This is a genomic window from Pedobacter antarcticus, from assembly GCF_900112985.1.
Lineage (GTDB): Bacteria > Bacteroidota > Bacteroidia > Sphingobacteriales > Sphingobacteriaceae > Pedobacter > Pedobacter antarcticus.
On the sequence record NZ_FONS01000015.1, the window covers coordinates 1 to 42,782 of the forward strand.

The 42,782-nt window shown below is 41.3% G+C and carries 34 protein-coding genes and 2 tRNA genes; 14 read left to right on the forward strand and 22 right to left on the reverse strand.

Annotated features, from left to right (window positions below; all coding sequences use genetic code 11):
• Positions 1 to 310: transposase (locus tag BM192_RS19295; RefSeq protein ID WP_139218469.1), on the forward strand; the 310-nt coding region annotated here is incomplete at its 5' end.
• Positions 311 to 437: 127 nt separating this feature from the next.
• Here the strand turns inward: BM192_RS19295 and BM192_RS19300 are convergent.
• Both BM192_RS19300 and BM192_RS19305 read right to left on the reverse strand, forming a co-directional pair.
• Positions 438 to 514 (reverse strand) — tRNA-Asn (locus tag BM192_RS19300).
• A gap of 128 nt (positions 515 to 642) precedes the next feature.
• Positions 643 to 716 (reverse strand) — tRNA-Asn (locus BM192_RS19305).
• Between the two features lie 145 nt (positions 717 to 861).
• Between BM192_RS19305 and BM192_RS19310 the strand changes: the two genes are divergently transcribed.
• Positions 862 to 1,779 (forward strand): PfkB family carbohydrate kinase, encoded by a 918-nt coding sequence (locus BM192_RS19310; protein ID WP_037438915.1) that lies wholly within the window; start codon positions 862 to 864, stop codon positions 1,777 to 1,779.
• Positions 1,780 to 1,824: 45 nt separating this feature from the next.
• Here the strand turns inward: BM192_RS19310 and BM192_RS19315 are convergent, their stop codons facing one another.
• The 4 genes from BM192_RS19315 to murB form a co-directional block, all read right to left on the reverse strand.
• Entirely contained in the window at positions 1,825 to 2,061 is a 237-nt protein-coding gene (locus tag BM192_RS19315) for a cytochrome b5 domain-containing protein (RefSeq protein ID WP_037438913.1), read from the reverse strand.
• A gap of 4 nt (positions 2,062 to 2,065) precedes the next feature.
• Positions 2,066 to 2,743, reverse strand: a complete 678-nt coding sequence (locus BM192_RS19320) for a lycopene cyclase domain-containing protein (RefSeq protein ID WP_037438923.1) — start codon at positions 2,741 to 2,743, stop codon at positions 2,066 to 2,068.
• A 136-nt stretch (positions 2,744 to 2,879) separates the two neighbouring features.
• A complete protein-coding gene (locus BM192_RS19325; protein ID WP_037438911.1) occupies positions 2,880 to 3,410 on the reverse strand; it encodes an RNA polymerase sigma factor in 531 nt (176 codons plus the stop codon).
• A gap of 167 nt (positions 3,411 to 3,577) precedes the next feature.
• The gene (murB, locus tag BM192_RS19330) at positions 3,578 to 4,594 is read right to left on the reverse strand and encodes a UDP-N-acetylmuramate dehydrogenase (RefSeq protein WP_051759666.1); all 1,017 of its coding nucleotides are present in this window, start codon (positions 4,592 to 4,594) and stop codon (positions 3,578 to 3,580) included.
• Positions 4,595 to 4,744: 150 nt separating this feature from the next.
• On the opposite strand from murB, the gene BM192_RS19335 reads away from it, so the two are divergent.
• The 6 genes from BM192_RS19335 (at position 4,745) to BM192_RS19360 (ending at position 12,664) form a co-directional block, all read left to right on the forward strand.
• Entirely contained in the window at positions 4,745 to 5,359 is a 615-nt protein-coding gene (locus tag BM192_RS19335; RefSeq protein WP_037438907.1) for a TetR/AcrR family transcriptional regulator, read from the forward strand.
• Positions 5,360 to 5,473: 114 nt separating this feature from the next.
• A complete protein-coding gene (locus tag BM192_RS19340; RefSeq protein ID WP_037438905.1) occupies positions 5,474 to 6,082 on the forward strand; it encodes a TetR/AcrR family transcriptional regulator in 609 nt (202 codons plus the stop codon).
• 30 nt (positions 6,083 to 6,112) lie between these two features.
• Positions 6,113 to 7,435 (forward strand): TolC family protein, encoded by a 1,323-nt coding sequence (locus BM192_RS19345; protein ID WP_037438903.1) that lies wholly within the window; start codon positions 6,113 to 6,115, stop codon positions 7,433 to 7,435.
• On the forward strand, positions 7,432 to 8,496 hold the full coding sequence (locus BM192_RS19350; RefSeq protein ID WP_037438901.1) for an efflux RND transporter periplasmic adaptor subunit: 1,065 nt from the start codon (positions 7,432 to 7,434) through the stop codon (positions 8,494 to 8,496). Before BM192_RS19345 ends, BM192_RS19350 begins: the two co-directional genes overlap by 4 nt.
• Before the next feature lie 35 nt (positions 8,497 to 8,531).
• Positions 8,532 to 11,723, forward strand: coding sequence for an efflux RND transporter permease subunit (locus tag BM192_RS19355; RefSeq protein ID WP_037438899.1), 3,192 nt, complete (start codon positions 8,532 to 8,534; stop codon positions 11,721 to 11,723).
• A 98-nt stretch (positions 11,724 to 11,821) separates the two neighbouring features.
• A complete protein-coding gene (locus BM192_RS19360; protein ID WP_234797589.1) occupies positions 11,822 to 12,664 on the forward strand; it encodes a hypothetical protein in 843 nt (280 codons plus the stop codon).
• Between the two features lie 38 nt (positions 12,665 to 12,702).
• Here BM192_RS19360 and lpdA read toward each other — a convergent pair whose 3' ends face one another.
• From lpdA to BM192_RS19375, 3 genes are all read right to left on the reverse strand, one after another.
• Positions 12,703 to 14,109: a dihydrolipoyl dehydrogenase gene (lpdA, locus tag BM192_RS19365; protein ID WP_037438897.1), complete on the reverse strand. Its 1,407-nt coding sequence runs from the start codon at positions 14,107 to 14,109 to the stop codon at positions 12,703 to 12,705.
• 63 nt (positions 14,110 to 14,172) lie between these two features.
• The gene (locus BM192_RS19370) at positions 14,173 to 15,855 is read right to left on the reverse strand and encodes an ArnT family glycosyltransferase (protein ID WP_037438895.1); all 1,683 of its coding nucleotides are present in this window, start codon (positions 15,853 to 15,855) and stop codon (positions 14,173 to 14,175) included.
• A 3-nt stretch (positions 15,856 to 15,858) separates the two neighbouring features.
• On the reverse strand, positions 15,859 to 16,302 hold the full coding sequence (locus BM192_RS19375; protein WP_234797590.1) for a GtrA family protein: 444 nt from the start codon (positions 16,300 to 16,302) through the stop codon (positions 15,859 to 15,861).
• Between the two features lie 135 nt (positions 16,303 to 16,437).
• Here BM192_RS19375 and BM192_RS19380 point away from each other — a divergent pair, with 135 nt between their 5' ends.
• The 3 genes from BM192_RS19380 (at position 16,438) to BM192_RS19390 (ending at position 20,971) form a co-directional block, all read left to right on the forward strand.
• On the forward strand, positions 16,438 to 18,324 hold the full coding sequence (locus tag BM192_RS19380) for a CocE/NonD family hydrolase (RefSeq protein ID WP_081857473.1): 1,887 nt from the start codon (positions 16,438 to 16,440) through the stop codon (positions 18,322 to 18,324).
• Between the two features lie 187 nt (positions 18,325 to 18,511).
• Positions 18,512 to 20,167: a M1 family metallopeptidase gene (locus BM192_RS19385; RefSeq protein ID WP_037438894.1), complete on the forward strand. Its 1,656-nt coding sequence runs from the start codon at positions 18,512 to 18,514 to the stop codon at positions 20,165 to 20,167.
• A 72-nt stretch (positions 20,168 to 20,239) separates the two neighbouring features.
• On the forward strand, positions 20,240 to 20,971 hold the full coding sequence (locus BM192_RS19390) for a head GIN domain-containing protein (protein ID WP_037438892.1): 732 nt from the start codon (positions 20,240 to 20,242) through the stop codon (positions 20,969 to 20,971).
• Between the two features lie 87 nt (positions 20,972 to 21,058).
• On the opposite strand, the gene BM192_RS19395 is transcribed toward BM192_RS19390, so the two are convergent.
• The 5 genes from BM192_RS19395 to BM192_RS19415 all read right to left on the reverse strand — a co-directional run bounded on the left by BM192_RS19395 (position 21,059) and on the right by BM192_RS19415 (position 28,465).
• Positions 21,059 to 21,949: a major capsid protein gene (locus tag BM192_RS19395; protein WP_037442831.1), complete on the reverse strand. Its 891-nt coding sequence runs from the start codon at positions 21,947 to 21,949 to the stop codon at positions 21,059 to 21,061.
• A 211-nt stretch (positions 21,950 to 22,160) separates the two neighbouring features.
• Positions 22,161 to 23,387 (reverse strand): 2-oxoglutarate dehydrogenase complex dihydrolipoyllysine-residue succinyltransferase, encoded by a 1,227-nt coding sequence (odhB, locus tag BM192_RS19400; RefSeq protein ID WP_037442833.1) that lies wholly within the window; start codon positions 23,385 to 23,387, stop codon positions 22,161 to 22,163.
• Between the two features lie 19 nt (positions 23,388 to 23,406).
• The gene (locus tag BM192_RS19405) at positions 23,407 to 26,202 is read right to left on the reverse strand and encodes a 2-oxoglutarate dehydrogenase E1 component (protein ID WP_037442835.1); all 2,796 of its coding nucleotides are present in this window, start codon (positions 26,200 to 26,202) and stop codon (positions 23,407 to 23,409) included.
• Positions 26,203 to 26,256: 54 nt separating this feature from the next.
• A complete protein-coding gene (locus BM192_RS19410; protein WP_037442837.1) occupies positions 26,257 to 27,135 on the reverse strand; it encodes a MerR family transcriptional regulator in 879 nt (292 codons plus the stop codon).
• An 82-nt stretch (positions 27,136 to 27,217) separates the two neighbouring features.
• Positions 27,218 to 28,465, reverse strand: a complete 1,248-nt coding sequence (locus tag BM192_RS19415; RefSeq protein WP_037442839.1) for a deoxyribodipyrimidine photo-lyase — start codon at positions 28,463 to 28,465, stop codon at positions 27,218 to 27,220.
• A gap of 163 nt (positions 28,466 to 28,628) precedes the next feature.
• On the opposite strand from BM192_RS19415, the gene BM192_RS19420 reads away from it, so the two are divergent.
• Positions 28,629 to 29,543 (forward strand): TIGR01777 family oxidoreductase, encoded by a 915-nt coding sequence (locus BM192_RS19420; RefSeq protein WP_037442841.1) that lies wholly within the window; start codon positions 28,629 to 28,631, stop codon positions 29,541 to 29,543.
• Between the two features lie 55 nt (positions 29,544 to 29,598).
• Positions 29,599 to 30,906: a cryptochrome/photolyase family protein gene (locus tag BM192_RS19425; protein WP_074964103.1), complete on the forward strand. Its 1,308-nt coding sequence runs from the start codon at positions 29,599 to 29,601 to the stop codon at positions 30,904 to 30,906.
• A 9-nt stretch (positions 30,907 to 30,915) separates the two neighbouring features.
• Here BM192_RS19425 and BM192_RS20675 read toward each other — a convergent pair whose 3' ends face one another.
• From BM192_RS20675 to BM192_RS19470, 8 genes are all read right to left on the reverse strand, one after another.
• Positions 30,916 to 31,818, reverse strand: a complete 903-nt coding sequence (locus BM192_RS20675; protein WP_169741378.1) for an FKBP-type peptidyl-prolyl cis-trans isomerase — start codon at positions 31,816 to 31,818, stop codon at positions 30,916 to 30,918.
• A 7-nt stretch (positions 31,819 to 31,825) separates the two neighbouring features.
• Entirely contained in the window at positions 31,826 to 32,356 is a 531-nt protein-coding gene (locus tag BM192_RS19440; RefSeq protein WP_051760084.1) for an FKBP-type peptidyl-prolyl cis-trans isomerase, read from the reverse strand.
• Between the two features lie 138 nt (positions 32,357 to 32,494).
• Positions 32,495 to 34,285, reverse strand: a complete 1,791-nt coding sequence (locus BM192_RS19445; RefSeq protein WP_037442843.1) for an acyl-CoA dehydrogenase family protein — start codon at positions 34,283 to 34,285, stop codon at positions 32,495 to 32,497.
• 4 nt (positions 34,286 to 34,289) lie between these two features.
• A complete protein-coding gene (locus tag BM192_RS19450) occupies positions 34,290 to 35,468 on the reverse strand; it encodes an acetyl-CoA C-acyltransferase (protein WP_037442844.1) in 1,179 nt (392 codons plus the stop codon).
• A gap of 77 nt (positions 35,469 to 35,545) precedes the next feature.
• A complete protein-coding gene (locus BM192_RS19455; protein WP_212611587.1) occupies positions 35,546 to 37,951 on the reverse strand; it encodes a 3-hydroxyacyl-CoA dehydrogenase/enoyl-CoA hydratase family protein in 2,406 nt (801 codons plus the stop codon).
• Complete coding sequence (locus tag BM192_RS19460; protein WP_037442845.1) at positions 37,932 to 38,390, reverse strand: MarR family winged helix-turn-helix transcriptional regulator; 459 nt, start codon at positions 38,388 to 38,390, stop codon at positions 37,932 to 37,934. The genes BM192_RS19455 and BM192_RS19460 overlap by 20 nt, the downstream gene beginning before the upstream one ends.
• Positions 38,391 to 38,549: 159 nt before the next feature.
• Positions 38,550 to 39,866, reverse strand: coding sequence for a DUF6089 family protein (locus tag BM192_RS19465; protein ID WP_037442850.1), 1,317 nt, complete (start codon positions 39,864 to 39,866; stop codon positions 38,550 to 38,552).
• A gap of 121 nt (positions 39,867 to 39,987) precedes the next feature.
• A complete protein-coding gene (locus tag BM192_RS19470; protein WP_037442846.1) occupies positions 39,988 to 41,775 on the reverse strand; it encodes an AMP-dependent synthetase/ligase in 1,788 nt (595 codons plus the stop codon).
• A 271-nt stretch (positions 41,776 to 42,046) separates the two neighbouring features.
• Here BM192_RS19470 and BM192_RS19475 point away from each other — a divergent pair, with 271 nt between their 5' ends.
• Positions 42,047 to 42,526 carry a hypothetical protein gene (locus tag BM192_RS19475; RefSeq protein ID WP_037442847.1) on the forward strand — a complete coding sequence of 160 codons (480 nt, stop codon included), beginning with the start codon at positions 42,047 to 42,049 and terminating at the stop codon, positions 42,524 to 42,526.
• Positions 42,527 to 42,782 lie beyond the last annotated feature (256 nt).

Sequence of the window (42,782 nt, forward strand, 5' to 3'; positions counted from 1 at the left end):
ACTTAAGCAAGCTTACAACTTAAGCCTAAACCTGAGTAACATCTTCGAGAAAACCACCGACAAACTTTATGGTCTGGCAAGACTTGCCAAATGGCATGAGGCGGTAAGGCAATCAGGCTTTAAGTCGTTCAATACGATTTCAAGATCCATTCAGCACCATTATGAAACCATCCTAAACTACTTTGATAGTCGTTCCACGAATGCTTCAGCTGAGTCTTTCAATGCAAAGATAAAGGCATTTAGAAGCCAGTTTAGAGGAGTAAGAAGCACTGAGTTTTTCTTGTATCGCCTCACCCAACTTTATGCTTAAAAACACCCTTAGTCCACAAGTTTTTGACTTGATCCATTTTTACTCCAGCTGATCCATTTAAATGGCGAAAGCAAATTAGGGCTTGAAACAAAAAAAGGCAAGCGACCGTTTTACCGTGCTTGCCTTTTGGCTCCCTCTGCTGGGCTCGAACCAGCGACCCTCTGATTAACAGTCAGATGCTCTAACCAGCTGAGCTAAGAAGGAGTGCTGGTCATTTTAAAATTTATGCAATCTTAAAATGATAAATTGCAATTTTAATACTTCAATAAAAGGCATAGCCCTCTACTTTAACAGAAAAAGTCTCTCAGCGTTGCTGAAAGACTTTTATTCTGCTCCCGAAGCTGGGCTCGAACCAGCGACCCTCTGATTAACAGTCAGATGCTCTAACCAGCTGAGCTATTCGGGAGTATTCCTGGTTAACCAAAACGTCCTTTTCATGTTAGTGAAGCACCATATGGTTCGTTCGTTTTGGGAATGCAATATTAGGGCTTTTAAATTATTTATGCAATATTTGTAGTGAAAAAAAATGAAATAATTTTAAATAAAAACATATGAGCCTGATTATCATAGGAAGTGTAGCATTTGATGCGATAGAGACACCCTTCGGAAAAACTGATAAAATCGTAGGTGGAGCAGCAACCTATGCCAGTTTAGCCGCTTCTTACTTCTGCAAAAACGTCAAAATTGTTGGCGTTGTCGGTGAAGATTTTCATCAGAATGACATTGACACCCTTAACCAGCATGGAATTGACACCACTGGATTGCAGATTAAAGCAGGTGAAAAATCATTCTTCTGGTCTGGAAAATATCACAATGATATGAACAGCCGTGATACACTGGTTACAGAATTAAATGTGCTGGCCGACTTTGACCCTATCCTTCCTGAGAGCTACCAGGACTGCGAATATCTGATGCTAGGTAATCTTGCCCCACAAACACAGCAAACGGTGATTAAAAGGCTTAAAAACCGCCCTAAACTGATTGTTCTGGATACAATGAACTTCTGGATGGATGTAGCGCTGAATGATTTGCTGGAAACTTTAAAACTGGTTGATGTATTAACAATCAATGACGAAGAAGCCCGTCAGTTATCAGGAGAATACTCCCTGGTTAAAGCCGCTAAGAAAATCCTGACTCTGGGTCCAAAATACCTGATTATTAAAAAAGGTGAACATGGCGCTTTATTATTCCATGAAGACCAGGTCTTCTCGACCCCTGCACTTCCGCTCGCTGAAGTATTTGACCCGACCGGAGCAGGAGACACGTTCGCTGGAGGTTTTATCGGTTACCTGGCTAAAGTAGGCACGATAAACTTTAACAATATGAAAAATGCAATAGTATTCGGTTCTGCACTGGCTTCCTTCTGCGTCGAGAAATTCGGTACGGAAAGAATTATCAATCTGACAGAAGAAGAAATTGCTGCCCGCGTAAAAGAGTTTGTGAAATTGAGTTCTTTTAATATTGCCTAAACAGGCAAATACAAAAAAAAGCTGACGGTATCTCGTCAGCTTTTTTTAAGTTTTCAACTTGCCCACAACTTTAAATTTCTCAAATACCTTTTCGGTGTGTGGCGCATCCTTCAGCTCCGGAGTTAGATCTTGCCCTGCCCAGTGCTCATAATGTTTTCCATTGCGCCAAAGACGACTAGCTGAAACATCGTAAATAAGCCCTTTAAACGCTACCCAGATCTGCGGTTTATCTTGTCCGTTGCGTAAAGCCAATTGTTGCTTTGTATATTCCTGTACATCCATCCGCTCAGGATTTGGCTTTACTTTTAAACAATTCGTAAAAATACACACTGAACAACATCATCGACATAAAGTAGAACGGTGTTTCAAAGGGCAAACCCAACAGGTTAAAATCCAGTGTAGCCTCCTGATGGAACTGAACGACTGGTAAATTAGCTGCTATACCGTAAAAAATATAAAAAGGGATTAGTGACACAAGAAACGCCCGGTAAAACCGATACATAAACCTCAGGTTATTCACATATTCGATATATAAAAGAAGAAGAAGCAATATGGCGAAAGTAAAAAGAGTATAATACTTTTGATATCCGAAATACAACATTGCAATACATACGCCAAGCATCAGGTTACTTAGTGCAAGACTGTATGGCTGATATTTTTGATCCGGGTAACGGGAATTCAGATAAAGATAGATAGCCAGGCCCATTAAAGGCAACGCAAGTAAAGCGAGCAATTCTTCTACCGGAAGTTGCCAGAGAATTGTACCGGTCAGGTACGGAGGATTAAAAACAATCACTTTTAGCTGCGTCAAAAACTCCGTAGGAATAGAAAAAGCAAAAACATTGATCATTACCGCAAGCCCGATATATTTGCGGTTAGCGGCAAACCCATTCTTACTCATAAAGATCAGGAGTATAGCCAGGGCCACCAGGCCGAGATCCAATAGAAGGTATGTCATGTTCATTCTGGTCGGGTTAATCGCCAAAAATATACTTTTGAAAGCAAATCCTGCTTTAAAATTCCTTTTCGATTCAAAACCACATAAAAAAACCGTCTGCAGCTTCACTACGGACGGTCATAAAAAACAAGTTTTTTAGCTGCTAAACCACTTCTGTTCCCAGAATTTCTTTAGAATATGTTTTCAAATATTTTTTCAGAATCTGACGGGCAACATGAATTCGGGTCTTAACTGTACCGATAGGTATGTTCAGCATATCAGCAATTTCATGATACTTATAACCTTCAAAGTACTTCACGAAAGGCACGTAATATTCAGGTGCGAGTGTATCCAGCGCCTTATTGATATCTCCAATGATAAACTTACTATCAATAGTATTTTTAGTTGCACTATAGTGCAGATTAGCAGATGATATGTCTTCAGACTGAGTAATTAATGCATTCGTTTTAACCAGCCTTCTGTAATTGTTGATAAAGGTGTTTTTCATGATGGTGAATAACCATCCTTTAAGATTTGTTCCTTCCTTAAATTTACTATAGTAAGTCACAGCTTTTAGCATGGTGTCCTGAACCAGATCATTTGCATCCTCAATATCCTTTGTAAAATTTAAAGCAAATGACTGCAAAGAGACGGAGTGGCGATGGAGCTGTAGATTAAATTCATTCTTTGTCATAATGTCTAAGTTTTTAAGTTAACGAACAAAATAACAAGCTGTTACAAAGAAGCACTACCCAATCTGTTTAAGCTTGCATACTAACACTTATACAATAGATGTACCAAAATGGCCACAGATTTTTTTCTAAACAAGCAAAGCCGCTCCCCGGCAGGCTAACCGCTATATCACAAAATATTTACTTCCCTTTCTAGTTTTAGACCAAACTTGGCATATACCGCCTCAATAATTTTTTCTGAAAAACTATACACTTCTTCACCAGTAGCGCCACCGTGATTCACTAAAACAAGCGCCTGATTCTTCCATGTTCCCGTTTGACCGTCTCTTATTCCTTTAAATCCACACTGTTCAATGAGCCAGCCAGCCGCCAGTTTTCTGCAGCCAGAGCCAGCAGGAAAACTAACCAGGTTTGGGAAGTTTGCAATCAACCCGTCAAACTGACTTTCAGGAATCACTGGATTTTTAAAGAAACTACCGGCATTTCCAATGGTTGAAGGATCCGGGAGTTTGCTAACGCGTATCTCAGCAACAACCCCCGAAATATCGGCAATACCCGGATTTACTATATTCCGTTCATTAAGCACCGCCTGTATAGCACCATAGCCCGTATTTACAGCCGCAGGCTGAGGTAAACGAAACGTAACCCCGGTAATAATAAAACGCCCTTTAAGTTCATGTTTAAAGACACTGTCTCGGTAAGCGAAACCACATTCCTCAAAGCTAAAAGTTTTGAATTCGCCGGTCGCCAGTTCAAAAGCTTCACATGAATAGAAAATATCCATCAGCTCAACACCATATGCACCAATGTTCTGAATCGGAGAAGCACCAGCGGTACCAGGAATAAGGCTTAGGTTTTCCATTCCTGCATATCCGTTATTCACACAGTACATAACCAGATCATGCCATACCACACCGGCACCAGCAGTTACATAAACGGTTTGACTGTCAATTGAAGCCTGAATACCAGGAATGCTCATTTTAATAATCAGTCCCTGAAAATCTGAACGGAAAAGCAAATTACTTCCCCCGCCAATTACCAATATACGCTCCGTCCTGAAAACATCCGAAAGGCGTAATTCCAGTAAATCCTTAGCTTCTGTGATTTCTACGAAGTAGCGGGCATTGACATCGATACCGAATGTGTTATAAGGTTTTAAGGAGATATTTTCCTGAATTAAAAACATAGCAGTACTATAAATAATTTGAAGCAAATGTAATTGTTAAAGCCATATTTATCCCTCAAATACATTATTTAATAATTTTTCCTAATTTACATCCGGTTAAATTCTGCAGTCCGTCAGGACATAAAAAAGCAAAAGTACGCCTCACAAACAATGGAAAATCAAGATAGAAAAAGACTTTTAATCATAGATGCCGCACTGAAGAGATTCGCTCATTACGGGCTTGCGAAAACTACGATGACGGAGATTGCAAAGGACATTGCATTCTCAAAAGCCTTGCTTTATTATTATTTCCCAGATAAACTGAGTCTTTATGTCAGTGTGATCGAACATCTGATGCACCAGATTAGCCGGGATCTTGTCAAGTCCGTCGAAAAAACAAGCAGTGCTGCCGAAGGAATATTGATGCTGGTTCAAAAAAGACAGGCATTTATCCAGAAATACTATAAGCTCATTGAATACACCAAAATGATGGGCCCGGAATTACCGGATGAACTTCAGGATAAATTTACAAGAGCGAGAGCTTTTGAGCTGAAAATCATAACGGGGCTACTAAATAAAGGGAATGCATCTGGTGAGTTCTCAGTGGCCGACCTGAACTTTACAACTGAAATTTTTGTCGAGGCTATTTCTGGCATACACTTCAATATTTTAAACCGCTCTAAAATCATTTACCCAGATAAAGAGCAGTTTAAACTCATATTCCTCAAAGAGAAACGCTTCACAGAAATCTTTTTAGCAGGTCTTAAACAGACTAATAGGTCATGAGTTTGTCATATTAACAATCTAGAACACTTCTTTTCAAGTAAAGTTTCCTAAATAACTATTCTAGCTATATTTTTGACTTTTAAAAATATAAAGTCAGATAGTAAAAAGGTAGAAATGGCAGAAACTGATAAAAAGAGAGAATTAATTTTAGAGGGTGCAATCAAACGGTTTACACATTTTGGTATTAATAAAACAACGATGAATGAGATAGCGGAAGATCTGTCCGTTTCCAAACCATCTCTGTATTATTACTTTCCGGACAAATCCAGTCTTATACTCGGTGTAGTTGAACGAATTTTCGAAGACTATTTCAATATGATGAATAAGGATCAGAAATCGGGAGACAACATCGCAACAACTTTACTTCACAGTATAGAAGTTAAGCATAAGTTTTTCCAAAAATATTATATGCTTCATCTTTCAAACGGCAATACTGACTCTTCACTTAACTCGGTGGAGCTGAAAAATTACCTGTCAGAGAAATTTATACAGAACAGAGTTCTTCATGAGAAGATCTTCGAGCAGGCAATTGCCAACGGTGAAATTTTGCCACAGGAAGACATTGCTAAAATAGCAGAGCTCTATCTGGCCAGCCAAGCCGGACTAACCTCCCTTTGCGTAATGCATGGCAATAAAGAGCTTATCCCCGACAAAAAAGAGTTGAGAACCATGAAAGAAAAACAGATCATGTTATCCAGGATTTTCATTAAAGGCTTACAATAGCAACCACCTATATTCCAACAATCCTAATTTATGAAGTTCATTTTAAAAACTATTCCTCTGCTGTTCTGGATACTCTTTCAGGGTCTCTACTTACAGGCACAGGAGTCGCTCAGTCTAAAAGAAGCGTTAAATTACGCCGTTGAGCACAATGTCACTGCCCGGAAATCCAGACTGGATATCGATGGTGGAAGATATAAAACACAAGAAGTCAGATCACAGGCGCTTCCACAGATTACGGGTAATGCCTCATTGACTTATAATGCAATTATCGGTCAGCTAGTTGTTGGAGACCAATCTTTTCAGCTGGGAAGGAAATGGAATTCAAATGCAGGCGTTCAGTTAAGTCAGGAGCTGTTTAACCAAACAGTTTTCACCGGCTTAAAAGCGGCCAAAACCAGCGAGAGTTATTACCAGCTCAACTCACAGTTAACTGAAGAGCAAGTAATTGAGCAGGTTGCCAACAATTACTACCAGGTATTAGTGAGCAGACAACAACTCAATGTAATTGATACCAACATCAAGAATGTTAAGGTGATTGAAAAAATCATTTCAAATCAATACCAGAACGGATTAGCAAAAAAAATCGACGTAGACCGGATCAAAGTAAACCTTACTAACCTGCAGACTCAGCGGGAACAGATAGTGAATGCTGTTGTTCAGTTAGAAAACCAATTAAAGTTTTCGATTGGTATGCCGGTAACCGAGAAGGTCAATCTGCCACAGGAACAACTAACGGACGTAACGGTCCTGCCAGTTCTAGCGGACAGTATCAGCCTTTCCGGGCGTACCGAGATTAGGTTATTAAATGTACAGCGTGAATTATATGCCCTGCAAAAAAAGGCATATATCGCCGAATATTACCCTACACTGTCTCTTACAGGAAACATTTCCAAAACCGGACAGAGCGATAAGTTCGATTTATTTAAAAAAGGCGGATCTGCCTTCTACTATGATGCTTCCGCTATAGGAGTAACATTAAGGATGCCGATTTTTAATGGTTTCGCGACAAGATCAAGAGTTCGCCAGGCAGAAGTAGATATTAGAAAGGCAGACGAAGACCTCTTCCAAACGAAAAATACACTCAACCTAGCCTATGAGAATGCAAAGATTCAGTTGAAAGATAATCTGAATACTATCCGCACTCAAAAAGAAAATGTTGTGCTGGCGCAGGAAATATACGAAAGCACGCAAAACAACTATAATAATGGCCTGGCAGCCCTGACCGATCTGCTGGACACCGAAAATGCGCTAACATCCGCACAAAACAGTTATACCCAGGCATTACTTAACTATAAAATTGCCGAAATCCAACTAATCAAATCAAACGGAAATATAAAATCACTATTAAAATGAAAAGAGGAATTATAACTGTCATACTCATCATTGTTGTGCTGGGTGGAATTGCCTGGGTGTTAAACAGCAACAAGAAGAAGAATGATGCACAAACCGCACTGGTGTCGGAAGGTAGTGGTGCAGTGAGTGTTCGTGTGGCTGAAGTGAAAAAAGAACCCGTTGATTTAGATTTCAGTTCGAATGGAACATTTGCGCCGAAACAAGAGCTTGATTTCCTTTCTGAAAATGCAGGGCGCGTCACACAAATATTCGTTAAAGAAGGTGATAAAGTATCTAGAGGGCAGGTTTTAGCGCGTATCGATGCAGAAATCATTAATACAGATAAAGAAACCGCTCAGGCAGCTTTAGATAATGCAATTCGTGATGAAGCAAGATATACAAGCTCTTTTGCAACAGGTGGTGTTACACAACAACAGCTTGACCAGGCGAAACTGGCAACAAGAAATGCGCGCCTGAGATTACAAGGTGCCGCGCGTCGTGTGAGTGATGCTAATATTAAATCGCCGATCAATGGCATCGTTAACAAAAAATATATTGAAGTCGGTGCTTTCGTGACCGCAATGGGTACGCAGTTGTTTGAACTGGTAGATGTGTCCAGACTTAAACTTAAGGTCAACGTAAATGAAAGCCAGGTTGCCAGCTTAAAAACAGGAGGTTCTGTAAAAATCAAATCAAATGTATTTCCAGCAGACGATTTCACTGGTAAAATAACTTTCATTGCACCAAAAGCAGATGCTACACTTAATTTTCCGGTTGAAATAGAAGTGGAGAACAACCATGCTAATACGCTCAAAGCTGGTATGTATGGAACTGCAGTCTTCCAGTTTCCTGCTCAGGCTCCGGCAATTGTTATTCCAAGGGGATCATTCGTTGGCAGTGTAAGCAGCAATGAGATCTTCGTAATGGAGAATGGCAAGACTGCCAGAATCCGCAAGGTCGTTGCCGGTCGTATCCTTGGAGACAGGGTTGAGATCATTGACGGTCTGAAAGAAGGTGAAACTGCGATCATCAGCGGACAGATCAACCTGGTTGATGGAAGTCCGGTTACTGCAATTAAATAATTAAGCTAAGCAACCTGCTAAAAAATATATAGCTAATGAAAATAACAGAAATATCAATTAAAAGACCGTCACTGGTTATTGTGGTATTTACCGTGCTAACATTGATGGGGCTTTTAAGCTACTTCTCTTTAAGTTACGAATTGCTGCCTAAGTTCTCGAATAATGTGGTTTCCATTTCCACTATTTATCCGGGTGCATCTCCTGCTGAGGTAGAGAATACGGTGACCAAGAAAATTGAGGACGCTGTCTCCTCCATGGAAAACATCAAAAAACTGAATGCTGTATCTTACGAAAGTCTGTCGGTAGTGACGATTACGCTAAATGATAAAGCTAATGTCGATCTCTCCCTGAACGAAGCACAGCGCAAAGTAAATTCAATTCTCGCAGATTTACCTACCGATGTAAAGACGCCCTCACTGAATAAATTCTCCCTGGACGATTTACCTGTAATTACCATGTCGGCATCTGCGAAGATGGATGATGCCTCTTTTTACGATCTGATCGATAAAAGGATTGCACCCATTATATCCCGGGTAACAGGTGTAGCCCAGGTAAACTTGGTTGGTGGTCAGGAAAGAGAAATTGAAGTTGCATTAGATGCTGATAAATTACAGGGTTACGGCCTGTCAGTACTTCAAGTACAACAGTCTATTTTAACCTCAAACCTGGACTTCCCTACCGGTAGTGTAAAAACACATAACCAGGATGTATTGATCCGTTTGTCAGGTAAATACAAGAATGTAGATGAATTAAGGAATCTTGTTCTTACTACTGGTAAAGACGGTGCGCAAATCAGACTTTCCGATGTAGCAGACGTGCGTGATACACAAAAAGAAGTAGAGAAAATAGCACGTATCGACCGTAAAGGGGCAATTGCAATTCAGATTATCAAACAATCCGATGCGAATGCCGTGGAAGTAAGTAAGGGTGTTCATAAAGTCATTGAGACCTTACAGCAAGACTATAAAGCTAACGAACTGCATATTGTCATTGCGAATGACAGTTCCATTTTCACTTTAGAATCGGCCGATGCGGTTATCCATGATTTAATCCTGGCAATTATCCTTGTTGCCTTTGTAATGCTTTTCTTCCTGCACAGTTTGCGGAATGCCTTAATCGTCATGGTTTCGATCCCAGCTTCACTGATTGCTACATTTATAGGAATTGAAGTTTTGGGATATACCTTAAACCTGATGTCCCTTTTGGGCCTTTCACTGGTTGTAGGTATTCTGGTCGATGATGCGATTGTAGTACTGGAGAACATCTACCGCCACATGGAGATGGGTAAAAACAAAGTACGTGCAGCTTATGACGCAACAAGTGAAATCGGCTTTACCGTAGTTTCCATTACCCTGGTAATTGTGGTTGTATTCTTCCCAATTGCCATCAGTACCGGCCTGGTATCCAATATCCTGAGACAATTCTGTGTCGTTGTTATTATTGCTACGCTCCTTTCTTTGATTACTTCCTTTACGATCGTACCACTGCTATCTTCCCGTTACGGTAAGTTAGAGAAGATCGAAGGCAAAAATATCTTTGGAAAATTCATCCTGTGGTTCGAAGCACAACTGCGTAAATTCACAATATGGATTACGAGTATCCTGAACTGGTCATTAGCCAATAAGGGTAAAACCATTATGATTGTATTGGTCCTTTTCTTCGGATCCTGCGGATTAATTCCGGCCGGATATGTAGGTACAGAATTCTTCCCGAAAAGTGATAAAGGGGAATTCCTTGTTCAAATTGAGTTGCCGAAAGATGCTTCTATTGAACAGACTAACCTGATCACTCAGAAAGCAGAAGCGTTTTTGGTTAAGAAACCAGAAATCATACAATTGATTACTACTGTTGGTCAGTCCAGCGGTGACTTTGGTGGTACGCAGGCGACCGCATACAAATCAGAGATTAACGTCAAACTTGTTGAGAGAAGCGAAAGGGCAGATAACTCCAGTATTTACGCAACTAAGGTCAGCCGTGAACTCGCCAAACATCTGGTCGGGGCAAAAGTAAAAACCGTACCAATCAGTATTTTAGGTATAGCGGAAAATGCACCTATTGATATGGTAGTAATGGGTTCCGATCTGGACAGCGCAATGAAATATGCCGAAGGTGCAATGGCAGTGCTGGCACAGATTAAAGGTTCTGCGGAGCTTAAACTTTCCGTAGAAGGTGGAAGTCCTGAGATCAACGTACAGGTAGACCGTGATAAAATGGCTGCTTTAGGTTTAACCCTTCAAACTGTAGGGGCAACCATGCAGACCGCATTCAGTGGAAACACCGATGGTAAGTTCCGTAAAGGAGAATACGAGTATGATATTAATATTCGTTACCAGACCTTCAACCGTAAAGATATTGATGACGTTAGCAACCTGATCTTTATTAATACCGCAGGCAAAGAAGTTAAACTTTCACAGTTTGCAGATATCAAGGAAGGTTCCGGACCAAGTCAGCTGGAAAGACGTGATAAGAGTACATCTGTTTCCGTACGTGCACAATCCATTGGTAGACCAACAGGTACCATTGTTGCCGAGTTCCAGGAAAAATTGCTGGAACTGGAGAAATCCGGCAAACTCAAAAAACCAGTAGGTGTAAGTTATCTCTGGGCAGGTGATGCAGAGAATCAAGGAGAAGGTTTTGGAACTCTTGGTATTGCCCTGATGGCCTCTATTATCTTAGTTTACCTAATTATGGTTGCCTTGTATGACAGCTTTGTGTATCCATTTGTCGTGATGTTCTCCATCCCATTGTCGGTGATCGGAGCGTTACTGGCGCTGGCATTAACAAATAATGCACTAAATATCTTCACTATTCTAGGATTAATTATGTTAATCGGTCTGGTCGCGAAAAATGCGATTATCCTGGTCGATTTTACCAATCAGATGAAAGCAGAAGGCAAATCTACACATGAGGCACTCGTGCTGGCTAATCACGCCCGTTTAAGACCTATTCTAATGACCACTATTGCGATGGTTATCGGTATGGTTCCTATTGCGATGGCGGGTGGTGCAGGTGCAGAATGGAAAAATGGACTTGCCTGGGTAATTATTGGAGGTCTGTTGAGCTCACTCTTCCTGACATTGATCGTTGTACCGGTAATGTACCAGATCTTTGACGGAATTCTGGACCGCTTCGGATTTAATAAAAAAGGGGTAACCATAGAAGAGCTGATGGTAGAACCATACGATCATAAAGACGTTAAAGAATACGATTTAGACCACCAACATTAAAAAATCAATAAGAATAAACAAAAAAGGAATCCATCGTGGTTCCTTTTTTGTTAGCTGAACAGAAAATGTAAAACTGAAAGCTAACTGTTGAAAGCATTATGAATATACTCCGTACAATCCTAATTCTGAGCCTGTTCTTCCCTACACTGCGGCTCAGTGCACAACAACATCCGCCGGTATTTGACGGCATGATATCAGACACTACCTATCTTAATATAGGAGACCTGGAAGTAAGTCTGGTACGTTACAGTTATAATGAACCGAATGTGAATTTTCTCGCGATCCATGATGATGAGGATACCGGAGTTAAAGCTGCCTTCCAATACATTAAAACCAATGGCGGAAGCATTATTGACACACAGTACGGATCAGTGCGAAATTTTAAATTTCTGTTGAAAGAGGAAGAGTTTCAGACCGATCCGAATGGTATATACACCAAAGAAGGCCGGCTGGCAGGCCTGGAAAAATATGGCGCTATAACCGACGATGCATTGGAGGAACTCGAACACGCTTCCAAAACTATACTTAAAACCTATCTGCCAAAACATAAAGATTACATTATCACACTCCATAATAATGCAGACGGCGGGTTCGGCATTCGCAGTTATCTGCCAGGATATGCACTCGAGAGTGCAGCAGATTCCGTGCACATCAATTTCCAGACCGATGAAGACGACATGATTCTGGTGACGGATCTTAAAGTATTCAATCTGCTAAAAAAAGAGAATGTAAATGTTATTCTGCAGGCAAAGACAGCGCCGGACGATGGATCACTGTCGGTTTATGCGATGCAGCATAAAATTCCTTACATCAATATAGAAGTCCAGCACGGTCATCTGGAAGAAAACCTTCGCTTAATTGAACTTGGGGTAAAAGCACTCAAAGAAGCCTACCCTCAATTACCTATAAAAAAACCCCAGGCTGAAGCCTGGGGTTTTTAAAAAGATTTACCGGAGTACAAATGCACTCCGGTAATTTTTTACATATGAATTGCGCGATTAGCTGTTGCAGCCATAGCCGCCTCTTTAATAGCTTCTGTATAAGTTGGATGTGCATGACAGATTCTCGCAATATCTTCGGCAGACGCACGATATTCCATCGCAACAACAGCTTCAGCAATCATGTCTGCAGCACGCGGACCGATCATGTGAACACCTAAAATCTCATCCGTTGCTTCATCAGCCAGTACTTTTACAAAACCATCAGTGTCCATACTTGCTTTCGCTCTTCCACTCGCTTTAAAAGGGAAAGAACCAGATTTATATTTTACTCCGTTTGTTTTCAACTGCTCTTCAGTATATCCCACTGAAGCAACCTCTGGCCAGGTATAAACAACTCCAGGAATCAGATTATAGTTAATATGTGGTTTTTGACCAGCAATAGTTTCCGCTACAAAAGTACCTTCATCCTCTGCCTTATGTGCCAGCATGGCGCCGGTAATTACATCACCAATAGCGTATACACCAGGTACAGCTGTTTCCAGATGAGCATTTACAGGAATTTTATTTCCACGTTCTTCCGTTTTAATACCGATGTTTTCCAGACCCAGACCTTCTGTATAAGCGGTACGTCCAACTGCAACAATACAGTAATCCGCTTCAACTGTTACGTCTTCGCCTTTAGAATTCTGTGCAGTAACCGTTACAGTTTTACCTTTTACAGATGCACCAGTAACCTTATGACCCATCAGGAACTCCATTCCTAAAGATTTCTTAAGTACACGCTGCAGCTCTTTGCCAAGGCCAGCATCCATAGTAGCAATAATTGAAGGCAGGAACTCAATTACAGAAACCTTAGTTCCCAGACGGGCATAAACAGAACCTAATTCCAGTCCGATTACGCCACCACCAATAACAATCATTGATTTAGGTACTTCTTTAATATTTAAAGCTTCAGTAGAAGTAATAATTCTTTTTTTATCTACTGGCAGAAATGGTAAAGCAGTAGGTTTTGAACCGGAAGCAATAACGACATTCTTTCCGGTAATATTTTCAGATGAACCATCAGCCTTGGCGATCTTGATCGTATTTTTATCTACGAAAGAACCCACACCTTCAAAGCTGTCGATTTTATTTTTCTTGAACAGATACGTTATACCTGCAGTATTTTGAGCTACAACGTCATCTTTACGAGCGATCATTTGTGGCATATCCACTTTAAGATCTTTTAATTTAATTCCGTGTGTTTCGAAAGTATGCGCAGCATTATGAAAATGCTCAGAAGAATCCAGTAAGGCTTTTGAAGGAATACAGCCTACGTTCAGACAAGTACCACCAAAAGTTTTATACTTCTCGATTATAGCTGTTTTTAAGCCTAACTGCGCACATCTGATTGCGCTTACATACCCACCGGGACCAGAACCAATAATAATGACGTCGTATTGCATAATGTTTGTTTTTTGTTGAGCAAAGTTAATAAACACTCCTGGAAAACCGTCATCTAAAGGTACTTAATTCTTAATGTTTCCGTAGATTAAAACCACTTCAGTAGTATCCAAGGTCTGTTTTCTTGTCTTTTCATTTAAAAACTTAGCTTTCAGTCTGCTGATCCTGTAGCTTTCAAAAGTTTTCAGTCTTTGCATCGGAACGCCAGCTTCAAAAAGATCATCCACGGTACTTTTATCTCCATAAAATAAATACGGAAGTTTAGGAAGTGCTTCAGGTTCATCCGGCCGGAAAAAATAAACGGGTGCCCGGGTATAAAACTCCAATGCGAAGCCAAACCCAATACGACTCTGCACAACAGGAATTCCATCCGGGTTATGCTTGTTCATCCAGAAAGCCGCTTCACTATCTGCCTGATAGGTTAATAATTTTGGATAGTAAACCAGATTAAAATATAGATTTACGGCAATTGCAACACTGCATAACTGCAAGACCATTTTGTTCCTGAAGTCCAGACCGGTCACACTTACAATAACCAGCAGTACAAGCGCACCCAGTATAAAAAGACCATTCCATACACCAAGAGTATCTGGTCTAAAGAAGAATTGCAGCAAAGCAACTGTCACCAGCATCAACAAGCCGACAACCAATTGAACAATACGCCAGTATTTGAATTTATGCTCAGAATTTAAACTATTTATATAGTCTGCCACCTGTATAGCAAAAAAGGGAAATACGATAGTAATATAAAAAGGAAGCTGAAATTTCGAGACCGAGAAAATCAGCAGTGTTAATAGTGAACCCGAAATACACAGCCACTCCGCACTGGAAGGTTTAGAGAAATTCTGCTTAAAAAAGCGAAATACTGCGGCATACCATAAAAAACTCCAGGGCAAAAATGCCCATAAGATTGTGTGCAGGAAGAAACTTGGATCGCCACTGTTTTTTTTAATCGGCCCATTGTTAAAGAAACGGCCAAACTGACTATCCCAGAAGAAGAACTTCAGCCCTGAAACATCCTGTTTTCCAAAGACCGTTTTTTCCGGATGTAGGTCAAACTGAGCATACAGGCTTAATAATTCTGGAAGAATCACCAGCAGAATCAAAACCACTGCAAGTAACCACCTGAAATTGAGTACCATTTTCCAGTTCTTTGTAATAATCAGGTGGCCTCCTATTGCCCCGGCAACCGGGATCAGCGCAAAAATACCTTTTGTCATGACCGCATAACCTGCAAAAAGAGAGGCTAGCAAGAGGTGGAGTATCCATTGCCGCCCCAGACAGCGATAGAAATGGTAAACAGATGCGATGATTAGACCGGTGAGAAAAGGCTCTGCACGGATATCCATTGTGCATATCAGGATATGCTGTGCCGTTAATAAGATCAGCACTGCCCACAACGCTGTAGATTCATTATATAGGACTTTAGCCAGCTTGTAAGTATAAAGCGCGGCTACCAGTATAAATAAGATCCCTGGCAGCTTATAACTCCAGGTATGAATTCCAAATACCTTAAAACTCAATGCGGTCATCCAGAAAGGAAAATGCGGTTTATCCAGCCAGTCCTTGCCCTGAACCATTAAGTCGCTAAAATTATCGTTCAGCACCATGTTCTTTGCGATAGAAGCATACAATGCACCGTCAGGCCCCATTACAGGCACAAACATTCCACTAAAATTCAAAAGGACCGCCAGTCCGATAAACAAATATAACCAGGACTTCTGCTGCCTCGAATCGATTAGCTCCATAATTTAGCTTTTGCTGCTTTTAACAGTTTTGAACACAAAGAAATAATTAGCACTGAAGTTCCAGAAAAAAACAAGGAAAATTGCAATGGCCTTACTTAAATAAAAATTAACGTGCAACACGTTATCCAGCAGATAGATAATTCCAGAATTAAGGAGTAATCCAATTACAGAAACCATTAAAAACGCAGTGAATTGCGGCGCAGCCTTTGCTTTTGTCCCCTTAAATGTCCAGTTCCGGTTGATCAGAAAATTACTAATTACCGCTGCACTGAAGCCGATTCCATTTGCAGCAAACTTATTGATTCCCAGCTCATCTTTAAAAAACCAGGTTAGTGCAAAATCTATAAACAGACCACTCACCCCCGTTATTCCAAAGCGGATCAAGGCCATCAATCGCGGTGGAATAAGGTTAAATAAAGACTTAAGGCTGAATTTCTCTGAAGACATGCATTCTGGATTATAACCGCCAAAGGTACGACCATTTGGCTACCTGAATAAACGATTGCGTAAAAATTATGTGAAAAACACTAAACTTAACCGAACGGTCTGCCGATCCACTATATTCGCTTAAGCTTATTTTTAATGATCATGATAAACGCCCCACTCAAAAAATTATGGTTTGCCTGCATCCTTTTGCTGGCCGGAACCACGGCATTTGCGGAGACTGACTCCGCCTATGTACGGGATAATTACACTAAAATAGAAAGACTAATCCCTATGCGTGATGGGGTTAAACTTTTCACAGCAATTTATATTCCTAAAAACACCAGCCAGAAATATCCGCTAATGATTAGCAGAACACCTTATACAGTCTCCCCTTATGGTGAAGACAAATACAAAACAAGCCTTGGTCCGTCCCCGCAATTCATTCGCGAAGGATTTATCTTCGTTTACCAGGATGTACGTGGTAAATGGATGAGTGAAGGCGAATTTGTAGATGTGAGACCGCATTTGGATAAAAGATCTTCTAAAAAAGATATTGATGAAAGTACCGACACCTATGATACTATAGACTGGCTGCTTAAAAACATCAAGGGTAATAATGGCAAAGCCGGTATCTATGGTATATCCTACCCTGGCTTCTATTCTACTGCTGCACTTCCGGGTGCACATCCTGCGCTGAAAGCAGCTTCACCACAGGCGCCGGTTACCGATTGGTTTATGGGAGATGACTTTCACCATAACGGCGCTTTTATGCTGGCAGATGCCTTCAACTTTTATTCTTCCTTTGGCGTACCCAGACCAAAACCGATAACACCAGACAAAGGCCCTAAACCCTTTAAGCATCCTATCAAAGACAATTACCGTTTCTTTCTGGACCTGGGTGCATTACCCAATGTTAAAACCAAATATTTTGGAGACACCATCAAATTCTGGAATGACCTGATGGCACACGGAAACTATGATAAGTTCTGGCAGGACCGTAATATCAGACCGCATCTGAAAAACATCAAACCTGCTGTCATGGTGGTAGGTGGGTTCTTTGATGCAGAAGACACATATGGAGCTTTACATACCTATAAGGCGATAGAAAAACAAAACCCCGGTGCAACAAATACACTTGTCATGGGCCCTTGGTTCCATGGAGGCTGGGTAAGAGGTAAAGGCGACAGCTTTGGAGATATCCGGTTTAAACAGGAAACCAGTACCTGGTATCAGCAAAATGTAGAACTTCCTTTCTTTAAGCAATACCTGAAAGACGATGGTAATGCAGGTTTGGCAGAAGCAACCATTTTTGTTACCGGAAGTAATGAATGGAAAAAATTCAACAGCTGGCCACCACAAGGCACAGCTGAAAAGAATCTGTACTTCCATTCCGGTGGAAAACTAAGTTTTGACAAGCCTTCTGGATCCGTTAGTTACGATGAATATATAAGTGATCCTGCCGCCCCAGTTCCGTATCAGGCCGGTGTTCAGGAGAGAAGAACAAGAGAATACATGGTTGACGATCAGCGTTTTGCGGCAAGAAGACCAGACGTAAAAGTATACCAGACCGATATCTTAACTGAAGATATTACTTTAACAGGCCCTTTGCTGGCTAAATTATCGGTTTCAACTACTGGCACTGACGCAGATTATGTCATTAAATTAATTGACGTGTATCCTGAAGATACAGAGGAAAAAGCACCGGAAGGAAAAACAGCCCTGATGAATGGCTATCAGATGATGGTCCGTGGAGAAATCATGCGCGGTAAATTCAGGAATAGTTTTGAAAAACCTGAGGCTTTTGTCCCGGGTCAGGTAACTGCTGTTAATTATACCCTTCCCGACGTCGCCCATACTTTCAAAAAAGGTCACCGCATTATGATCCAGGTTCAAAACTCCTGGTTTCCACTTGTTGACAGGAATCCACAAAAATTTATGGATATCTATCAGGCAACTGATCAGGACTTTCAGAAAGCCACGCACCGGATTTATCACGATCAGCAAAATACATCTTCGCTGGTGCTAAATATACTGCAGCCATAACAGGAAATCCCTCCGCATTCTGCCTTGCAGAAAAAAGAGACAGCATCAAAAAGCCCGGTTTTGAAGTGCCACCAAAAAAGTTAGATACTTATTGGGCACTTCGAAACCGGGCTTTTTGCGTTTACAAACTTGATTAGCCATTAAACCTTCATTACCTTTAAAAATTAAAAGTATTAATACCACACACATGAAGTATATCTATTGCAGCCTGTACCTGCTTTTTTTGCTCTGCACACAGGTTAAAGCACAGCCCCTCAGCGGGAATACACCAATCACCAAAGCGGATACCCTTCGCGGCATGCTAACCCCACTCAGAACCTGTTACGACATCAATTACTACCACCTGGATGTGAAAATAGATCCTGAAAAGAGAGAAATTAGCGGCAGTAATACTTTCGTATTTACCGCCACACAAGATTTCAACAAGCTTCAATTTGACCTTTTCAGTAATTTGAAAATAGATAGAATCCTGTACAAGGGAATCGCACTAAAATATACCCGGGAGTTCAATGCTGTTTTCGTATCCTTTCCTGAACCTATCAGGAAAGGTGCAAAGGAAGAATTTCAGGTTTTTTATTCCGGTCAACCCATTGTGGCAAAAAAAGCTCCTTGGGACGGCGGTTTTGTTTTCAGTAAAGATCAGTCCGGGGATCCATGGATCAGCGTCGCCTGTCAAGGTTTAGGAGCAAGTTCATGGTGGCCAAACAAAGATCACCAAAGCGACGAAGTAGACAGTATGCTGGTTAGTATCGCAGTGCCAAAAGACCTGAACGTTGTTTCAAACGGAAGACTCCGGAATATTGGTGCCGAAAGCTCCGGTTATCACACCTACAACTGGATCATTAAAAACCCGATCAATAATTACAACGTTACTTTTTATATCGGGAAATATGCACACTGGTCGGACAGCTACAATGGCGAAAAAGGCAAACTTGATATCGATTACTGGGCGTTAAAAGCAGACAGCGCAAAGGCAAGGGAGCATTGGAATAAGGATGTAAAGCCAATGCTTAAAAGTTTCGAGCACTGGTTCGGGCCTTATCCTTTTTATGAAGATGGTTACAAGCTCGTTCAGGCTCCTCATTTGGGTATGGAGCACCAAAGCGCAGTAGCTTACGGCAATCACTTCAAACAGGGTTATATGGGCAGCGATCTTTCAGGAACCGGATGGGGTTTGAAATTCGATTTTATCGTTGTTCATGAAAGTGGGCACGAATGGTTTGGAAATAACATCACTTCAAAAGACGTCGCAGATATGTGGATACATGAAAGCTTCACCAATTATTCAGAAGCATTATATCTGGAAAGCAGCTACGGCAAAGAAGCTTCAACAGCCTATGTCGCCGGTATAAGAAGTAAAATCGAAAATGATATCCCTATAATCGGCATCTACAATGTAAATAAAGAAGGCTCCGGGGATATGTATTATAAAGGGGCAAATATGATACATAGCATCAGACAGCTAATCGGTAATGATGCAAAATTCAGACAACTACTCAGAGGGATGAATAAAACTTTCTACCATCAGACTGTTACTACCAAGCAGGTTGAAGATTATATTTCGAACTATACCGGTTTGAAGCTTGATAAAATATTCGATCAGTACCTGCGCACAGTAAAAATTCCGGTTTTGGAATATAAAATCCTTAAAAATAAATTATCATATCGTTGGACCAATGTCGTTGATGGATTTGAAATGCCGGTTAAAGTAAGCCTTAACGCCGGAGTTTACAGCTATATCTATCCATCTGCTAACTGGAAAACTGTAGCAATTCGACAGGATGACAATACGGATTTAACCGCAGACCCTAATTTTTATATTCAGCTTAAGAAATCAGAATAAAAAAAATCAGAAAAACATGGGCTGCATCTGCAACATTCCAATAAAAATCTTGTCCTATCAAAAAACCTAAAAATGAAAAAACTAAATATTTTATTGGTGGCGGTATGCCTGACCTGCAGCGCTAACTTATTTGCCGGATCACCTGCGATAACTAAACATGGTGCAGCTTACGTACAGGAAAACAGGAATGTTGGAAGTTTTAGCGGCATTGCAGCTGGTGGATCGTTGAATTATAATGTAACTATGGGTTCGACCGAATCGCTCCGGTTTGAAGGAGATGCAGATGCCATCGCAGAACTGGTTGCAGAAGTAAATGGAGGTGTGCTGGAAATCAGACCAAAAACTAAATGGAATGACTGGAGCAGAAAATATAACCGTGCAAGAATCACTGTTCATATTACAGCCCGTAAATTAAGCTCCTTAACTTTAAGCGGTTCTGGAAATATGCTCGTCAGTGGCACCATTAACGGTAAAGACCTGGTTACGACTTTAAGTGGCTCCGGAAGTATTAAGGCAGGAGTTAACGTCAGTAATTATAAATCCGTAATCAGCGGATCCGGCCGGGTAGTGCAGACTGGTAAAGCGAACAATGCAGTTGTTACGCTAAGCGGCTCCGGTTCATTCGGTGGTAAAGATTTTGCTGCAGAAAATGTTAAACTACAAATTAGTGGTTCGGCAAGCGCGTCCGTTACAGCTAATAAGACAATTGATATTGTCATCAGTGGCTCCGGACATGTTACCTATTATGGAAATGCACAAGTTAACAAAACTATGATAGGATCCGGAAGTGTTAGAAAAGGTTAATCCAGCTCCATATCCAGTATAAAAAAAAGCTTTTACCGAAGATAGAACGATCGGTAAAAGCTTTTTTTGTTAAACATATAATCAGTTTTAAAACTGATATCCAACGGCAAAGAAGTTCTCTACGTAATTTATTTTCTGATTAGCCTTATCGATACTGTTACGGCCTGTAGTATGAATATTCGTCAGATTTGTAGTTCCAAGTTTGGTTGTATTCTGGAAATAAAGCCCTCTGGTCACGTAAAACTTTAACCCAGCTTTTACAGACACGCCGTATCCCGCGACATTGAAATAATTATTTTGCCCTGTACCAAATAACCTAACGTCGGTCCTGGGAACAATCAAACCGGCCCCCAGACCTGTTTCCAGTGTCAGTGATGTTTTACGGGAAGGTGCAACCCAGATATCATCATAGCGCTCAATCTCTACATTTGCATAATTGAAACCATCTGTATGTTCAAAGGTTAACATATCAGCTTTGACATCCAGCATTTCACCATTATAAGTACCTGCATATTCACCTGTAGGAATCCCGGGATTAGAGATCTCCTTATCTATATAACCTGTTATGGCAACTCTCTGAGGAATGTCCATTACATATTTCATATGATCCCAGCCGATTGAAATACTGTAGTTATCCTTAATAAAGTACCCCACCCTAAAATTATACTGAGGTATTGAGATCTGGCCGATATCCAAATATTTCCAGCTCAATTTCGATTGCCTGTCATTTGCCTGAACATCATGTAATGTAAAGTCATACCCAGGACCATTAAAATGAATATCACTTTTACCATACCAGGAGTGATTATATCCCCAGTGTATATAGAAATCACCTTTTCGGGAAAAATCTCTCTTGGTCTCATTGCCAAAAAGACTTTTACCGATTATAACCTTATTATCTGAGATACCAGAACTTTGTTGTGCTTTGGTTTTTAGCGAAAAAACCAGTAAAAAAACAATTAAGTAGAATTTATTCACGGGTACAAAATTAAACAAAATGCAGCCTGCCGTATTGTTTGTTGAACATATGACCCACAGATGTTAAAATAGACTCTCAGATTAAAAACACATTAAAATGTGGCGCAAATCATACATTTCAATCTGAAAATTTTGAATATTCCCCGAAAAAGAGCACAATAAAAAAGGTCTGCTCATGAATATGAACAGACCTTTTTATGAGTGATTAATATTAAACCCCTAAAAGCAAACGAGCAGGATCTTCCAATAATTGTTTTACACGAACTAAGAATCCTACAGATTCTCTGCCGTCAATAATCCGGTGATCATACGATAAAGCCAGGTACATCATTGGACGTACAACTACTTCACCTTTCTCTGCAATTGGTCTTTCAATAATATTGTGCATCCCTAAGATCGCAGATTGCGGAGCATTAATAATTGGCGTTGACATCATTGAGCCAAATACACCACCATTGGTGATTGTAAAAGTACCACCAGTCATTTCCTCGATAGATAATTTGCTATCGCGGGCTTTAGTAGCCAGCTCAATCACAGATTTTTCAATCTCAGCCAGGCTAAGGCTTTCTGCATTTCTGATAATCGGAACAACCAGACCTTTCGGTGCGGAAACTGCAATTGAAATATCTACAAAATCATTGTAAATGATACCATCTCCGTCAATACGCGCATTAACCGCAGGGAAATCTTTCATTGCTTCACACACTGCTTTCGTAAAGAAACTCATGAAGCCTAAACCTACACCATGTTTCTCTTTGAATTTATCTTTATATTTTCCGCGCAGGTCCATGATCGGCTTCATGTTAACTTCGTTAAAAGTCGTTAACATCGCTGTTTCATTTTTCACTGCAACAAGGCGTTTTGCCACTGTTTTACGTAATGGAGACATTTTCTCTCTACGCTCATTTCTTGAGCCAGGCGCAGCAGCAGCAACTGGTGCAGCAGCAGCAGGAGCTTTAGCGGCAGCAGCTGGTTTTTCTGCTTTTAATGCATCTTCTTTAGTAATACGGCCGTCAACACCAGTACCTTTCACAGCACCCGCATCAACACCCTTTTCAGCCAGGATTTTCCCTGCTGCAGGTGAAGGCGTTCCCGTAGCATAATTCTCTCCGGAACGTTCTGCCACAGCAGCAGGCTGCTGTGCATCATTTGATACTGCTTTCTCTTCAGCTGGTGCAGCTTCTTTAGCTTTAGGGGCAGCTCCACCATCTTCAATACTACAAACTACTGCTCCTATAGCCAATGTATCGCCTTCGCTAGCCACTGTTTTTAAAGTTCCGGCTTGTTCAGCAGTAAGTTCAAAAGTTGCTTTATCTGACTCCAGTTCAGCAATAACCTCATCCATTTCTACAGCATCACCATCATTTTTCACCCAACGGGATAAAACAACTTCGGTAATTGATTCGCCTACTGGCGGAACTTTTATTTCTAGACTCATAATTGTTGTATTATATTTTCTAATCTACGTTATAAACTTTACTCACTGATTTTTTAGCGATTTTTTTGTCTTCTGAACTTACAGGCAGCTCAAAAGCTTTAGCTAAAATATAAGCCTGCTGATCTGCGTGTTGTTTAGCATAACCAGTAGCTGTACTGCTGCTTTCTTTTCTTGAAATCACCTCAATATCATTGAAAGCTGTTTTCCTGGTTTTACGCAACAGGTATGGCCACGCTCCCATATTTTCAGGTTCTTCCTGTACCCATACAGCATCATTTGCATTTTTATAACCCTTGAAGATTTCTTCCATCTGCCCCAGAGGCGTAGGGTATAATTGTTCTACACGTACGATTGCGACATCTTTGATCCCTTCTTTTTGCTGTTTTTCAAGCAATTCATAGTAGATCTTGCCACTGCAGTACAATACTCTTTTAACGTCATCTGCTTTCACATTTGCATCGTTAATAACCTCTTTGAATTTTCCATTGGTAAAATCTTCCAGCGGGGAAACACATAAAGGATGACGCAGCAGGCTTTTCGGTGTAAACACAATTAAAGGCTTTCTGAAATCACGGCTAAACTGGCGACGGATTGCATGGAAGAAATTGGCAGGAGTAGTACAGTTAGTTACCTGCATATTGTAATCAGCACAAAGTTCCATAAAACGCTCTATCCTTGCAGAAGAGTGCTCAGGACCTTGTCCTTCATAACCGTGTGGCAATAACATCACTAAGCCATTCTCACGCTGCCACTTAGTCTCAGCACTTGCAATATACTGGTCAACTACAATTTGTGCTCCGTTAAAGAAATCTCCGAATTGAGCTTCCCAGATAGTCAGTGCATTTGGGTTGGCCATTGCATAACCATATTCAAAACCAAGTACGCCGTACTCAGATAAATGTGAGTTATAAATATCAAAGCTTGCCTGTTTCTCGTCCAGGTTTGCCAGTGGAATATACTCCTCTTCAGAATCTTCGAGTGTTAACACCGCATGACGGTGAGAGAATGTTCCACGCTCTACATCCTGTCCGCTTAAACGAACACGTTTACCTTCTTCCAGTAAAGTAGCGTAAGCCATTTGTTCACCCATCGCCCAGTCGAAAATGTGCGTAGAGGTAGCCATTTTATTTCTTTCACCGAAGAGCTTTTCAATTTTCTTAAAGAACTTTTTACCAGCAGGAAGTGTACTTATTTTTTTAGCGATATCAAGCAGGACACTTTTGTCAACAGCGGTATCCGGAGAAACCAGGAAGTCGTCCGCGCTTGCGATTCTCATATCAGACCAGGCGCCGGCAAATTTAACTGCCTTATAGGTTGATACAATTTCTTTAGCTTCATTTAACCGTTGCTGCAAAATTCCACGGAATTCAACTTCCATTTCTTTCGCCATTCCTGCCTCGAGTTTACCCTCGCTAATCAGCTGCTGAACATAGATATCTCTTGGGTTAGCATGCTTTTCAATAGTTTTGTATAATAACGGCTGCGTGAACTTAGGCTCATCAGACTCATTATGTCCAAATCTGCGGTAACACAGGATATCGATGAATACATCATTTTTATATTTCTGACGATATTCCATTGCCAGATTAATCGCATAAACCAAAGCTTCCGGATCATCACCATTCACATGGAAAACCGGAGAAAGGGTTACTTTAGCGATATCAGTACAATAAGTACTAGTCCGTGCATCCTTATAGTTCGTGGTAAATCCGATCTGATTGTTAATCACCAGGTGAATCGTACCACCGGTTTTGTAACCATCAAGTCCGGCCATCTGAATCACTTCATATACAATCCCCTGACCGGCAACAGAAGCATCACCATGAATCAGAATAGGTGCAATTCTAGCGTTGTCACCATCATATTTAAAATCAATTTTAGAACGGGTCATTCCTTCAACCACACCATTTACTGTTTCCAGATGCGATGGGTTCGGGCACAGACTCAGGTGGACACTCTTACCGTCATTTGTGGTTACGTCAGTTGAGTAACCCAGGTGATATTTAACATCGCCGCCAAATGGAGATTCAGCACTGTATCCTTTACCTTCAAACTCAGCAAAAATATCCTGATAAGTTTTTTGCATGATATTGGCAAGCACATTCAGTCTTCCGCGGTGGGCCATACCAATTACAAATTCCTCGATACCCAGCTCAGCACCTTTTTCAATTACAGAATCCAAAGCAGGAATCAGTGATTCAGCACCTTCCAGAGAGAATCTTTTCTGACCCAGGAATTTGGTACCTAGAAAATTCTCAAAACTTACCGCTTCATTCAGCTTTTTAAGAATTCTTCTTTTTTCTTCAATGGAGAAATTAGGCGTATTTTGTACACGCTCCATTTTCTGTTCAATCCAGTTCAGTACTTCAGGAGTACGAACAAACTTATATTCAGCACCTACAGAACCACAGTATGTTTTTTCAAGAAAAGCTACAATAGCGCTCAGCTTTGCTGCACCAATACCCAGTTCAACACCCGAATTAAAAACGGTATCCAGATCAGTCTTACTCAGACCGAAATTTTCGATATCCAGCGTAGGCAGGTGGTGACGTCTTTCCCTTACAGGATTAGTTTTAGTAAACAAATGTCCACGTTGTCTGTATCCGTTGATCAGATTCAGGACATTAACTTCCTTTAAAAAATGTTCCGGAGCTGCTTCGCTGGTCACGCCAGCCTCTGAGCTTCTTCCAAAATCAAAACCCTCAAAAAATTTCTGCCAGCCGAATTCGACAGCAGCAGGATTTTCCTTGTAAGCCTGATAAATAGAATCGATGTATTCGGCGTTTGCGCCGTTGAGATAAGATAAATTATCCATTGTTTGTGAGTTGGTATAAGTATGGCAAAATTAGGATTTTACCTTGTAAAACAGCTATAATTCTTCCAAAAATTCAACAATGTCACAAACGTTTTTCAAGGGCCTGATCTGATCATGAACAAGAATATCGAATTCAGAAATTAAACTGCCTGCAACTAAAAGAGGAATATTTAAACTGTCTAGAACCTTCTTGATTATTTTGTTGACATCTTTACCCAGATTTAAGGAGGTAAGAACGATAAATCCATAATCCGGCTTATAACCGGATATGACTTTTTTTAAATCAGCGTAAGGGATTTCCTGTCCGAGATAGAGCGTGTCCATACCGCATTTTTTTAACAGATAACGCGCAAAAAGAAGCCCGGTTTCATGCATTTCCGCTTCCGGCAGAAAGAGCAGAAATCGTTTAGGATTAGCTTTATGCGGCTTCGTCAGCTGGTCTATTTCTACGATGATCCGGTCTCGGATCAGATTGGAAGCAAAATGTTCATGAGAAGGATCGATCGCTCCGGTCTGCCACAACATTCCAACCTTTTTCATAAATGGAAAGAGCACTACGTCCATTGTATCTACCAAACCCATTTCGGCAATACATCCAGAAAGAATCTCGGCGAAAGCCTCTTCGTCATAATGCAGTGTGGCTTCCGACAAATGCAGCACCTGCGCGCTATCATTTCTATAATCAGCCTGCAGTTGCTCAACAAGGTCTCCAATCTGCTTCTTGCTCATCTTTGCAATTCTGCTGATTTTATAGCCTTTTTCGTTCAATGTCACGATATTAAGCAATTGCTTCAGATCATTTTCATCATAATAACGAATATTTGTCGGCGTTCGTTTGGGAGGGACAAGGTTATACCTGGACTCCCATGCTCTGATGGTATGAGCCTTAATCCCGATAAGTCCTTCGATGTCGCTGATAGAGTATCTCTTCACTCCTTGGACAACAAAGCATAAACAGAAAATGTTTTAAAATGAATTTTGTTGAAACAGATAATCTACTGATACGCTGTGGGGATTAGACCTGAGCCTCCAGATTCAGCATTTTCAATTGCTTATCCAGGTCATAAAGATTTTTAGCCTTGGGCTCTACTGCCCCTGAAGCAATATTTGCCCAGTTACCCCAGTTACTGGCAGGAGAATAATCCAGCAGTTTCTGTTCAAAATAAAGCACGCCTTCAATCCAGCTGATCTTCAACACATGGACCAGATAGGTAGCCACCAGGATGCGACCTGCGTTACTAATCTGACCGCTTTTGTTCAGGTTACGCATAAAACCATCAACAATTACATGCCCGGTCTTTCCCGTTTTCCAGTTTTCGAGCAGCTGTACGTACACCTGTGGATCTGACTCTGCCTGAAGATGTTCCAATTTTTCAGTATAGAAATTCACCCCATGTTTTTTCAGCATGAAACGGAAGAAATCACGGAGCAGCAGACCTTGCAATATCGCACTAAGCACCGGAGTGGCTGCTTTACCCTCTAGTGTGTTTTTTATAGCCCAGTAAACTTTCCTTGGCGAAAGGCAGCCGGTTGCCAGATAAGGTGACAGATGCGTGGAAAAGTCAGATTTCCCTGCCTGACTCCTGTTGATTTTTGCATGTACCGGAGAATCTGCGCGAAGCATCTCTTCCAGTTTCATGATCCCTGCCGCCTCTCCACCATGAATTATTTCTTCCGGGCATTCAGGAATAGCTGGCATTTCACCCCAGCTTTCAACTTCCACAAAAGAGATTTTCTCAGGGACTGCAAGACATTCTTTGACCATAGCATCACGCTCAGTTTTCTTTTTAAACTGGCCGAAAACATCTGGAATATCTTTAATTGGAAATGGCAGATCTTCCTTATTGTATAATGTATGACCAATAAAGTGTCTGAGATTAACCTTTAGCTTCCACAGATGGTCCTCTACCGATGAGGAATCGGCTGTCTCCTTATTAGATACCTCGCGGTGATGGTAGACCTCGGCAATATCGTATTGCTCCACTAATTCTGGAATACAAATTTCCGGTTGTCCGGAAACGATTAGCAAATCACCTTGGAAACGCTGAAATGATTCTCTCAATGCCTGAACACTTTCAAGTAGAAAACGCTGCCTGCACGGACCCGCATGATTACCATCGGACACCTCAGTTCCAGAAAAATCAGGATCGAAAATGTAAACAGGCAGGATACGATCTGATTTGGCAATAGCTTCCACGAGCATTTCGTTATCATGCAAGCGCAGGTCATTCCTGAACCAGACCAGTATTTTCCTCGTGTCCATTTTGTCTCGTTTAATTTAGATTAAATTCAGATTAATTCACAAAAATATAGCATTTTTATCCGAAGGACTAATATAAAAGCGAATATTTACATAAGCAAAACAATCTTAAGCCATTATTAAGCGCATTAAACAAACTTAAATTCAAGGTTTTGGTTATTCTATTATGAAGCAGCACATATTAATCACAGGCGCCACAGGGATGTTAGGCAAAAAGCTCGTTTCAGCCTTACTGGAACAAGGCCATTCCGTCTCCATTCTCAGCAGAAAACAAAAAGTTATTCCTGGGGTCAAGGTCTATCTATGGGACGTGGACAAACAAACCATTGACGAAGAATGCATTGATGCTGCGGATTGCATTATTCATCTGGCCGGAGAAAATATTGCCGGTGGAAAATGGACACCAGAGAGAAAGCATAAGTTAATTAGCAGCCGGGTAGATTCCACTCATCTCCTGTATCGCACTATTGCAACCCGGACCAACCGCATCAGCCACTTTATTTCCGCTTCTGCTGTCGGTATTTATGGAGACAGGGGTGATGAAATTCTAACTGAAGAAAGCATACCCGGAACAGGCTTTATGGCAGAATGCTGCAAAAGATGGGAGGCCTCAGTGGACAAAGGACTGGCATTAGGGATGCGTGTATCCAAAGTAAGAACCGGGGTCGTGCTGGGCAAAGAAGGAGGCGCACTGGAACCAATGGCTAAAGCGGTCCGATTTTTCGCCGGAGCGCCCTTGGGCACAGGAAAACAATGGGTTCCATGGATCCATGAAGAGGATATCGTCAATATCTATTTGCACCTGCTCGAACATCCCGGATACAGCGGCACATTAAATGCGTGCGCCCCCTACCCGGTAACAAACGCCTATCTGACCAAAGCGATTGCAAATGAATTGCACAGACCTGTCTGGCCGATTAACGTACCCGAGCGGATTTTAGAATTGCTATTAGGGGAGATGACAGCTGTAATTCTTAACAGCAACAATACCAGTGTGCAGCATCTGCTTGACACCGGCTTTAAATTTAAATATACACATCTGGAAGATGCCCTCGCTGCGATTTACAGTCAGAAACTCTAAATATTCGAAGCAGAAAGCTAACAATCCGTAATTTCGGGGCAGAATACATTAAGATATGAAGCACAAAGATAAAGTCAGCATTTGCTGGCTGCGCAGAGACCTCAGACTGGATGATCAGGCCGCATTATATAAAGCTTGCAAAGCGAAGTACCCTGTTGTCTTATACTTCATCTTCGACACCAATATTCTCGATGAACTCAGCGACCGTGCAGATCCAAGAGTCACGTTTATCTACCAGCAAGTGCAGCAGCTGAACACACAACTGCTTCCCTTCGACTCATCTGTCCGGGTTGCCTTTGGAACACCCGAGACGTGCTGGCCGGAACTACTGCAGGAGTTTGATGTTCAGGCTGTGTACACCAATCATGATTATGAACCCTATGCTGCAGAAAGAGATAGTGCACTGGCAGAATATCTAAGTTCAGAGAGTATCCCTTTTTATACATTTAAAGATCAGGTCATTTTCGAAAAAAAGGAGATTACGAAGGCTGATGGACTTCCCTACACAGTATTCACCCCCTATTTCCGGCAATGGAAGAATAAGCTTAACGACTTCTTTCTGAAAGCTTATCCCTCGATAAAATACCTGAACAATACCTATAAAAAACAGTGGCCAATTATCCAATTGGAGGAGATAGGATTTCAAACCAGCACAATGGAATTCCCCGGTACCGACTTCAGCGGCAAGCTGGCAGCATACGAAGAAAAAAGAGACTACCCTGCTGCCGATGCAACCTCACATTTAGGTCTGCATCTAAGGTTTGGAACAGTTAGTATCAGGACCGCAGCCAAAGAGGCTATTGATCAGAAAGCCGAAAAATGGCTGTCAGAATTGGCATGGCGGGATTTCTACATGATGATCATGTGGCATTTCCCTCAGACTGTAACCCAATCCTTTAAACCTGCCTACGACCGCATTAAATGGATTAATGATCCGAACGATTTTCAGGCCTGGAAAGAAGGCCGTACAGGGTATCCCATCGTAGATGCCGGTATGCGACAATTAGCACAAACCGGTTATATGCACAACCGCGTCCGGATGATTACGGCAAGCTTCCTCACCAAACACTTGTTAATCGACTGGCGCTGGGGCGAGGCCTGGTTTGCCGAAAAACTATTAGATTATGAGCTTGCAAGTAACGTGGGCGGCTGGCAATGGGCCTGCGGCTGCGGCAACGATGCAGCCCCCTATTTCCGCGTCTTCAGCCCTGAACTCCAAACCAAAAAGTTCGATCCGGACCATGCCTATATTAATCATTGGGTGCCTGAATACCAACAAAAAAAGCATGTCCAACCTATAGTCGAACATGCTTTTGCAAGAGAAAGAATTCTCCGTGTATTTAAAGCGGCGCTTAATCAGTAGCGCCGTGTATTATTTAACGTCTACGATTTCAATATCAAAATCAAGTACAGCATTAGGAGGAATTGTACCATCTGAACTACCCGGAACACCATATGCACGGTCAGAAGGAATAAGCACACGAATCTTACCACCTTTAGTGAGTTTACCAGGAATAACATCTCCCCAACCTTTAACAAATTGATCTTCTAAGCTCGATGTATAACTACCGTCTATATTTGTTTGAAATACAGTTCCATTTAAGAATCTACCCGTATAATTCATAACCAGTTCAGTGCTTTTTTTAATTGGCACCGTACCAGTTCCAGGTTGAGTGATGATATATTGTACTCTTGATGGATCTTTAACTACAGTCAGCTTATTATCAGCTACAAATAAGTTAATCTCCAGGTCATCAATATCGTGCTGATGCTTTTCCTTATACATTTTCAGATCAACAATGATAATTTCATTTGATCCGATATTCAAAGTCGTATTACCATTTTTACCGAAAGCCATGCTTGAAGGAAGAATGACCCTTGCATTTCCACCCCTGCGCAGTTTCGACATTGTTTCACGGACAGCGGTTAAACCTATCTCTCTGCCCCCTAAAGTAAAGCGGTCAGTGTAACCCAGTAAACTTAAACCAATCATATAATCGGAGTTCTTCGCAAAACTACGCCCATCAACCGTCTGGAAGTTAAAAGAGTAATAAACCGAATCTGAATTAACAACTGCTTCTCCATCACCTTCGTTCAGGATCTGGTAATAGTATCCCGAAGGATCTTTTTCTGCTTTGATATTATTTTTAGCAATATAGGCCTCAATATTACGCTCGTCTAGCGTTGCTACAGTTTCATAATCTTTCTTACAGGCAGTAAAAAAAACAGTCAGACCAATCAGGGCCAGGGTAAATCCAGATAACTTTTTAAACATTATATATTTATTTATTTTCTTCTTCTTTCTCCACTTTCGGTATAACATCAATTAACTTGATATCAAAATCAAGAATTGAGTTTATGGGCAACTTACTAACCACCCGGTTCTGATAAGCCATTTTAGAAGGAACGATCAACCTGATCTTTCCACCTTTGCGGATCATAGGTATTCCTTTCTGCCAGCCTTCGATCCCTGTATTCAACACAAATGTTGTAGCCAGAGCCGGATCAGTTGATGCAGTAGAATCAAAAAACAAAGGCTGGATGCCATCTTTAAGAAAATTTGCTTTATACTGTATTCTCAACGTGTCTACCAGCCGGAAAGCATCACCTGCACCAGCTTCTTCAATTACGTAAAAAAGTCCTTCATCAGTTCTTTTTGCCTCAATCTTGTTTTTTTCTACATATGCCTCAATCAGCTTGATATCCGTTTCCAGCTGTGCACCTTCAATATCTTCATATAGAGGATCGGTTTTACAGGCTGCGACTAAACACAGTACAACCACAAACAAACCTATAATCCTGCTTTTCAACATATCGCACAAAAATAGTCTTTTATTAGGTATAGCGCAATATTTAACCATTTTTAACAAATATGGCCGGCAGACAATGCTTACCGGCCATATCAGCCTTATAAAAATAGCTAACAAGCAAATTAAAAACTACCTGTAAGATTAATAAAAGTATTTGTTTGCTGCGATTAATTGCTGTGCAACCTGTTGACGGGCGGCTTTCACATTAAAAGGTTCCATTTTAGTAAAACGTCTCAGGCCTACCAGCATCATTCGTTGTTCATCACCTTCCGCAAAAGCCCATAAGGCTTCTTTACCAGCTTTTTGCACTGCATCTACTGCTTCTACAAAATAAATACGCATGAGGTTCAACTGACCTTCACAAGCCTCTTCGCCTTTCAAGCTTACTAGCTTTTCCGTTCTCAGTAAAGCAGATTCTGCGATATAAACATAACCTGCCATATCTGCAATATTCATTAAGATCTCCTGTTCTTTGGATAAGCTTATCATCAGCTTTTGCACAGCAGAACCAGCTACCATCAACGTCGCTTTTTTCAGGTTTTTAATAATTTTTTTCTCCGCTGCAAAAAGAGATTCATCCGGCTCAGCAAAATCTGGAATCGACATCAGTTCTGCAGCTACGGCTGTCGCAGGTGTCATCAGATCTAACTCACCTTTCATTGCTCTTTTCAGCATCATATCCACAGTCAGCAAACGATTAATCTCATTAGTACCTTCAAAAATACGATTGATCCTGGCGTCACGATAAGCCCGGTCCATTGGCGCATCTGCAGAGAATCCCATCCCGCCATAGATTTGCACACCCTCATCTACTACGTAATCCAAGGCTTCAGAACCCCATACTTTTAAGATGGCGCATTCCACGGCGAATTGCTCGGTAGATTTCAATTTTGCTTTACTCTCCTCCATACCACCGGCAACCAGTTCAGCAAAAGCGTCGTCGATATTTTGCCCGGCACGATAGTTCGCCGATTCAACCGCATAAACTTTGGAAGCCATTTCTGCCAGCTTATAGCGGATTGCGCCATATTTAGAGATCTGACGCTCAAACTGCACTCTTTCGTTAGCATAATTTATCGCTGTACTAATTACACTTTTAGAGGCTCCTATAGCCGCAGCAGCCAATTTAATACGGCCAATATTTAAGATGTTAACCGCTATTTTAAATCCATTCTGGCGCTCCGAAAGCATATTCTCCGCCGGAACTTTACAATCATTAAAGAAAACCTGACGGGTAGATGAACCCTTAATACCCATTTTATGCTCTTCAGGATTCATTGTGATACCGCCAAACTCACGTTCTACAATAAAGGCTGTCAGGTTTTTATCATCTTCAATTTTCGCGAATACAATAAAAATATCTGCAAATCCACCATTGGTAATCCACATTTTCTGACCATTGATCACATAGTGTTTTCCATCTTCTGTCAATACCGCTTTCGTCTTACCGGAATTAGCATCAGAGCCGGAGTTAGGCTCAGTAAGACAATAAGCAGCTTTCCATTCACCAGAACCCAGTTTAGGAATATATTTAGCCTTTTGTTCCTCATTTCCATAATAAAGGATAGGTAACGTACCAATACCAGTGTGCGCAGAAAGTGCTACAGCAAATGAATGTCCTGCACCGATTACATCGGCTACCAGCATAGACGTATTGAAATTCTTTCCGAATCCACCGTAGTTTTCAGGGATGGAAACACCAAGAATACCAAGTTCACCTGCCTTCGTTAACAAAGACGGCATTAATCCCTCTTCCAGTTTGTCTATCCTGTCCAGATTAGGATAAACTTCCGTATTCAGAAAATCGCGGCATGTTTGAGCAATCATCTGCTGTTCTTCATCAAATTCTTCAGGAATAAATACATCCTGGAAAGTAGTATCCTTGATCAGGAATTCTCCACCTTTTACTTTTGTTTTGTCTGTAGTTTCCATAATTTTAAAGCATTTCAAATATACCGGCAGCACCTTGTCCACTGCCCACACACATCGTTACCATACCATATTTACCGTCGCGTCGTTTCAATTCATTAAATAACTGAACCGATAATTTAGCACCTGTACAACCGAGTGGATGTCCTAAGGCTATTGCACCCCCGTTTACATTCAGCTTTGCAGTATCCAGCCCTAAGGTTCTGACAATGGCCAGAGACTGAGAAGCAAAGGCTTCGTTCAGTTCAATCAGGTCCATCTGCTCCAGCTTCATATTTGCGCGCTTTAATGCTAATGGAATAGCCTCTATAGGACCTATACCCATAATTCTTGGCGGCACACCTACCACGCCATAACTTACCAGTCTGGCAATCGGGTCGACACCAAGTTCTTTAAGCTTACTTTCAGATACAACTAACACAAAGGCAGCACCGTCAGAAGTCTGTGAAGAATTTCCTGCTGTAACGCTTCCGTCAGCTGCAAAAACAGGTTTTAGTTTAGCCAGCTTCTCCAGACTTGTATCTGCCCGGGGTCCTTCGTCTGTGTCAACCGTATAGGTTCTGGTCTTTTTTTTCATCTGACCATCCAGATATGTTTCTGACACTTCTATAGGCGCGACACCCGCTTTAAGATGTCCATTCGCAATTGCTTCCACAGCCTTACGGTGAGAATGGTAAGAGAATTCATCCTGATCTTCCCTGCTAACCTTATATTCATTGGCCACTGCCTCTGCAGTTAACCCCATTCCCCAATACCAGTCCGGATTATTTTTAGCAACTGTGGCATTCGGCACAACTTTCCATCCGCCAAATGGCATTCCGGACATTACTTCGACGCCGCCTGCAATAATACAGTCGGCCATTCCCGACCTTATTTTCGCTACAGCGGTAGCAATGGTTTCCAGCCCGGACGCACAATACCTGTTGACCGTTACCCCAGGAACCTTATCGGTATCCAATCCCATCAGCGACACCATACGACCGATATTCAGGCCCTGTTCTGCTTCAGGTGTGGCATTTCCTACAATTACATCGTCTATTTCTTCCTTATTCAGGTTTGGAACAGAAGCGACCAGTTGCCTGATTACTTCCGCAGCCAGATCGTCTGCTCTTGTAAAACGGAATACGCCACGAGGTGCTTTTCCTACTGCTGTACGTAAACCTGCTATGATATATGCTTCTTGCATGTCTTTATGTATTTAATTCCTTTTTCCACCTGCTAAGCACAGGCCTGTTCAGGATTGAAACAATCTTTTGAATTTCGTTAATTACGTAATGGCTTTCCTTTGGTAATAATACTCTGTATTCTTTCCAGTGTTTTACGTTCTGTACAAAGCGACAGAAATACTTCCCGCTCCAGGTCAAGCAAATACTGCTCGGTTACTTCAGTTGGTACAGATAAATCGCCTCCACAAAGTACATAACCCAGTTTCTCAGAAATCTTCTGATCATGAGCAGATATATAGTGTCCCGAAAACATTGTATTTGCACCCGCATAGACAATCCCCAGCCCTTGTTTACCCAGAACACGAATATCCTTACGTGGTACAGGCTTGGTATAACCTGCTTCAGCAAGTTCTATCGCTTTTGCTTTCGCATCTGCAATCAGCCTGCTTCTATTCATCGTAATTGCATATTTACCTTTCTGCAGATAACCCAATTCGTCAGCTTCAGCGGCAGAAGTAGAAACTTTAGCCATCCCAATAGTCAGAAAGCGGTCTTTTAATACATTCTGAACAATCTGATCTTCTTTAAATTCATCGGAAGCCCGCAATGCAAATTCTTTGGTACCGCCACCACCAGGAATAACGCCCACTCCAAACTCAACCAGCCCCATATAGGTTTCTGCATTAAGCTGAACAAAATCGGCATGCAGACTGAATTCACAGCCGCCGCCCAGGGTCAGATTATGCGGTGCCACTACAACCGGAATAGCAGAGTATCTGATGCGCATTGACGTATTCTGGAATAAGCGGATCGCCATATCCAGTTCTTCCCATTCCTGCTCCACAGCCATCATAAAGATCATCCCTACATTTGCGCCGGCAGAGAAATTTGCACCATCGTTGCCAATTACCAGTCCGCGGTAGTCTTTTTCTGCGAGATCAATAGCTTTATTGATCGCTTGCAAAGTATCTCCCCCAATTGTATTCATTTTGGAGTGGAACTCGACATTCAGAATCCCGTCGCCCAAATCTATAATGGAGGCACCGGCATTCTTCCAGATCGTTTTAGATTCGCGGATATTATCCAGTATAATTAATCCTTCCGTACCTGGAATAGGGAGATAAGATTTTGTTGGGATATCATAGTATTTCTTCTGCCCCTGTTCAACTTTATAAAAGGAGCTATTTCCAGCTGCCAGCATCTCCTGCACCCATTGAGCAGGCTCATGGCCGTATTGCTTCATTCCCTCTAGTGATTCCTGAATTCCGACGGCATCCCAAACCTCAAAAGGTCCCAGTTCCCAGCCAAATCCAGCACGCATCGCATCATCGATACGGTAAAGTTCATCTGAAATTTCAGGAATACGATCAGAGACATATTCAAACAGGCCAAATGACGACGTACGGAAAACTTCAGCCGCTTTGTCTTTACCATTTGCAAACACCTTCATTCTGTCACTCACCTTTTCAATAGTCTTGGTTTGTTCCAGTGTGGCAGATTTTACTTTCTGCTGCGCACGATACTCCAGTGTTTTTAAGTCTAACGCAAGGATCTCTGTCTGTCCTTCTGCATTCTTGGTTTTTTTATAGAATCCTTGCTTGGTTTTATCTCCCAGCCATTTATTCTCTTCCATTTTCACTACATATTCCGGCAGCTTGAAAAGGTCATGTGCTTTATCATCAGGGCAGTTGTCATATAAACCTTTAGCAACTTTAATCATGGTGTCCAGGCCAACAACATCAGAAGTCCTGAAGGTTGCCGATTTAGGACGCCCCATTGCCGGGCCTGTATATTTATCGACCTCCTCTACAGTAAGGTCCATCTTTTCTACCAGATGAAGTAAAGCCATGATAGAATATACACCTACCCTGTTTGCGATGAAGGCTGGAGTATCTTTACAGAGCACTGTGGTTTTACCCAAAAATTTATCACCATAATGCAAGAGAAAATCTATAAGTTCCGATTTTGTATGTCTGGTTGGAATAATTTCCAGCAGTCGCAGATACCTTGGTGGATTAAAAAAGTGAGTACCACAGAAATTGGCCTGAAAATCTTCAGATCGTCCTTCAGCCATTAAATGAATTGGAATACCAGAAGTATTTGATGTAACAAGCGTACCTGGTTTACGATGTGTTTCTACCTGTTCAAAAACCTGTTTCTTAATGTCCAGGTTTTCAACCACAACTTCAATGATCCAGTCTACAGCAGATATTTTAGCCATATCGTCGTCGAAATTACCAGTAGAAATCAACGCAGCATCCTTTTTAGTATAAAGCGGGGAAGGATTACTTTTAATCGCCTGCTGTAATGCCGTATTCACAATCCGGTTTTTTACTGACGGATGATCAAGTGCTATCCCTTTGGCTTCTTCCTCCGGAAGAAGTGTTTTCGGCGCGATATCTAACAACAATACTTCTACGCCTATATTCGCAAAGTGACAAGCAATGCGTGAACCCATAATACCGGAGCCCAAAACCGCTACTTTATTTACTTTTTTGTTCATCATTTTCTGTAGTTACTGTATATCCCAAAGTCAATTTATTCAATTTCTGCAAAGTCTGAACCAGCTGATTCTTCTCCTGTATGGCCAGATTTTTATTGAGGTAATCATTAAAAGAACGCACAACACCTTTGGCCAATTGTCTTTTCTCCCGTCCGAATTCAGTCAAAAAAACTTTAACCGATCTTTTATCCCCTACGGCTGCCTCTCTATATATTAACCCGGATTCTTCCATATTGTTGAGCATCCTGGAAAGACTGGTCGCTTTTACGCCGAGTAATGCGGCCAGCTGCGAAACGGCGGTCCCCTCTTTATCAATATTAATTAACATATAACCGATTGCCTGGGTAATCCCAAATTCAGATGCAATCTGATTATAAGTGTTTGACATATTCTGCCAGACCACCTTCAATAAATAGTCTATGGTTTCCTGTTGTTTCATGAATTACTATGCTTGCATAACAAAGCTAATTAATTAATCATTGTTTTCCAAAGAAAAAAAAACCAGTAAAACAGGCTGTTCAAACGAAAAAATCCCTACCCGAATAAACAGGTAAGGATCTTTTTATATTGTTAACCCTTCTCAGAGTTCAACGTTAAACTAGTAAAGCGTAAATTCTACTCTTCTATTTTTCTGACGGCCTGCGGCAGTTTTATTAGTTGCAATAGGCTGGTCTTTACCATAACCTGTAGCCTCAATTCTTGACGCATTTGCACCTTGAGAAACCAGGTATGCTTTTACTGATTCTGCTCTGTCTTTAGACAAGCGCATGTTCAATGCAGCTGGACCAGTACTATCTGTATGTCCTGCTAATTTCAGACTGAAGTTTTTCTCAACTAACAGTGCAGCAACACGATTTAGTGTAGTGTAAGATTTAGCTCTGATCGTAGCTTTGTTCAGGTCAAACTCAAGATCTTTTATGGCCTCTGCAACTACCTTACGGTCTGCTTCGGTAATAATCACTTTCTCTTTAACAACTGCAAAAGGACAACCAGATCCGTCTACTACCGTACCTGCCGGTGTATTAGGACATTTATCTAATCTGTCTGCAACACCATCACCATCGCTATCTTTCAACAGATCATTCATTTCGGATCTTAATTTTGCGTTGTCAGCTTTTTGCTGATCAAGATCACCTTTCAATGCATCTGCAGTTTGTTTAGCAGCTAATGCCTCATCATAAGTGGCAGCAACCGGATTATGGAAAGCTAACTGTTTACCTTTACCCAATGCAAATTCCAGACCTGCATGTGCGTAGTTAAACTTATCCTTGTTGTTGTTACGGTAAGTACCATCAAGGTTATCGCCATCAACAAAATAAACTGACCAGCCCAGATCTAAATTAACTTTATCATTCAATTTAAACTTAGCACCCAGTCCTACAGGAATAATTAACTCTGAAATAGTTTTATCACCTGCATAATCTGAAGTTCCCGCAGCAGAAGTAACAGTTGGTTTGTAACCAGCCAGACCAGCACCACCGGACACGTACAATTGCACAGCATCTTGTTTTCTGAACATGTCAATATTAAACAGATTTACCTGTGCATTTAAACTTGCAGCATAAGAAAGGTCTGTTTTAAATGCACTGTTACCATCATTAATAGTAACACCACTTTTATAAGCTTCAGAATTATCTCCTTTTAATTTACCTCTGATTCCATCTAAACGCAATGAGAAATAAGGTGTAATCTGCTTTTTGATATATAACCCGTAACCTAAACTTGATTTCCAGTTCGTGAAATCGTTAGAACCACCCAGAGGTGAAATAGGTGAAAGAATTCCGGCATTCACTCCGATCGACCAGGTACTGAATTCAGGTCTTGAAACAGGAGTCGAATCCTGTGCCATTGCAGAGCCGCCAATCAGCAGGGCAGCCAAAGCTACCGGCAAAGACTTAAATAATTTTTGTTTCATAATGTTTAGTATAAGGTAAGGTATCTTTTTCGATACGTTAGCAATATCTATACCAACAATCAAAAAACTATTTTAAACATTAATTCACCTGACTGCCAGCCGATACTTTCAGGCTATCAGATTAATGATCAGTACTTTTGGGTTTATAATCTTCAGCATCAATATAAATCTGCTCAATAACATCCTTATATTTCTCCAGAATAATCTTTCTTTTCAGACTCAGTTTGGGGGTAAATTCACCAGTCTCTATACTCCAGTCTTTAGTTAACAGCGCAAACCGTTTAACCTGTTCCCATTTCCCAAAATCTGCAGAACGGGCTTCAATTTCGCTGTTGTATTTCTCAAGCACCTGCGGGTCTTTCACTATTTCTTCTTTTGAACCTGTGGCAATACCTTTTTTTCTGCACCACGCTTCCAGCGCTTCAAAATTAGGAACAATAAGCGCGGATGGAAACTTCCTATTTTCACCCAACACCATGATCTGCTCAATCAGCACAGATTCTTTATATTTATTCTCCAGCAGCTGTGGTGCCACATACTTTCCACCGGCAGTTTTAAAGATCTCTTTTTTACGGTCCGTAATTTTCAGGAACTCCCCATCAACCAGCTCCCCGATATCACCGGTATGGAACCATCCTTCCTTATCGATAGTCTCCGCCGTAAGATCCGGCCTTCCATAATACCCTTTCATAATATGATGTCCGCGTGTCAACACCTCCCCATCTTCCGCTATCTTCACTTCTACCCCATTAATTGCCGGGCCAACAGTGCCAAATTTAGTATGACCAAAATGGTTCACCGTAATCACAGGAGAAGTCTCCGTCAGTCCATAGCCTTCAAACACAGGCATACCTGCAGCCCAGAAAATCCTTGCCAACCTTGGATTAAGAGCAGCGCCCCCGGAAACAATCACAACAATCTCTCCACCGAGTGCCTCCTTCCATTTTGAAAAAACGAGCTTACGTGCAACACCCAGCTTCAGGTGATATAACCAGCTTTTATTAACCTCAAACTCCTCTCCCAATTTAACCGACCAGTAAAAAAGAGCTTTCTTCACTCCGGTTAATGCCTTTCCTTTCTCCATGATCTTATCGTAAACCTTCTCCAGCAGTCTTGGTACCGTAGAAAATCCATTAGGTTTAACGAACTGAATATCTGCAACAATAGTATCCATACTCTCCGCATAATACAGGGAAGCATCTACATAGAGATATAAATAGGTAATCATCCGCTCGAAAATATGTGACAGGGGCAAAAAGCTCAAGACTTTACCTACTTCTTTCGGAAAGATTACCGCTGAGTTCTTAAAATTCTGAACCAGATTATCATGCGTCAGCATCACACCTTTAGGGGTTCCTGTGGTACCGGAAGTATAGATCAACGTAAGTACATCTGAAGGAAGCACCGCATCCCGGTAAGTCTGCAAATCAATCTCTGCATGTGCTTTACCGGCATTAAGAAGCTCTTTCCAGTTTACTGCCCCGGGAACTTCATCAAATGTGTAAATCGCTATATCCGGATTCACAGCCTCACAAACCGGCTTCACTTTCTGATAAAGTGCTTCATCAGCGACAAATAATATGTTCACCTGCGCATTTTCGAGAATAAATTTAACATCTTGTTCCGCCAATGTTGGATATAATGGTACCTGATACGCACCGAATTGTGTAATCCCAAAATCGGTGATATTCCACTCAGGCCTGTTATGAGACATCACAGCGATTCTCGACTCCTTTTTCATCCCCAGGCTAATTAACCCCCTGCTCAGATGATCGACAGTTTCTGCAAATAAAGCGGTGCTATATTTACTCCAGCTTCCTTTTATCTTACCGCTTATAAATTCGTCTTTTGGAAAGTTCTCTAAATTGTATTGGATCAGGTCAAATACTCTGGTGACAGTTACAGGCATATATTTCGCTTTATTTGGTTACCATGAACCCCTGCCGGGAAAATGAAGATCCCCGGATGAGAGGGCTTATTCTCAAATCTAACAAAATAATCCCTCTAATAAAACCAAATTTAATTCCGAAATAATTTCATTTCCAGCATTCTCCCGCAACGGTAACTTTGACTTGTTTAAGCCCCTAAATCTTTTAAAAAAAAGACAATTAACCACCAAAACAGCTCTCCGGCATAAAAATTGCTAATAGGGTTTTTACATTCAAATTATATTATCAAACATGAAAAAACTCTTTACCATTCTTTGTTTTACAGTTATTGCAACTATTGCCATACACGCTTCCGCACAGGCTCAGAGCTATAAAAATGCGATCGGTGGACGCTTCGGAGCTGCTAATGGTATAACTTTCAAAACATCACTGGGTGATAACAAAATGCTTGACCTGATAGCAAACTTCCGTTCTCACGACAATTATAATTATTTCCGCGTAACGGCTTTATATGAGGTTTATATGCCTATCGCCAACGCTCCAGGCCTGAACTGGTATTATGGTGGTGGTGGTTCCATCGGTACAGCAAAATACAAACCGACGCATTCCAGTGATCTTTATCTTGCTGCTGACGGTGTGCTTGGTTTGGATTACAAATTTGCAAATGCTCCCTTGAATTTATCTCTGGACTGGAAACCGGCTATTCAGCTGGCTCCGGATACAAACTTTGATGCGTCGGGGGTCGGTTTGTCATTTAGATTTACCTTCTAAAAAGAAGTCAATGAAATTAAGACACCTTTCGGGGTATTTTTTTATGAAAAAAAATGATGAAAACTATAACAGTCTCGGCCGGCACCTGCTTGCTTCGCGCACAGCTGATGCCTTCGCCTGTAAGTTTTCATCATTTTTTTCAAGGAATCCCCCGTGTGTTGTGGCTTGATTAGATTTACTTGTATTTTTTATCAGGAAAATCTGGCTTCCTGGTCCGGGAGTGGGTAGGTTTTTTGTTTAGCGCAGGAACAAGGGA

Excerpts from the sequence above, each read along its gene's own strand:
- BM192_RS19310 (WP_037438915.1), top strand. The coding sequence starts at position 862 with ATGAGCCTGATTATCATAGGAAGTGTAGCATTTGATGCGATAGAGACA.
- BM192_RS19315 (WP_037438913.1), bottom strand. The coding sequence starts at position 2,061 with ATGGATGTACAGGAATATACAAAGCAACAATTGGCTTTACGCAACGGA.
- BM192_RS19320 (WP_037438923.1), bottom strand. The coding sequence starts at position 2,743 with ATGAACATGACATACCTTCTATTGGATCTCGGCCTGGTGGCCCTGGCT.
- BM192_RS19325 (WP_037438911.1), bottom strand. The coding sequence starts at position 3,410 with ATGACAAAGAATGAATTTAATCTACAGCTCCATCGCCACTCCGTCTCT.
- murB (WP_051759666.1), bottom strand. The coding sequence starts at position 4,594 with ATGTTTTTAATTCAGGAAAATATCTCCTTAAAACCTTATAACACATTC.
- BM192_RS19335 (WP_037438907.1), top strand. The coding sequence starts at position 4,745 with ATGGAAAATCAAGATAGAAAAAGACTTTTAATCATAGATGCCGCACTG.
- BM192_RS19340 (WP_037438905.1), top strand. The coding sequence starts at position 5,474 with ATGGCAGAAACTGATAAAAAGAGAGAATTAATTTTAGAGGGTGCAATC.
- BM192_RS19345 (WP_037438903.1), top strand. The coding sequence starts at position 6,113 with ATGAAGTTCATTTTAAAAACTATTCCTCTGCTGTTCTGGATACTCTTT.
- BM192_RS19350 (WP_037438901.1), top strand. The coding sequence starts at position 7,432 with ATGAAAAGAGGAATTATAACTGTCATACTCATCATTGTTGTGCTGGGT.
- BM192_RS19355 (WP_037438899.1), top strand. The coding sequence starts at position 8,532 with ATGAAAATAACAGAAATATCAATTAAAAGACCGTCACTGGTTATTGTG.
- BM192_RS19360 (WP_234797589.1), top strand. The coding sequence starts at position 11,822 with ATGAATATACTCCGTACAATCCTAATTCTGAGCCTGTTCTTCCCTACA.
- lpdA (WP_037438897.1), bottom strand. The coding sequence starts at position 14,109 with ATGCAATACGACGTCATTATTATTGGTTCTGGTCCCGGTGGGTATGTA.
- BM192_RS19370 (WP_037438895.1), bottom strand. The coding sequence starts at position 15,855 with ATGGAGCTAATCGATTCGAGGCAGCAGAAGTCCTGGTTATATTTGTTT.
- BM192_RS19375 (WP_234797590.1), bottom strand. The coding sequence starts at position 16,302 with ATGTCTTCAGAGAAATTCAGCCTTAAGTCTTTATTTAACCTTATTCCA.
- BM192_RS19380 (WP_081857473.1), top strand. The coding sequence starts at position 16,438 with ATGATCATGATAAACGCCCCACTCAAAAAATTATGGTTTGCCTGCATC.
- BM192_RS19385 (WP_037438894.1), top strand. The coding sequence starts at position 18,512 with ATGAAGTATATCTATTGCAGCCTGTACCTGCTTTTTTTGCTCTGCACA.
- BM192_RS19390 (WP_037438892.1), top strand. The coding sequence starts at position 20,240 with ATGAAAAAACTAAATATTTTATTGGTGGCGGTATGCCTGACCTGCAGC.
- odhB (WP_037442833.1), bottom strand. The coding sequence starts at position 23,387 with ATGAGTCTAGAAATAAAAGTTCCGCCAGTAGGCGAATCAATTACCGAA.
- BM192_RS19405 (WP_037442835.1), bottom strand. The coding sequence starts at position 26,202 with ATGGATAATTTATCTTATCTCAACGGCGCAAACGCCGAATACATCGAT.
- BM192_RS19415 (WP_037442839.1), bottom strand. The coding sequence starts at position 28,465 with ATGGACACGAGGAAAATACTGGTCTGGTTCAGGAATGACCTGCGCTTG.
- BM192_RS19420 (WP_037442841.1), top strand. The coding sequence starts at position 28,629 with ATGAAGCAGCACATATTAATCACAGGCGCCACAGGGATGTTAGGCAAA.
- BM192_RS19425 (WP_074964103.1), top strand. The coding sequence starts at position 29,599 with ATGAAGCACAAAGATAAAGTCAGCATTTGCTGGCTGCGCAGAGACCTC.
- BM192_RS20675 (WP_169741378.1), bottom strand. The coding sequence starts at position 31,818 with ATGTTTAAAAAGTTATCTGGATTTACCCTGGCCCTGATTGGTCTGACT.
- BM192_RS19440 (WP_051760084.1), bottom strand. The coding sequence starts at position 32,356 with ATGTTGAAAAGCAGGATTATAGGTTTGTTTGTGGTTGTACTGTGTTTA.
- BM192_RS19445 (WP_037442843.1), bottom strand. The coding sequence starts at position 34,285 with ATGGAAACTACAGACAAAACAAAAGTAAAAGGTGGAGAATTCCTGATC.
- BM192_RS19450 (WP_037442844.1), bottom strand. The coding sequence starts at position 35,468 with ATGCAAGAAGCATATATCATAGCAGGTTTACGTACAGCAGTAGGAAAA.
- BM192_RS19455 (WP_212611587.1), bottom strand. The coding sequence starts at position 37,951 with ATGAACAAAAAAGTAAATAAAGTAGCGGTTTTGGGCTCCGGTATTATG.
- BM192_RS19460 (WP_037442845.1), bottom strand. The coding sequence starts at position 38,390 with ATGAAACAACAGGAAACCATAGACTATTTATTGAAGGTGGTCTGGCAG.
- BM192_RS19465 (WP_037442850.1), bottom strand. The coding sequence starts at position 39,866 with ATGAAACAAAAATTATTTAAGTCTTTGCCGGTAGCTTTGGCTGCCCTG.
- BM192_RS19470 (WP_037442846.1), bottom strand. The coding sequence starts at position 41,775 with ATGCCTGTAACTGTCACCAGAGTATTTGACCTGATCCAATACAATTTA.
- BM192_RS19475 (WP_037442847.1), top strand. The coding sequence starts at position 42,047 with ATGAAAAAACTCTTTACCATTCTTTGTTTTACAGTTATTGCAACTATT.